Annotated in this window: 29 protein-coding genes and 3 pseudogenes; 10 read left to right on the top strand and 22 right to left on the bottom strand. The window is 40.1% G+C overall.

The features are described 5' to 3' along the window. A pseudogene (locus IR083_RS04305) lies at positions 1–3,995 on the bottom strand (hypothetical protein); the annotation flags it as partial. A gap of 202 nt (positions 3,996–4,197) precedes the next feature. Between IR083_RS04305 and IR083_RS24775 the strand changes: the two are divergent. The 4 genes from IR083_RS24775 to IR083_RS04290 all read left to right on the top strand — a co-directional run bounded on the left by IR083_RS24775 (position 4,198) and on the right by IR083_RS04290 (position 11,874). Beyond that, the gene (locus IR083_RS24775) at positions 4,198–4,332 is read left to right on the top strand and encodes a hypothetical protein (RefSeq protein WP_006844260.1); all 135 of its coding nucleotides are present in this window, start codon (positions 4,198–4,200) and stop codon (positions 4,330–4,332) included. A 1,340-nt stretch (positions 4,333–5,672) separates the two neighbouring features. Then, entirely contained in the window at positions 5,673–8,915 is a 3,243-nt protein-coding gene (locus IR083_RS04300) for a SusC/RagA family TonB-linked outer membrane protein (RefSeq protein WP_206759847.1), read from the top strand. Positions 8,916–8,956: 41 nt separating this feature from the next. After that, positions 8,957–10,609 (top strand): RagB/SusD family nutrient uptake outer membrane protein, encoded by a 1,653-nt coding sequence (locus tag IR083_RS04295; RefSeq protein WP_194223389.1) that lies wholly within the window; start codon positions 8,957–8,959, stop codon positions 10,607–10,609. Between the two features lie 65 nt (positions 10,610–10,674). Beyond that, a complete protein-coding gene (locus tag IR083_RS04290; RefSeq protein ID WP_199343184.1) occupies positions 10,675–11,874 on the top strand; it encodes a cation:dicarboxylate symporter family transporter in 1,200 nt (399 codons plus the stop codon). 29 nt (positions 11,875–11,903) lie between these two features. On the opposite strand, the gene IR083_RS04285 is transcribed toward IR083_RS04290, so the two are convergent. Beyond that, positions 11,904–13,022 carry a helix-turn-helix transcriptional regulator gene (locus IR083_RS04285; RefSeq protein ID WP_194223388.1) on the bottom strand — a complete coding sequence of 373 codons (1,119 nt, stop codon included), beginning with the start codon at positions 13,020–13,022 and terminating at the stop codon, positions 11,904–11,906. After that, positions 13,019–14,173: a helix-turn-helix transcriptional regulator gene (locus IR083_RS04280; protein ID WP_194223387.1), complete on the bottom strand. Its 1,155-nt coding sequence runs from the start codon at positions 14,171–14,173 to the stop codon at positions 13,019–13,021. The genes IR083_RS04285 and IR083_RS04280 overlap by 4 nt, the downstream gene beginning before the upstream one ends. 242 nt (positions 14,174–14,415) lie before the next feature. Here IR083_RS04280 and IR083_RS04275 point away from each other — a divergent pair, with 242 nt between their 5' ends. Together IR083_RS04275 and IR083_RS04270 are read left to right on the top strand one after the other, a co-directional pair. Beyond that, positions 14,416–15,621, top strand: a complete 1,206-nt coding sequence (locus IR083_RS04275) for a hypothetical protein (RefSeq protein ID WP_194223386.1) — start codon at positions 14,416–14,418, stop codon at positions 15,619–15,621. A gap of 365 nt (positions 15,622–15,986) precedes the next feature. Continuing rightward, the gene (locus IR083_RS04270) at positions 15,987–17,288 is read left to right on the top strand and encodes an FISUMP domain-containing protein (RefSeq protein ID WP_194223385.1); all 1,302 of its coding nucleotides are present in this window, start codon (positions 15,987–15,989) and stop codon (positions 17,286–17,288) included. 130 nt (positions 17,289–17,418) lie between these two features. Here IR083_RS04270 and IR083_RS04265 read toward each other — a convergent pair whose 3' ends face one another. Further along, complete coding sequence (locus IR083_RS04265) at positions 17,419–17,562, bottom strand: transposase domain-containing protein (protein WP_194223384.1); 144 nt, start codon at positions 17,560–17,562, stop codon at positions 17,419–17,421. Between the two features lie 106 nt (positions 17,563–17,668). Here IR083_RS04265 and IR083_RS04260 point away from each other — a divergent pair. Then, a pseudogene (locus tag IR083_RS04260) lies at positions 17,669–17,922 on the top strand (IS66 family transposase); the annotation flags it as partial. A 310-nt stretch (positions 17,923–18,232) separates the two neighbouring features. Here IR083_RS04260 and IR083_RS04255 read toward each other — a convergent pair. The 11 genes and pseudogenes from IR083_RS04255 to IR083_RS04205 all read right to left on the bottom strand — a co-directional run. After that, positions 18,233–18,790: pseudogene (locus IR083_RS04255) on the bottom strand (aminotransferase class I/II-fold pyridoxal phosphate-dependent enzyme); the annotation flags it as partial. 129 nt (positions 18,791–18,919) lie between these two features. Then, positions 18,920–20,062, bottom strand: a complete 1,143-nt coding sequence (locus IR083_RS04250) for an acyltransferase family protein (protein ID WP_194223383.1) — start codon at positions 20,060–20,062, stop codon at positions 18,920–18,922. A gap of 100 nt (positions 20,063–20,162) precedes the next feature. Next, positions 20,163–20,657, bottom strand: coding sequence for an alkaline phosphatase family protein (locus IR083_RS04245; RefSeq protein WP_194223382.1), 495 nt, complete (start codon positions 20,655–20,657; stop codon positions 20,163–20,165). Positions 20,658–21,247: 590 nt separating this feature from the next. Further along, complete coding sequence (locus IR083_RS04240; protein ID WP_194223381.1) at positions 21,248–22,345, bottom strand: phosphotransferase enzyme family protein; 1,098 nt, start codon at positions 22,343–22,345, stop codon at positions 21,248–21,250. A 377-nt stretch (positions 22,346–22,722) separates the two neighbouring features. Beyond that, positions 22,723–25,086 (bottom strand): family 20 glycosylhydrolase, encoded by a 2,364-nt coding sequence (locus IR083_RS04235; RefSeq protein WP_194223380.1) that lies wholly within the window; start codon positions 25,084–25,086, stop codon positions 22,723–22,725. 71 nt (positions 25,087–25,157) lie between these two features. Further along, positions 25,158–27,407 carry a glycosyl hydrolase family 95 catalytic domain-containing protein gene (locus tag IR083_RS04230; RefSeq protein ID WP_194223379.1) on the bottom strand — a complete coding sequence of 750 codons (2,250 nt, stop codon included), beginning with the start codon at positions 27,405–27,407 and terminating at the stop codon, positions 25,158–25,160. A gap of 38 nt (positions 27,408–27,445) precedes the next feature. Beyond that, positions 27,446–29,521 carry an alpha-L-fucosidase gene (locus tag IR083_RS04225; protein WP_194223378.1) on the bottom strand — a complete coding sequence of 692 codons (2,076 nt, stop codon included), beginning with the start codon at positions 29,519–29,521 and terminating at the stop codon, positions 27,446–27,448. Further along, on the bottom strand, positions 29,518–31,119 hold the full coding sequence (locus IR083_RS04220; protein ID WP_194223377.1) for a glycoside hydrolase family 31 protein: 1,602 nt from the start codon (positions 31,117–31,119) through the stop codon (positions 29,518–29,520). The genes IR083_RS04225 and IR083_RS04220 overlap by 4 nt, the downstream gene beginning before the upstream one ends. Before the next feature lie 38 nt (positions 31,120–31,157). After that, on the bottom strand, positions 31,158–32,879 hold the full coding sequence (locus tag IR083_RS04215) for a glycoside hydrolase domain-containing protein (RefSeq protein ID WP_194223376.1): 1,722 nt from the start codon (positions 32,877–32,879) through the stop codon (positions 31,158–31,160). A gap of 177 nt (positions 32,880–33,056) precedes the next feature. Then, positions 33,057–34,889 (bottom strand): RagB/SusD family nutrient uptake outer membrane protein, encoded by a 1,833-nt coding sequence (locus IR083_RS04210; protein WP_194223375.1) that lies wholly within the window; start codon positions 34,887–34,889, stop codon positions 33,057–33,059. An 11-nt stretch (positions 34,890–34,900) separates the two neighbouring features. After that, positions 34,901–38,176, bottom strand: a complete 3,276-nt coding sequence (locus IR083_RS04205) for a SusC/RagA family TonB-linked outer membrane protein (protein ID WP_194223374.1) — start codon at positions 38,174–38,176, stop codon at positions 34,901–34,903. A 566-nt stretch (positions 38,177–38,742) separates the two neighbouring features. Here IR083_RS04205 and IR083_RS04200 point away from each other — a divergent pair. Further along, positions 38,743–39,603: an AraC family transcriptional regulator gene (locus tag IR083_RS04200; protein WP_194223373.1), complete on the top strand. Its 861-nt coding sequence runs from the start codon at positions 38,743–38,745 to the stop codon at positions 39,601–39,603. Between the two features lie 258 nt (positions 39,604–39,861). Here IR083_RS04200 and IR083_RS24590 read toward each other — a convergent pair whose 3' ends face one another. The 7 genes from IR083_RS24590 to IR083_RS04170 form a co-directional block, all read right to left on the bottom strand. Continuing rightward, positions 39,862–40,245, bottom strand: a complete 384-nt coding sequence (locus IR083_RS24590) for a hypothetical protein (RefSeq protein ID WP_317174680.1) — start codon at positions 40,243–40,245, stop codon at positions 39,862–39,864. 246 nt (positions 40,246–40,491) lie between these two features. After that, positions 40,492–41,385, bottom strand: coding sequence for a transposase (locus IR083_RS24585; RefSeq protein WP_242052360.1), 894 nt, complete (start codon positions 41,383–41,385; stop codon positions 40,492–40,494). A gap of 285 nt (positions 41,386–41,670) precedes the next feature. After that, positions 41,671–42,165, bottom strand: a complete 495-nt coding sequence (locus IR083_RS04190; RefSeq protein ID WP_194223393.1) for a glycerophosphodiester phosphodiesterase — start codon at positions 42,163–42,165, stop codon at positions 41,671–41,673. Further along, on the bottom strand, positions 42,134–42,346 hold the full coding sequence (locus tag IR083_RS24985; protein WP_194223372.1) for a glycerophosphodiester phosphodiesterase family protein: 213 nt from the start codon (positions 42,344–42,346) through the stop codon (positions 42,134–42,136). The genes IR083_RS04190 and IR083_RS24985 overlap by 32 nt, the downstream gene beginning before the upstream one ends. 33 nt (positions 42,347–42,379) lie before the next feature. Further along, on the bottom strand, positions 42,380–43,378 hold the full coding sequence (locus IR083_RS04180; protein ID WP_194223371.1) for an ROK family protein: 999 nt from the start codon (positions 43,376–43,378) through the stop codon (positions 42,380–42,382). A 10-nt stretch (positions 43,379–43,388) separates the two neighbouring features. Continuing rightward, entirely contained in the window at positions 43,389–44,309 is a 921-nt protein-coding gene (locus IR083_RS04175) for a nucleotidyl transferase AbiEii/AbiGii toxin family protein (protein WP_194223370.1), read from the bottom strand. Positions 44,310–44,334: 25 nt separating this feature from the next. Then, positions 44,335–45,102 (bottom strand): transcriptional regulator, encoded by a 768-nt coding sequence (locus IR083_RS04170; protein ID WP_194223369.1) that lies wholly within the window; start codon positions 45,100–45,102, stop codon positions 44,335–44,337. A 536-nt stretch (positions 45,103–45,638) separates the two neighbouring features. Between IR083_RS04170 and IR083_RS04165 the strand changes: the two genes are divergently transcribed. Together IR083_RS04165 and IR083_RS04160 are read left to right on the top strand one after the other, a co-directional pair. Then, positions 45,639–46,934 (top strand): site-specific integrase, encoded by a 1,296-nt coding sequence (locus tag IR083_RS04165; RefSeq protein WP_194223368.1) that lies wholly within the window; start codon positions 45,639–45,641, stop codon positions 46,932–46,934. Further along, entirely contained in the window at positions 46,931–47,194 is a 264-nt protein-coding gene (locus tag IR083_RS04160; RefSeq protein ID WP_194223392.1) for a hypothetical protein, read from the top strand. Before IR083_RS04165 ends, IR083_RS04160 begins: the two co-directional genes overlap by 4 nt. The last annotated feature ends 243 nt before the right edge of the window (positions 47,195–47,437 follow it).

Here is a 47,437-nt window from a genome sequence, read left to right as displayed (position 1 = left end):
TTGGCAAAACTATCACTTTGCTGTGCTAGAACATTGAGAATTTGTATTCTTTGTTTTGCATTCTTTATTGCGTTTTTCAGGCAAGCCTGCCATTGTGTAAAGCATTTTATTTCTCTATCAGCAGATAGATTCTCTTTGCCAGACAATTGGTCTAATACAGATTGAATTTGTGAACAAATACCGGTAGCTTCTAAATTGGCTATTTGTGTTAACGTAGGCACATAATCTAAAGCTTCCAGTGTAGAAATTACATGATTCATCTGTTTATCTGCAATACTTTCTCCCGATCTTTCAACAGGAACAGGAAGTGATATGGCAAGCCAAGGGGCAAGAAAAAGCATTTCGTCAACATACTCCTTGCAGTTTTTCTTTAATACCGCACCCCATGAGTTTAGTATGGCATCGTCGGATGATAAAGTATTATTGATCTGTTCGATTTGTTGTTCTGCGGATTTTAAAAGGGCAAACGCGGCGGTTAAAGTTTCGGGCAAAGACTTAGATAATTCCTTTTCGAATAGAATTAAAGCCTTATTTTTGCAGTCAATGTTTCTCATTGTCTGTACAGTGTCAAGCATCCCTTCGAAAATAACAGGCTTGTAAATATTGTCTTTTTCTAATTCCCTTAGCCCTTGGGCGAGTGTAAGCAAATGCCCTGCCAGATTACCACTATCGACACTCGAAACATACAGCGGGAACATAGGCTCAAGTGTTTCGGTATTATACCAATTATACAGATGCCCCTTGTGTTTTTGCAGTTTTGTCATAGTATCAAAGGTCAGCTTAGTTCGCTCTACAAACTTTCCGGCTGTCAGGTATCCTAAATCAAAGGCGGATAAATTGGCTAATAACGACAGACCAATATTGGTAGGAGAAGTACGGGAAGCAATAGCAGGATTGGGTGTCTCCTGAAAATTGTCGGGTGCTAACCAGTTCTCCTTTTCATTAACAAATATCTCGAAAAAATGCCAGGTTTTACGGGCTATACGGTGTAATAGAAGATATTGCTCATTTGTTATGTGAGATATTTTGGGGCTTGTGGGACAACTTGCGCGCCAAGCGATATATGGAGCAATTATCCATATAAATAAAAACGGAGAAACGTATAGCATGATAGGGTTGTACATACCTAACGATATTCCGCAGAAGATAGCCATTACGGGCGAAAACCACATTCTATTATAGAATCCCGACAGCGTATTAACTGCTTTTCTCTCTACATCGGCAGAGGTTTGCCATTGCATCAGATGTTTATGAGATATAGTAAGTCGCCAAAGAGTGACAATAATTGCTTTTACACATAGATAGGCTTCGTATGGGAGAACAACGAATGCAAATAAAACCTGTTTAAATTGATGCATGCTTTTTTCTAAGACCTCCCATAAATGGAGTTTCCACGATTGGTCCTTTGCTTTGCGTAAAGAGTTGGTTATATTCTCCAATACAAAAGGAAGAGCGATAATGAGAAGAATCAACAATAGACCTGACCAAAGTTTTTGAGGAAACAATGTTGCAAATCCGATCAAAAATAACAATGTTGCAGGCGAGACTATACTTCGACGTAAATTATCAAGTATTTTCCATTTGCTTAAACTCGAAATAGGATTTCGGGAAAAACCTTTACCCGAATTAGGAACGCAAGGCAATATCCATTGTAAGATTTGCCAGTCGCCCCGTATCCAGCGAAAACGACGGTTTGCATCCATATTATAACCCGAAGGAAATGATTCGGAAACTTCTATATCACTAACAAGTCCGGAACGGATATAGGATGATTCCAACAAATCGTGGCTAAGTATTTTGTTCTCAGGAAAACGGTTATTTAAGCTGGTTTCAAATGCATCTACATCATAAATACCTTTACCCATATAAGAACCTTCGTGAAACACATCCTGATAGACATCGGATACAGTTCGTGTGTAAATATCAATACCCGAGTCGCCTGTAAACAAGCGTGAGAAAGGGGAACATTGACTGCTGACAAGATTGGACGAAACGCGAGGTTGAAGAATACCATAACCCCGAATTACAACATTGCGTTTCACATCAAGTTCTGCCTGATTCAGTGGGTGAGCCATTGTTCCTATCAGCTTATGAGCAGTGTCGGGCGATAATTGTGTGTCTGCATCTAAGGTTATCACATACTTAAAGCTTAGCAATATAGACAGTTCTCCTTCAATGCATGAGAAGCAATTGTTTTCCGTTCCTCTTAGTAATGAATTAAATTCCATTAGCTTACCTCTTTTTCGCTCATATCCCATCCATGTTTTTTCTTTCGGATTCCGTTGACGAGGACGGTGAAATAGATAGAACAAAGTGCCGTTATCAATCCTGTACTTTTTATTGAGATTTTCAATCCCCAAACGTGCCCGGTTGAGCAAGAGATCATCGGAGGCCTCTTTCTCGTTAGCAGCATCCGGAAAGTCTGTCAATAATCCAAAATGAAGATTGGTATTTCTATTCGACAGATAATGAAGTTCCAATTGGGAGATAAGATTATCAATATTTTCTTCATTCGAAATGATGGTTGGGATAACAACCATTGTACGGCATTCGATCGGTATCGATTTGGAAAAATCGAGCCGAGGTAGAATATCCGGTTTTGCAAAAAGTGTAATTATCCAATTGACGAAGAATACTGCAAACTGGCTAATGAAAATAAGAAAGAGAAATGATAAAATTATGAAATGCCAATGTGTTATTGATATTTCTTTAGATTGAAAGACAGAAACAAATAGGATAAATCCTAGTAGAGATAATATAGCTATAGATCCAGCATAAATAGCTAAGGGAGCACCTCTTAATACATTTTTTATTCTTGTTGAGACAGTCTTTTTTACATCAATTTCTTTTTCGAGTAAATATTTTCCATCACCTATTAAAAAATAGCCCACATGAGCTTGTCGTGTGCCTGTATCTTTATACAATTGGGTTAATGTAATTGCAGATTGAGCGATTTCAATCTCTGATCTAAGGCTGTTTTGTGCTAATGATTCTATAATATGTCGATAATGGTCACGAGTATTAAAATCCATAGATCCATAAGTTCCGGAGGGATCTTTAAGTAAGATTTGCTCTACAATACTTTGTTTTTCAACAAATATTTTCCAGTCGGTTGTATTTATAAACCGGAGACTATTTATGATATGACTAACAGATAATTGATTTGCTGCCTGATTTTGATTTTCCTGATAGATCAGTTCGTCTATAAAAAGCCCGTCCTCCGCCAGTTTTTGTTCAAGCCAATTCCGGGCTATCTGTAATGCCGAATTTTGAGACGATAACCGTTGACTGAATTCCGATACAAAAGAACCGGATGTCGGGATATCGGAATGGGACATATCAGCTACTATCTCAATCAATTTGGAGGGCTTTTTGAGAGCGGTATCTTCCAACTTGTCGACCCACAGTTTTGCTGTATCTCGATGTTTCGTATTTAACTGTAATCGAGTTGCAATACGTTGCAAATTTTCGATTAACGCCAACCGTAACATAATAGGAATTGCCCATAACTCTCCTATCTTGAGGGCAGATTTTATTTGGTATGTCTTATAAAAAGCAGAAAGCGATTCTATATCAATCTGAGAATCTGTATGGGAGATGAGTTCTATGACTGAAGAATATATACGAGGTATCCCTTTATATTCACCTTTTAAGAGACAAGGAAGTTCTTGGTTATACTCCTTGGGGTAGTGATGTCGGGCTAATAAAATATGCTCTTCAATTAAATAAAAATTGTCGATCATCCATTCGATAGCGGGAGTTACATAACTTCGATTGCTACTTGTTAACATTTTATTATTGAAATTGTGCAGAACACCATCATTATAATCTAATTGCTCTCGCAGATAATTACTCTGTGTACTCCCTGTTGCCTGATGATCCTCTCCAAGTGCTTTCGAATACTCTGCCAACTGTTCTGTATTAAACAATTCACCGTAAAAAGGTTTATTATTGACTTTGTTTTGGAATTTCTTATAACTTCTAAAATCTAACATATTTGTTTCTTCTGTTTATTTTAAAAGGTATGCTGATTTATGGGTGTTTGTGTTACATAATATCTTCAATAAGTTACATAATTCTTAGGTAAAGTCATCAAAAGTGTTGAAACTATTAATTATCTAACTTATGGCTTTAATTATGTAATATATTTTCGATAAGAAATCCTGATCTTGAAAAACTATTTAAAACAAAAAAACTATGTCAAAAGAAGAAAAAGGAAAAGATAGAGCAGACAGAAAAGCTCCTCAAAAGAATCTAAAAGAGAAACGAGCGGATAAGGCTAATAAGCGAGCAGAAAAGAATCGTAAAGGATTGGATGACTTGAAAAAATAACGATTAAGGCCCGGGCATTGTTTCTAGTTGGAGTAAATATTTCCTAAGGAGAAGGGACTAACTCTCATTCAATGCCTTGTGCTTTAAATAAAGATTACTTATGATAGTTGAATTTTCTTATTGGTTTCCTGCTGTGATAATTTTAGATAAAGAGACTTTTTCATAGGCTGAGACAATTAAATATCCAAGCAAAGCTATATAAAAGGTTATAAAGCACAAAGCAAATCGTTGATATGGCAGCATTTGGCGTTGATTGGCACAGGTGAACTTGAATATTTTTTTTTCACCGATATACACCTTTCATATGGAGAGCCAAATAAACAAGACTTCCGGCAAAAATACGATTCGAGGTATGAGAAGTACATTTTTTACAACGGAACAAAGCTCGGTCTTGTGTTTTAGATCGAAATATATTTTTGTATAGAGGATGAAAAGAATAGTGTCGATTTTTCAAATTATTCTTTAAAACGAGAGGTATCGACTTTGTTTTTTGTTTTCGATTTATAATTTCCAAATTTATAAGAGAAAGATAAAACTATTGATCGAGAATCTGGAACAATATCCATGAATATATTCTGATTAGCATATGTTCTCCTCATATTAGGGGACCATGTATTAAAAAGATCTTTAACTCTCCTCTATTCTGTAAAAATTCCATTTGCCCCCAGCATTAAGGCTCCATATCTCATTTAACATTGAAGGTCCTTGAATACTTTTTGATAAATAAGAAAGTGAAATATTCATTTTTATATCTGGATTGGTCGAAATCTTTATTGAATTATCTAAATTAAGATATTTCATCCACCAAGCATTTTTGAAAGATATATCAAAAAATGATTATTCCTTACTTTATCATGATAGATATTCATCGATAATCTAGTATCTCAAAAACATTTAAAGATTACTCCAAGTATGCCGTCGAAATTTTTGATGAAGCTAAAAAGAGAAAAGTGCGCGAGGAACAATTTCCTGTTGATGTTCAAAAGGCTTTCGATATGGGAAAACGGCTAAGCAAATAAAATACTAATGAAGGTTTACATGCACACAAAATCCATTTATACCATAATTATGCGAGCAAAATACCGCATATATGGTATTTCACATTTTATTAAATGTATGTTAATTTGTATCGAAATCACTATGATAATATAAGTACGGCAAAAATGAAATCATTTTCTAAACAATCGACCCCCTCTTTTCAGGAGAGCACTAATTCCGGCACATTCTTTTGCTCAGCCCTTTCCGGCTTCGAAAACTTTTCTTCTTTCCGAATGCGAATGTGTTGCTGTTAATAGCAACATAAAATCCGAATTAATCAATTATAAACTTTTCGGTTTTATATGGTTGACAGGCAATCTGTCAACTATATGGAATACATATATCCGTATATAAAAAACGAACACTTCCTTGTCCGACGGCAAATGGCTTTGGAAGTGCTCTTGATAAAGATTAATTTATCCATGGTAAAGATAACTAATTTCTTTAAAGGAAGTTGTACTTCTTCCTTTTCTGTCAAAAAATGTACCCGTATTTTACTGGTTTTATTCATGTGTCCACTGGTCATCCATGCTCAGGCAACACTGACAGGATATGTCCTTGATGACAAAACAAAAGAGCCGCTAACCGGAGCTACTGTCGTTGAACAGGCTACAACCAACGGAAGCAGTACCGATGCCGACGGTCGATTTGACCTGAAAGTATCCGGCAGGTTTCCCCTTAAACTATCTGTCCGTCTAATCGGCTATAAAGATCAGGAGGTCTTAGTAAGGAATACAACAGATCCAGTTAACATATATCTTACGGAAGATATTAATGCACTCAACGAGGTTGTAGTTGTTGGTTATGGAACACAGCGCAGAAAAGAACTTACCGGTGCTGTAGCGTCGGTTTCCAAAGCTACTCTGGAACAACCGGCTACTTCGGTAAACGAACTTCTGGGAGGGAGTATCGCGGGGCTGAACGTCTCTCAAAATTCAGGGCAGCCCGGAACAGGATCTGCAATCCGTATCCGTGGCGGGAATTCGATTTATGCAAGCAATGAGCCGTTATATGTGATAGATGGCTTTATCTTCTTTAGCGAAAAAAATGCGACTCAGGCAGGTGTAGGTAATATTGATGGAAGCCTTGATCCTTTGGCGGCGATTAATCCTTCGGACATAGAATCGATAGAAGTGTTGAAAGACGTATCGGCAAAAGCTATCTATGGTTCCCGCGGCGCAAATGGAGTAATCCTCGTGACTACAAAAAAAGGTAAACGGGGAGGAAACACTATTCGCTATCAATATACCATAGGCGTGGATAAATCAGTGAAAAAGCTTGATCTGTTAACAGCTAAACAATGGCTCTCAATCCAGAAAGAATATTTCAACGATAAGCCCAGCCTGTATTATAGCCAGGAAGAGATTGCACGGTTTGATAAAGGGACAGACTGGCAAAATGCAGTGTTGCAGACCGGAATTTCACAAACCCATGAATTATCGATCAGCGGAGGGGATGAGAAAACCCGCTACCTTATCTCAGGTAATTATACGGATCAAAAGGGCATTATCCTTAATTCAGGCTTCAAACGGTTTAGCGGGCGGCTGAATTTAGATAAAGAACTATATCAGAATCTGAAAGTCGGACTTACCGCCACAGTAAACAGAAGCACACAGGATGCGCTCACTACTTTTGAAGGAGCCAATTATAACGATTCACCTTATTCCCACGGGATAGCCAATTCTCTCACTTATGCCTTATACATGCCTCCGGTATTGTCCATTTACAATGCCGACGGGAATTATAATTATAAGAATCCGTTCGAATATAGTTATCTGAGTTATTACGGACAGGCTGCAAACCCGGTCTCGGACTTAAAGAACAGCATTGGGCAAACCATAAGCACATCGTTGTTGGGTAATTTCTTTGTCGAATACAATATCCTTAAAGAACTGAAGGCAAAGGTCAACGCAGGAACAAATACTGATTATATTACACAAAACTATTTTGCCCCACCCTATACGGCACTGGGCCTAAATCAGGATATCCGGGGGATGGGAGCTATCGGAAACAGGCGTACTGATGTCACTCAATATGAGTTTTTACTCTCATTTACAAAACAGCTCAACCCGGTTCACTTTATTGACTTATTAGCCGGATATACTTATCAGAATACGAAAACGGACTTTTCTGTAAGCAAGGCCAATCATCTCGAGTCTTTCGATAATCTGGCTACAGGGAATGAGCTTCCTTCTATTTCGCGTAAGCAAAAAGCTTCATTCAACTCATTTCTGGGCAGAGCAAATTATACATTGCTGGAGCGGTATAACCTGACAGCAACGTACCGGGCAGATAAATCTTCACGTTTCTCGAAAGGCCATGAATGGGGCTATTTCCCTTCTATCGGATTCTCATGGAATGTAAACGAAGAAGAATTCGCAAAGCCTCTTTCCCCGGCATTAAGCACATTAAAACTTCGTTTGACTTATGGAAAAGCGGGCAATCAGGAAATAGACTTCGACGAATACGAACAATATTTCAATACCGGAAGATATAATGGCGCTCCGGCTTACGATATGAAAAATCTGGGCAATTCTGATCTTAAATGGGAGACAACAACGGAATACAATACCGGAATAGACGCCGGATTTTTGAATGACAGATTTACCCTGACAGCCGATGTTTATTATAAAAAAACGCATGATCTACTACTCCGGATACCTGCTCCTTTAGGCTCGGGAACAAGCGAAAAGCAGATTGCCAATATTGGAAATGTTATTAATAAAGGATTTGAGTTCACCTTGAATGCGAAATTGATAGAGCGGAAAAACTTTTCATGGTCTGCTTCGGCCAATATTGCCCGTAATATAAACCGCATTACAAGCCTGGGTGAATATGATGGATTGACCGAAGGAAATGACCAGGAACAAATCTTACGCGTAGGAGAATCGGTTGGTTCTTTCTATGGCTACCGTTTTTTAGGAGTGGTACAATCTGATGAGGATATTTCAAAACTGCCTACAATAGGAGGGCGGACCCCGCAACCCGGAGATGCCAAGTTTGCCGACATAAGTAGTTCTGATGGAAACCCTGATGGCAGGGTAACCCCTGAATCTGACCGCGTAGTTTTAGGCAATATTCAACCTGATTTTACCTATGGTTTTTCCTCTTCAGCTTCTTATGGCAACTTCGACTTTTATATTCTGTTGCAGGGTTCACAGGGAAATCAGGTTTATAATCTGCTAAGGCGTTATCTTGAACGTCCGAATGATTCCTATAACATGTCGGCGGCTTTGTTAAACAGTTGGACGGAGGCCAATCCATCCAATACAATACCTTACCTCGGTAGCACACGTGCGACAGAACTGGATAGCCGGTATGTAGAAGATGCTTCATTCCTGAAATTAAGAAATGTGACGCTCGGCTATACAATCCCAATCAAAGTAAATTCCTCTTCAGCGAAAGTGCGTGTTTTCGCTTCTGCACGAAACCTTCTTACGATTACTAAATATAAAGGCTACGACCCGGAAGTTGCCAGTGGTGTAGACCTCGGAATTTACCCTTCTTCCAAAAGTTTTATGGCTGGAGTAAGCCTTACTTTCTGAATAGAAAATCTTGTTATTATAAACCCAAATTGATTGCTAAAATGAAAAAGAATCTGTTTTTTTCAATAGTGCTGTTTGCACTCTTTTCCATTGCATTGTTTTCTTGCAGTGATAATAATGATCCTGACAATGGAGGAGAGAATTCTTCTTCAGTGAAAACCAAAGCAGAAGCCGAGGCTCTTGCCAATGCGGTATATGGCCCGCTACAAACATTATCTTCGTCTTATTCATTCCTGTTGGAATCGGCTACAGAAACTACTATCTCGTTTGAAGAGGTAGACGATTCCAAAGATGGGCCTCAGGTGAGTGTATTTGAAACAACACCGAGCAACTGGTATCCAATCAAGGTGTTTAACCGTTTGTATAAGAGTATTGGGGCGGCAAATCTGGCAATAGAAGAAATTGGCACGGCAAATACCAGCTCGAATCTGACAGAAGCAGATAAAACCCTGTTGGTAGCACGTTCCAAATTTATCCGTGGTTATAACTATTTCCAGTTGGTACAACTTTTCGGAGAAGTACCCCTGGTACTGACATCTAGCAGTACAGAAAGGACGCGTGCATCTATCGATGTAGTGTACGATCAGATTGTTAAAGACCTGACAGATGCTTTACCTAATCTTCCTGAATTTGACAGTAATAAATCAAACCCTTCACAAGGAGCTGCAAACACAATTCTGGCAAAGGTATATCTAACATGGGGGCAAAAGCCTCTTTCGCAATCAGATATTTCTGCAATTTCGGGTACGACCGATCCCACAAAACCGGCCCCCGATACAGAAAAGCTGCAAAAGGCTGTGGAATATGCAAATAAAGTGATAAACAGCGGTAAGTATCAATTATTGGATAGTTACAATGGCATATGGGGTGTGGCTAACGAAAATAATGCTGAAGTCATCTTTTCTATCCATCATGATGGAGATGGAATCGATGCACAAGGCAACCATCAGACACATTGTGGATTCACATGGCCTAAGAGTGCAAGAACAGACCCGCATATCAGCTATGCCGATATTACACTCGAAAACCGTATCCCCGACGCTAATGATACCCGCAAGCTCTTCTCTTATGCAACACGCATAGAGTATACCGATGCTGTAGTGGATACATTGACCTGGCCGGTAAGTATTGTCCGTCCGGGCAAATGGATACATAGGACAACTGATGGCACTTACAGGGCTGTAGATGAACAGCCGAATAATATCGACCATATTGACTTCCGCTATGCAGAGGTACTGCTTATAAAAGCAGAGGCACTATTTTTCTCTAATAAAGCATCTGAAGCTTTACCTGTTGTAAATGAAATCAGGAAAAGAGCTTTTGGCGGTCATTATGAGCATGGGGGAAAACTATCGACACTCACAAAAGAGGATTTGTACAACGAATGGGACTATGAATTTGCTTTTGAGCAAAAACATTGGGTAAATCTGGTTCGTTGGAGAACATTGCTATCTCAGGTCAAGAACACCGTACCTAATTATGAATATTATAAACCTGAATATCAGTCGGCTACAACTATAAAGACTGCATTTCCAGAAATAGCAAATAAGATAAATGCCGCATTCTATGCCCGTGTACATAGCCACCTGCACGCTAAAATTGATAACTTACATGGGAAATTCTATCGCTTTCCTATACCACTGAGTGAGGATTATACCAGCTTAGGTATCACTCCTCAGAATCCGGGCTATTAAAAAATATTTCTAAAAACAAACCTGTGTTATTGTATGCTGATAGCACAGGTTTAATTCTTTTATAAATGAAAACTATAATTCTGAAAATAATATCGAATACAACTTTCAGCCTGCTTTTGTCGGTCGTTATCGGTATGCTGATCGGCATGTTTGCTAATGAAACCGTAATAAGCGTTATACTCCCCATAAAACATGTATTGGGGCAGATCATATTTTTTCTGATACCTCTGCTTATTTTTGGATTTATCACACCTTCAATAACTAAGCTGAAAAGAAATGCATCGAAACTATTGAGTGTTTCCCTGATACTAGCCTATGCTTCATGTATCGGAAGCGCAACGCTGGCTGCTGTTGTCGGTTATAAGTTGATTCCACTTTTTGACATTGTACCCGCAACAGAATCTTTGAAAGAGATCCCTGAAATGATATTCCGGTTGGATATACCTCCTCTTATGTCTGTTCTTTCAGCTTTAGTCCTTTCATTCATGCTGGGACTTTCTATTATATGGACAAAATCAGATAAGATAGAGAGTGCATTATATGAGTTCCAGAATCTGGTATTTATAATGGTGAAAAGGTTTCTTCTCCCCATATTGCCCTTATTTATTGCTACAAATTTTAGTGTACTGGCATATGAAGGGGCTTTAGCATCAAGATTGCCTGTCTTTTTTGCAATCCTGATTGTTACTGTCCTTTGCCATATAACATGGATGACCATACTGTATAGTTCGGCAGGGATATATTCGCGGAAAAACCCGTGGCATGTACTCAAATATTACGGCCCTGTGGCACTGACAGCTTTAGGAACGCAGTCTTCTGCAGCGAGTCTGGGTGTCGCCATAGAGCAAACAAAGAAAAGTCCCGTATTACGGAATGATATCAGGAATTTTGCAATCCCGTTATTCGGAAACATTCATTTTGTGGGATCGATTCTGGATGTTGTGTTTCTATCTCTTGCTGTATCACAATTGTTGTACGGCACGATGCCGGGATTGGATAAAATGCTTGTATTTATTCCTCTGCTGGGAATATTCGCTATTGCTGCACCGGGATTGCCGGGAGGAACTTTGATTACTTCCCTTGGATTGATTCACGCTGTTCTAGGTATCGATGAAGCAGGAACGGCATTAATGATAAGCATTTTTGCCCTTCTTGATAGTTTCGGGACGACTCATAATATAACCAGTGACGGAGCTCTGACATTGATTCTTAGTTCATATGCGGACAGGCATGAAGAGAGTTTAAATATTGAAGAACAGGAATGACAACTGCTAATCAGAAAGGACACAGTAAATCACTCTAAAACCTCCCTTGTCTTTTTATAACTATTGAAACTCTTAAAACCAACCAGGTATATCAGTTCTTCTTCACTGAGATCAGCATAAGAGGCGGATTTTTGAATCTTTTCCAACTCTTCCAGCCTGCATTTATTTATATACATGCTAAAACTCAGTTGGTAGTTGTCATTAATAAACCTGGAGAGATATGTCCTGTTCGTGCCTAGCGACAATGCCAGGTCTGTTATCTTCAGGTTGTAGTCCAGGAATGGCTTTTGCTTTTTTATAAACGATTCAAACTCTTTCTTATTCAGTGAGCCGTAATTGCCCGTTTCAGCCTCCTTTTCCTGAGTGACTATATCCTCTGCTGTCAGCACATAGTTGTTTGTAAAAATGTTGTAGCAGAGGATTATATCGAAAATGAATGCAAAACAGTTAAAAGATATCTTTGTCAGGTACTCGATATTACTTCCCGGGGCAGAAAAGAAGAACAGTACCGGAATGGGGACATAGGTCACCAGGTAAATAAGCAATACCTCGTATATCCAGCGCAGGGAGGAAGCCTCCATATTAGCCGAGTAATGGATAATGCTTTTCCTGTATGTGAGAACCCTCCTGACCGACAAAACAAAATATACTATGATGAATATGCTTCTTATAAGAATCCGTAAATAATGGAATCCGCAGAACCACTCATAACCGTCCGCTATATATATTTCTTTGGTGGGCAAGCCTACCCTGATTTCGTCCGGGACGAACAGGCTCCATGTCGTATAGGTCAGATATAGTATTACAGGAAAAACATAGTGTTTATACGGGAAAACCCCGTCTTTGTGAAGCCTTGTAATTAAAAAGATGATGTGATAAAAGCCTACCGAAGCCAGCAAAACCACCAGATAGAACAATGAGGATATATTCAGGAATATTCCTATCGCATAGTTTAGAAAAAACGTACATACATGATACAATACAAGGATCAGGTAAAAATAGATGGTATAAATTTGCGTTTTCCTGCTGAGCCCGTTTTCCCCGGACGAATAGATTTGCTTGGCCGATAATAATATGGCACAAAATATTGCAGCGAAAATAGAAATAGAGAAGGCTGCCAAAAGTATTATCTGATCGGGTGTTGTCATATATCGCTTATTCCCTTGTCTTTCTTACATCTCCAATAACTCCTTACACTTCCGAATCCTGCCTGCTTGCATAATGACCCGATACTTTTCCCCCGGTTTTCGTCCATTTGCAGGAGTTTTTCCATTTCAGCCATGCGCCAGGAGTTTATATATTGCCTGAAATTCATCCCATAAACCTCATTGATAAAGCGGGATAAGTAGCTCTTATTAGTCTTGAATACATCCAGAAGACCGGTAATCTTCAGTTCCGTATCAAGATAGGGCCTGTGAGTAGCAAAATACTGCTCGAATCCCTTCTGGTCTATCAGGCTATTGTCCGCCGGTGGATCTTCCTTGTCCCCTGCCTTTAAATCATTCAGGATATCCGTGCGGATATTCATTATATTTCCTCCGCGGGTCATTACGCTGTTACTGATATCCTGATAAACAAATACATAATCCCTTAGCAATGTATGGTATGTCAACAAGGTACATATCAAAGGATGGACAAAAACGTATAATACCAGGGAGGTTATGGTTACATTCAGCGCATAAAGTACCATGCATCCGATATATATAAACCTCAAAATGATAAGCCAGTACATCCAATTTATATGTATCTTGCTTTTATCGCCGGAGAATTTCCTGCTCAGCATTTCATGGTACAACCTAACTTTCCGCCAGCTCAGGATTGCATAGAAAAGAACATACAAGCTACAGGTAATATGGAAATAGTTTTCCAGATAATGGCCTACATCTCTCAGGGAACCCAGATGTGGGAACTCTCTGTAATAAAACAGGGACTGTACGAGTAACAGCAATACGGGTACATAATAATGGTATACGGATATCGCTTGTTTTTTCCTCTCGCTGGCAGTCACCTCTGATATAAAATGATAAAATAATACCTGCATCAACTGTATTCCCATAGACGATAATGGCAGGATATACCTGATAATACCTTCCATTATATTGAACATGCCAGAGAAAAACAGGATGGTGAGCGACAAAAGGAAATAAAAAAGCAAAATTATCCTTATACGGTTTTCTTTAGGGGGTAATTTCTGCCGTAAAGAATAAAAAATCAGACAAAATGATGCCAGGGCCGTTGTAGCCGGAATAAATGATATTACACCATTTAAATCACTGAAGTATATACGGACTAATTCCATGACATCGTCGATGTGTCAAATTGTATATTCTGAAAAAATAAAACCGAAGTAAAATTACATATAAAATTCAAGATAAGAATAATTTATAACTATTTTACGTTTTGTCACATCAAATATTTTATGCAAATACAAATTTAGTTTTACTATTTGCAACAATTTTGCATCGAATTTTTAAATCAGTTGGGAATAATCAATCTTGAAGCCGAAAGTCTTATTTTCTCAGGCCTTAACTATTATATAATATGACAATTAAAAATAAAAAAATTCTTTTTCATTTAATCTTTTTACTCTTTTCTTTCAGTCTCGCAAATTTGCAGGCTCAGGTAACGATAGGTTCCGGTAGTGCTCCTCAGGAAGGAGCCCTCCTTCAACTGAAGGAAACCGAAAACGAAGATGATAACTCCAGCAGGGGATTACTTTTTCCCCGCGTATCACTTGTCAAAGCGAATGAACTATTCCCGATGTACGGTATGCCCGGTAATGAAAACGCAGCCTACATAACAGATAAAACTACAGTGGGTAAATCCCATACCGGTTTGGTCGTATTCAATACAACAGACAATCCAACTCAAACACAAGGAAAGGACGTTTTCACTCCGGGCCTGTATATCTGGGATGGCAGTTTATGGAAAAGGATGGACAGCAGGTTAGTTGTCTCCCCGGAGATTCAGGAATTAAAGTGCGCCAGTGCCACCTTATCCCCTGCGCAGTATCAGGCAGGTACTCCTTATTCCGGAACACTGATAATACCCTATATCGGAGGTAACGGCGGAGAATACAGCTCGCATACGATTTCTACGACTAACGGCCTGACCGCAACATTGCAACCCGGGAATTTAGCTGTAGGTAACGGCTCTCTGTATTATAGCGTCGAAGGTACACCCATAGGATCATCACCTGTAACCACCGAGTTTGTAATAACTGATTTCCTGGGACAAAATTGTTCCGCTATAGTCGGGGATGTAAAAAATATTAAAGTAATGGAATATGCAAGATCAGTCATTGCTCTTCCGGATATTCCATCTTTAGGGCAAGACATTTATACAAACCCTCTTACAATGGGAAACCTGAATATCCGGTATATAAGGTGGAACTATTTATTAGGAGGAAGTGGAGAAGGTTTTCAACTATCGACGAATATCGATACGCATTTAAGTTATTATTATGACAAAGCCGGATCAGGAGGACATTACAGCCTCTGGGGCAAGAAATCCCTGAGGGCGGGCACATGGCTGGCTTTGGATAAGGGAGACAATGTTTACCAGAGCAGCAGCACTGCTTATACAATAAATTCGGATAATCGGGATTTTGCGGTATTACTGGTATCCCTTCACAATACGCAGGAAGTTTACAGGGTAACATTTAATATAAATGGGAATATTGCAGCCTCAAATGGCATTCCAAGTATTCCTGCCACGCTGACTACCTTTATTGAAAGGCTGGAATAAACCTATTATCAAGGAACGCTACTTCCCTGCACGTTTTTATGATAATAGTTCCAGCCTGGACAAACCGGTTTCCGGGATCTCTTATTTTTTAGCTTATTTTCTTTACCTCTGATAACGCCAATCTGTAAATTTTAAGTTTGTCTTGCATGAAACATCAGTACCCGCCAGGGAGATATTGCTTATAATTTTTAATATTAGTTTGTCTTCTATTTGTCTCATACTTGCTTATTCCTGTCCGCCACTTGTGAAAGCAGCCGGCACGGAACTTGGAGGGTATTGATGTTTTTAGATGAAATAATGCAATGATTTACAATAATCCTTTGGATATACAAAACAAAGTTATAAACTAAACAGAATTAAACGACATGAAACTAGCAAACTTTAAACAAACACGATGTGTACGGACAATATCCAGAATGCTGCTGTTGCTGGGGGTATTCTCTTTTACACAGACTATACTCGCCCAGGTCACAATCGGTTCGGGCATACCTCCCTCCGCGGGAGCTTTGCTGGATTTAAAACAGGAAAATTCAACCAACGGAGGGGCTAATTCAACAAAAGGCCTGCTGCTCCCACGTGTTAATCTTACCGATTGGAGAAATTTATATCCGATGTTCTCGGCCGATACTGGTTATATAAATAATGTGGGAGATAAAAAAGATAATTATGATAAGGCACATGCAGGAATGGTGGTTTATAATGTAAACAACTGTCTCAACACCGTTACTGCTGACGGTACAGGCGCTTATGTATGGAATGGACTAAGATGGGAATCCCTATCTGATCAAACATCTTCTTTAGCCTCAGGTGTCCAGGTGCATGCAGATCAGGATGGGAATCAATTTTATTCCGGAGATTTTGGCGATGCGGGTCGATGGATGCTTTATAATCTACGTGCCCGGAAATATGCGGACGGAACCCCTCTTCCCGCATCTCCAAGTTTAGACTTCACCGTGGATGAACCTATGTGGTTATATCCTATGCCCGACGGAGGAGATGGTATGGACGACAAATGGGTGAAAGACTATGAACCGCTTGGTTTAATGTATAACGGTTATGCTGCATTAGGAGGCCATAAACTATATACTATAGACCAAGGTCAGGAAGAGAGTGAAACCCCTGGACCTGATGAAGTTGAATCTATCGGCGCCGGAAAGGTACAAGGTATCTGTCCCAATGGATGGCATATTCCCAGCGACCGTGAATGGAATGAGCTTGAAAAGGAAATATATAACAAACGTGAAACATACAGTAGTTATATTCCGACAGATACTCCATTCTCCCCAGCAACATGGAATTCCGGCTGGGAAACCCAAGCGCCATATCCTCCGGCCTGGTTTAGAGGATCAGATTCGTCGAATGGGCATAACCTGGCTATGATAGCCCCTTGTCAGACATCTGTTTCAGGAAATACTTTAAAAAGTAAGCCCTCTACAAAAGGTGGTTTTTATGTGATCCTGGCCGGCAGAATTACGACAAACCCTGTTAATACTCTAAACTTTGGTTCCGAAGGTAATTTAGTTTCAAGTTCGTTAGCAAATTCTGCGGGTTACGGAACTCCAGAAATGTATACCCGTAATTTTTTCTCAAACAATAGTAAAGTTCGAAGAAGTAAGCTGATGTATAGCATGTTTGTATCAGTACGATGCAAAAAAGATGTTCCATAAGTATTGATTATCAGTAAGTCTACCGAGAAGTACGTGTTGCGGGAGTAAAATGAGCCAGTCAGAGGTGGGGTATACAAAAAAGAGGCCGGAGATTTTGCTCCGGCCTTCCTATTCGTGGTATGCGCATTCTTTATTCTATGCTCCAGTTCTTGGGTAGTAGTTCTTTCAGGTCTTTCTCATCCCTCAGAAAGTATGGCAGTTTTTCCAGGATGTCTATAAGCCATTCCCGCGGGTTTACATCCGCTTGTCGGCAGCAACCCAGTAGGGTATACATGATCGCCGCGTGCTCAGCGGCAAGGTGGTTGCCGCAGAACATATAGGCGTGCCTGCCGACAGCAACGGGATGCACGGCAGATTCGGCTAAATTATCCAAAAGGTTTGATAATGCTGTTGAGAACTCTGTGCGTCCGATCGCGTTGGGAAAAATTATCTTTTCTGCGGTAACGATGACGCCGCGGAAGACGCCGCTGTTATCTATTCCTTTATGGGATGCTGCAAAGCGGCCGGAGCGGCCTTCCGCACATGGCTGATCTACTTCCTTGACCACATACGTCAATACGATGATGACTACTCGAAGGATCTGGCGGAGCTATTACCGGACAACTTATTAGCTGCCGGACGGCTAGCCGTATAAACCTGCCTCAAAACCCTGTAGCAGGGATATGGACCCACCAAATAGTTCTTTAAGCCCTGTAACAGGCCTTGCAAGCCATGCTGCTTGGGTTCGCCAGCAATCACGTCATGAGAGATTTTTGCTCCAGATATGATGATATCGCAAAACGGATCCACTGAAATCTTTGCGCCATTACAAAAGGGTGTTCACCGAATACTTACCACAGTTGATACATTGACTTTCTTCCATGTATATCTTACGGTGCAAAGGTTTCTTATATTTCATTCTGATGCATTTAAAATATTTCAATTTTTACTATCCATAAAAGAAAGAACAGATAAGGGCGTGAACGCTGGCGAAGCATGTCTATTATCTCTTTTTTACCTGTTGTAAATCCGCTGATAGCTCCCCAAAACGATTTTCCTAATGTACCTGTAATGATCTCAACTTTACCACGCAGATTAAACAATTCGGTAGTTCCACGGCCGGTTTTACCGACTACACCCGCTGAATGTGATTCGTCTATCATTATCATGGCATCGTATTTCTGTGCCAGTTCGTATATCTTATCCATCGGGGCCACATTGCCGTCCATAGAGAATACACCATCTGTCACTATCAGCCGGAAACGTTGCGACTGTGCCAGTTTCAACTGTTTCTCCAAATCTTCCATATCCGCATTTGCATAACGGTAACGGACAGCTTTACAGAGGCGTACGCCATCTATTATGGAGGCATGATTCAATGAATCGGAAATAATGGCATCCCGATCGCTCAACAACGGTTCGAATACGCCGCCATTAGCGTCGAAGCAGACTGCATACAAGATCGAATCTTCCATGCCGAAGAACTTGGCAATAGCTGCTTCCAGCTGTTTATGTAAATCCTGAACGGTTGTATATGGATTAGAAGAATTCCAGTGTCTACTTTCGCATATAATTTTTCTTTTTGATGCAAAGGTAGATAACTTTAATCCTTAGTGGTGAGAAGGGGCACCGAAGGCTTCAACAGAATAAAGTTACCTATTGTCTTTTTGCTTTAAAAATCGGTTTGTCAAGTATTTCCGTACCGGTACATCATAAAACTTCAAACATATATAAGCTAAAATAATGCTTCCTATAACAACTGCTGCTGCACCGGGAGATGATTCCTGAAATGTGAGATTATTATTCTTTACCCAGGCATAATACAGGTAAATGAAAGGGTAATGTACCATATACAAAGGATAAGAAATATCTCCTAAGAACTTGCATATCCGGGTCATATACTTATCGGTACTTTTTCCTGAGGCCCCGAGATAGACAAGAAGCGGAAAAATCACGATACAACACATCGTGTCATACATTCCATTCATCCATAAATATTCGGCTCCACCTATGCGTGGTACAGCCAAAAGGGCAACGACAGACAGACTACATATCCAGAAAGCTCCCTTTACCTTAGCAGGCTTGAAAATACGGGATAGAAGCAATCCGGCAGAAAAAGAAAATAACAACCTCAAGAATCCTCCGGTAAATTCTGTCCCGGTCAGTGAAAATCCGACACATAAATCACCTAACGGGCCAAATATGGCAAATGATGCCAGGCCGCATCCGGCAACAAAAACTAATACAGTAAGAGCTGTGGTAGAAAGTTTGCGGATGAACAAGGCATAGAGAATATTAGCGATATACTCAAAGAAGAGAGACCAACTTGGCCCATTCAAAGGAAACATTTCCCCCACACCCCGGATTTCGGTTCCTGTAGTAACTGGGAACAATAACATGTTAAGGAATGTAGCAATAAACAAAACCATGACAGGTACTATTGATACATCCCATACGGAGCAACCCTGAGTATAGAACATGATAGCTCCTATGATAGCCCCCATCACAACCATCGGATGCAGGCGTATAATCCTGCGTTTGATGAAGTCTTTTATTTTCATTTTCCCCCAACCATCGTCATAGGCATAACCTACAACAAATCCGGACAGTATAAAGAAGAAATCGACTGCTAAATAACCATGATTGATGCGTTGATCTAAATGGCTGGTCGCAAAAGCTTCGAATATATGGAAACATACAACTGTGATAGCAGCTATTCCGCGCAATCCGTCGAGTATGTCATAATGTGGTTTGGTGTCTGCAAAAGCAGCCATAGAGACTTGTGTTTTCAGCATAAGATAAATTTTTATTAATATTCTGCCCTTTCAAAAGAAGATTGAAAATAAGTGTTTTTTTATGCGCCAAGCTAAAAATTAGGATAAGCCATACTTGATTTCATATGTCAAATACTTCGCCCACAGGCACTCCTCTCCAGGCTTGTGGACATTCCAATCCGAGTATTTTCGCTATCGTTGGGATATAATCGTAGTCAATGACGACCCCTTTTATCTCATAACCTTTCTTTATGCCCGATCCGTATATAACAAACGGTGTTTCCACTTCCTGCAAAGATTTTCCCCCATGACCTTTCTGTATGCCTCCATGGCCTGCAACAACCATTATCACGGTTTCCTTTTCTATCCCAGCTCCCATTAAAATAGAAGCCCAATTGACAGCGCTCGACGATGGCAGCACTGACCTGGCTTTGGTTGTCCATGCGCCGGTTACTGCCAGTTTTCTAAGGTTGGGCATATTTACTTTTCCATAGGCATATCCGCCGAAACCATCACAGCCGATAACGACGACATGCCTGATACCGTTAGCCTTTATTCCGGCGTTTAGTTGCAACGGGCTGGCTATAAGCAATACATACAATAACAGTTTCTTCATTTGTCTATTAAAGATTTTGATTATTTTTTCGAGAATTTCAATTCACACATTGTGGGTTTTCATCTTCACCTTCAGCTTTTACTGCAGGCAACTTAGGGAAATTAATAAAAACACTCTGGGCGAGTAATAAAAATAATATCTTCTTCATTTTTTATAACTTTTTATGTTTTTATTATCAGGAGGATTTTTCCTCTTATCTCCAGGGTTAAATGTGCGGAAACCGCAGTTATAAATTTACTTTCCTTAACCATATATAGTTAAAAAGTAACAAAGGTAACAGATATATCGGTTATCAGTCAACACTTTTAACTTGTAAAACTTCTGTGTCTTTGCACCTTTGCGTGATACAAAATAAAGTTACTCGTAACTGTTAAAAAGTAACACATGTAACACTTTTTTCAGCTTTTTACACATGCTACTTTTTAGTTTTTCACTCTTTATTTTACTTTCCCCCTGCGGGGACCAGAGAGCCTGTTCAGTATTTCAAATAGCTAATAGCTAATAACTAATAACTAAGGACTATATCTTATAGATAAACTTCTTTAAAAAGATTAAACCTCGTGCGGTTGCCCTATTTTATTTATTTATCCTTACTTCATCCCATTGACAATCCTGCCGATGACCGAGCGCATCCCATCATAGTTTTCCTCCATAGACAGCAATAGCTTATACTGTGCCCGGGTCCGTACCAGGTTATGCGTCTCATGCTTAACCTTGTAATAATTATCCCCGTCGATGTAATCCATCAGGAAACGAAGTACCTGCTCGAAGGTAATATACAGGGCGGAGAAGGCCAGGTTGTCGATTTCAGGCTGCGTCAGGAAGGACGATGCTTCCGACAGGTACCCTCTGGTATAGCCCTCAAAGAGATCCATCTTCATATACACATTTTCAAGGTTTTCATCGTCTTCCTTTCCGGCATTTGTATAGGAGCGTATGGCATCGCCATAGTCATTCAGGCACATGCTGCTGAGTACCGTGTCCAGGTCGATAACGCATAATACCTCTCCTTGCCTGTCGAACAGGATATTGCTGATCTTGGTATCGTTATGGGTGATCCTGACGGGTATTTCTCCCGATTCGAACTTTTCCCATAAGGCCAGTATCTTATTACGGCGGCTCTCTATCCAGCCGATCTCCTCTGCGACCTGCGCTTTGCGCCCGGCCGGATCTTTTCCGAGGACTTCATCCCACTGTTTCAGACGGAAACGCATATTATGGAAGCCCGGCAATATATCGGCCAGCGGTTCTTTCATACCGGCCAGCATAGCCTGGAACTTACCAATTCCCCTTCCGCCCTGCGCTGCCAATTCAGGGGAATCTGCGTAGTCATAGGCAACCGTATTATCTATAAACAGGCAGGCAGCCCAGTATTCGCCCGCGGCATCTTTATAAAACAGCCTGCCGTCCACCGTCGGTATGACAGTCAGGGCCTCCCTTAGAGGGTCGCCTCCCCGTTCTGAGATTATCTTCTTCAGATGCGTGGTTACTTTATAAATATTATCCATCATCGCGGGCACATCCCTGAAGATATTCTTATTCTTCCGCTGGAGGATATAGTCGGGATTATTTCCCTGCGTTTCAACGAAAAACGTATCGTTTATCAGCCCTTCACCCAAAGGGCGGATTTGCAGTATGGGATGGGCGAATAAAAAATGGGGGACTATTTTTTCTAAATTCGTGTTCATCGGTATAGTTATTTTTGGTTTTCCTTTTAAATATTATTTATCAGGTCAAAGCCTGCTGATATGACTCTTTCTCCCATTTATATTATAATGATTTGTTTTGTAGTCATATAAATTAATCTTAATATTTTGTTTATAAACCGGTATGTTCTATTGTTTTCTTTTCCGGCTTCTATAACCGTTGATGCTATTTAATATAGATTTGCTCTTTTATAGATTTTCTTTTTACTCTTCTTAATTTTTTGATAAAGAATCCTTTCAGAAAAGGCGAACCAAACCTGAAAGGATCCTGCTGATACACCAACCTATTTAACTTGAAAGCATCTGTTATTTATTTTTTTAAGACCAAATCTGAAAACTGCATGATATTTGTGTATCAATTACCTGAAATAGTTCTTATCCATACTTCGAAATTCAGGCTGTCCATCCTTGCGGATACTGATATAGACATTTTCCCATTGTGTAGGAAATCCTCCGAATATAGCTCCTAACCGTATTAGTTTGAAAGAGTGGGGCCCTTTGGCCAAAGCAATGGATTTATCGCTGCGGGAGAATTTACGGGCTGTCCCGTGATTATCCTTTTCGTTGGAGATTAACAGTTGACCATCGATCCACAACTCATGATCCGTGCTGAAATAATAAACCCCGTCTTCAGGGATGGTCATGTAGCCGGTGATAATTGTCGAGTAAAAATCTTCCGGATATAACTCCCTGTAACCGTTCACCCGGTGTTTTGTGTTTTGTGGGGAAACCACATATTCCGTTTCCTCAGGGGTTTGTCCTTCTAACTCCGCTACCGACGTGAAGTAACCTTTATAGTATTCGGCTTTCAATCCGGGTTTGGCGTTTTCATCGATTTCCACGGCACGGGCATAGCTTTGTTTTTCCACTGTAATTGTACGCGCCGGACTCATTTTACCGGACAATAATACAGACCGTATCTTTAGGATCGTATTTTCCGTAAATGTTAATGGTTTGGAATATATCTCCGATGTCAAAGCCGGTTCGCTTCCGTCGGTTGTATAAACCATTCTTACAGGTTCTGTTGTTTTAAACTCAAGTGTAGCCTGATCGGTTAAAGCGATAAAATTACAAGATGGAACTCCTTTCTGTTCCGGAAGCGGAATATAATAGTTGACATCATGCATATCGAGGCGTACCCGCTGGTTTTCTATCCGCCGCTCGAAATCCTTATAATCTTTTTTCTCCCTTGGTGTCCACGATAACTCAGCCAGTGCTATGATACGCGGGTAGATATCGTATTCCATATCTTCCCCGTTGTATTTATACTCCGTCCATACATTAGCCTGGGCTCCCAGTATATGATGTCTCTTATCCGCTGCTATTTTCTCGGGAACAGGCTCATAGCCATACACTTTTTCGAGGGTCATATAACCTCCGATAGTTACGGGTAGAAGCTTCGGATCGCCTTGGTATTTGTCCAGGTACAACCAATTGCCCGGGGTCATTATCACATCATGACCCATATTCGCGGCAGCAATACCGCCTTCCTCTCCGCGCCAGCTCATTACTGTAGCCGACGGAGCAAGGCCGCCTTCCAGAATCTCATCCCAGCCTATCATTTTTTTATTATGCTTCAACAAAAACTTTTCAATACGCTGCACGAAATAGCTTTGCAGCCTTTCTTCGGCAGAATGCTCTTTATCACTTATCAGCCCTAACTCATTTATACGCGCCTGGCATTTAGGGCAGGTCTTCCATCTCCCTTTCGGGCATTCATCTCCGCCAATATGGAAATATTCACTCTCAAATAAGGGGATTACTTCTGCGATTACATCTTCCAGGAAGTGAAATGTATCTTCATTTCCAGCGCAGTATACGTCATTTGCCACTCCCCAGATATTCCTTACATCTATCTGTTTACCTGTACATGACAGCTCCGGATAAGCGGCTAAAGCAGCCACTCCATGTCCCGGAAGTTCTATCTCAGGTATTACCTCTATAAACCTTTCCTTTGCATAGGCGACGATCTCTTTGACCTGTTGCTGTGTATAAAAATAAGGGCCGTATTCATTTCCTTCGCCTTCAATCCTCTTTGCACCGGTTTCGGTCAGTTTCGGATATTTCTTTATTTCGATACGCCATCCCTGGTCTTCGGTCAGGTGCCAGTGGAATGTGTTTATCTTGAACATTGCCAGTATATCGAGTTGCTTTTTGATAAAGTCCACATCGGCAAAATGGCGGCATACATCAAGGTGCATGCCACGGTATTTAAAGCGTGGTTCGTCTTTTATACTGACGGCAGAAATATTCCATGTAATATCATCCTTTACCGGTACAGGGCTTTCTATCTCGGCAGGAAGCAATTGCATGATGGTTTGCATTCCATAAAACAATCCTTGCGGTGTTTTGGACCGAAGCTCTATTCCTTTGTCCGTCACATCCAACAAGTAGCCCTCCTTATTTACAGGAATATCAGAGGCCAGAGACAAGTTTATATAACCGGATGCCGGTTTTGTTTTACGGATACTCAGACTATGGCCTGTCGATTTTCTTATTTTTGCGGCAAAGTATGCCGCTACTTTTTCAGCGTTTTTATTACCTGCTACAAAAACTGCCTTCCCATCCAGTTTAAAAGTTCCCTCTTTAGGTGTAACCTCAAGAGGTAGCGGGGTTATGTTGAAGCTTTTATTATATGGCTTTTCCATTGTTTTAAAACTACCGGCATATAAAGGCAACAGCATAAATGTTCCCAGTAATAAGATAAAAATTTGTTTCTTCATTGATTCATTTTATTTAATAGATTTTAATTTTTTTCAATGTATATTGTACTGACAGGTATGATTTACTCTAATTATTTGTTATCTGTTTCCAATCGGTACTTTTGGTTTTCTTTTGTATCAAAGACTAAAATATGATAACCATTTCCATCGGGAGAAGATTTTATATTCAGTTCTTTTACCGATACCGGCACGTTGGTTCTTATCCTGCAGGTATTTCCATGAGTAGACAAGATTGTAGCTGTCGCCAGTTTATTGCCTTTCCAGTTTATGTCGATTTCGAAGCCTCCCCTGGCCCTTAAGCCTGTCACAGTTCCCTGCTGCCATTCTGCCGGTAATGCCGGCAGAAGATGTAATTCTTTCAGATGGCTTTGCAGAAGCATTTCGGCTATACCGGCCGTTGCCCCGAAATTACCGTCGATCTGGAAAGGCGGATGCGAATCCAGCAGGTTATCGTAAACTCCGCCTTTGTCATTATCCATACTGACGGCAGTCATAGTAGATTGACGCAATGCCGATTTTAATAATTTATAGGCATGATCCCCATCGAACAAGCGGGCCCAGCAAGCGATTTTCCAGGCACGGCTCCAGCCTGTGCCATTGTCGCCCCTGGTTTCAAGCGTTTTTTTTGCAGCATCCGCATATTTTTTATCCAGTATCGGGGAGATTGCTTTTCCGGGATACAGTCCAATCAGATGCGATACATGCCTGTGCTGGTCTTCCGGATCATCGTTCTGGTGTTTCCATTCTCTTAATTGTCCACGGCTACCGACCTTCACCCCGTTATCCAGCTTATTATACTTGTCCATAAGGCGATTGGTAAATGCTCCGTCTGTTCCCAGTATTTGCCCTGCTTCAATTGTATTGCTGAACAAGTCCCAGATAAGTTGTTGGGCATAGGGATTCCCGCTTTCCCACGGACCGTGCTCAGGTGACCATTCGTTAGGGGCTACCAGTTTACCATCCTCGTCCGCAATCAACCGGTCGAGCCAGAACTCACAGGCTGATTTCATCACGGGGTAAGCCGTTTTTTCCAAATAATTCCTTTGAGGATCAAATAAGTATTTGTCCCAGACATGCATGCAATACCATGCGTTGGCCGGACGATTCCACATCCAGTCTGAATATCCGAATATGTTATTCTGTGTTTTTATAGCCCAGCCGCGGCATTCCAGTTCGGAGGCCATTTTCGTCCATGATGGCAACAATTGCGATTCGTTGTATACATAATTAATGAAAGGCATGTGGCATTCGGTCAGATTAGTCGTTTCCACAGGCCAGTAGTTCATCTGCACATTGATATTGGAATGTATATCGCTTTCCCACGGAGGCATATTGCTGCCGTTCCATAATCCCTGAAGGTTCGATGGCAGGTTCAATCCCTGCCTCGAACAAGCTATTTCCAGATAACGGCCGTATTGAAAATACAATACTTCCAGTGCAGAATCGTATTCGCCAGCCTCATATTTACATAAGAGCTCATCCGTTGGTATCGTTGGCATGGTATTCCCTACATGTAGATAAACGCGCTTAAAAAGAGACTGGTAATCTTTAATATGTTCTTCTTTTATCACCTTAAATCCTTTTGCAATGGCTTTTTCGTTGTCAGACGCTATCTTTCCCTGCCAGTTATTCTTAATCAGGTAATCCGGGCTGCCTGGATCATAATCTGTTCCTGCCGTCAGATAAATTGTTGCCGTGTTTGCTCCGGTCACAATGATGTAATCACCATCTGTATGGATACTTCCTCCTTCGTGCTGTACAGATAACTTTGCACTATATGAAAGTAGTTCTAACTTCCCGTTAAGAGCCATCATGCCGGAGCTTACTGACGTCTTCTCGTTATGCGATCCCTGAAGAAAGACTTTAAAACTTAACTTGCCTTTCCTGCCTGAAGAGAAGCGCATGGCGATCACATTATCAGGGAAGCTTGCGAGATATTCCCTGGTATATTGCGTGCCGCCGCATTTGTAGCTTACACGGGCTATGGCGTTTTCTATATCCAGTTCGCGGTGGTAGTCCGAGATATTCAAACTGTCGAAATCAATATAAACATCCCCGAAACTTTGGTAGGCTCCTCTTATAGACGTGCTTCCTGTCCACAGTGTCTTATCATTGAACAGTATCCTTTCTTGCCTTATCCCACCGAATATCATGGCTCCGATGCGGCCGTTTCCAATTGGTAGCGCCGACGTCATCCAATCAGTGGCAGGCTTGATGTACCATAGCAATAAATTCTCTTTAGGCGGTTTGGCTTGAGCATTCACTGCTATAACTTCAAAAAATAGTAGTGCGTATGCTAATAGCCGCTTGGTATGTTTCATATTTTTTATTTAGATATTAAATTAGAAACTTTCGGATGTCACTTTTCATAGTTTTGACGGATCTTTGTTATTACTCCTATTTCGGCTATGGTATATACATCTTTATTTCCTACGCTTTCCACCGGCTTTACCTTAATATAGCGAGCCGGTTCGGGTTTATCGAACAGGACTGTCTGCTCTACCGGATTATTGGCTATATTACTGAACGTGCCGCCGCTTTTTATTCGTACCCAGTTTACACAGTCCAGACTGGCATAGAAATCGTATTTGTATATATTGGGCGCCTGCACTCTTGCCTGAGGCGTATAACTGAATCCTTTCAATGTATAACTTTGTCCGAGGTCGATAATCAAGGCTTCATCCAGATCAATAGTTGCCTGTGAATACTTGGTCCCGTCAATTACCTTTTCTACACCGGCTACCTGCGGTGACAAAACTTTCCATTCTTTTGGTGCTATGTCATACCAGGCGTTAACGGTTTCGCTTTTCCGCGTTTTATCCGCTATGGCGGCAGCTTTTACGATGCCGCCCTCCGGCAATGGAAACGGGCCTTCATATCTCGTAGATGTACCGGATGGGGTACTTCCGTCCAGCGTGTAATAGATAACAGGACCGGGTATCCTGCATTCAATGGACACAAAGCCTTCTTTATCTCTGTTTATCACAGGAATAGATAACTGTTCCGGCGATTTATAGATACCGATGGTACTTATAACCGGGCAGGCCGAGGCATTGAACTCTATCCTTAGCTTCTGCGCCGTTACGGCCGGAAAACGCAAGATACGCTTGTAACCGATCGTCGTAGCCTTTGTCAGTTCCGTCCAATTCTTGTCTTTTGCTCTCTGATACTTCAGAGTAAACGATGATACCCGCTGGCCCAATGGTATATATTCCTGCAGAAGCAGGCGGTTGAATGTCATATCTTTCTTTATGTCGATTTCTATATAAGGAGCCGGTTCGTTATCATCAGTTGTCCAGTAGCTATTGTAATTTTCATCCTGCATATTTTCCGGTGCATATTCGGAGGAGTTTCCCCTTGTAGCATTAGCTGTTATTGCCGTTCCGGCAATAAGATTTTCTCCGAATGCTTCCTCCCGTGCTTTACGGAACTCTATCAGCCTTACCGAGTCATTCGGGTGGATGCGTCCCCTGCGGTCAGGCGGGACATTCAGCAACAGATTCGAGTTTCGTCCGACCGAAGTATAGTATATATCCATCAGCTTATCCACGGATTTTACCTTGTCATCCGTAGAAGGGCTATAGAACCAGCCCGGACGAATGGAAACGTCCGTCTCGGCGGGAACCCAGGCTTCACCGCCCTGTACACCCTTGTTCAGTACATCTGCCGGCGGCGCCTCTTTGCCCGGAGCAAAACCTTTTATATTCAGTGTAGACCAGTTGGTTTCCCCGGCAACACCTCCTTCATTGCCCATCCAGCGGCAACCGGGACCTACATCGCTAAATACAATGGCCTGCGACTGGTTCCGGTATACGACCTCATGGAACATGTTCCAGTCGTACACCTGTTTTTTCCCTCCGTGTCCTTCGCCGTTGGCTCCGTCAAACCATTGCTCGAATACTTCCCCGTAACCGGATAATACTTCGTTCAACGTATTAGCAAAGATTTGATTGTATTCAGGAGTTCCATAAGCCGGATGATTCTGGTCCCAAGGCGAAAGATATACTCCGAATTTTAACCCGTATTCCTTACACGCTTCGGACAGTTCTCTCAGGATGTCTCCTTTACCGTTTTGCCAGAGGCTTTCCCTGACAGTATGAGTACTGTAATTACTCGGCCACAGGCAGAAACCGTCGTGATGCTTGGCGGTAATAATAATACCTTGCATCCCTGCGGCTTTGGCTGTTGCTGCCCATTGGCGGCAATCTACATCAGTAGGGTTAAATACCTTAGGGTCCTCTTTCCCGTTGCCCCACTCCACGTCCGTAAATGTATTCGGGCCGAAATGGATGAACATGTAATATTCCAGTCTTTGCCAACTTATCTGGTGTCCCGTGGGAACAGCGCCGTAAGGCTTAGGTGGGGCTGTCTGAGAATTAACAGATTGAATATTAATAAAAAAGTATATCAAGGTTACAATTAATAAGGATCTCATAATATATTAATTAATTTTTCGAAATAAACCAGTCTGTTTAACGGAATTTCCATTGTGATTATCTGACCACCTTTGTACAGTTTACCTTTGTCATCCTTCCATCTGCCTTCGGGCAATTTAATGGTACGGGTATTTTCTTTTGTTACTACAGGCGCGACCATATATCTTTCTCCCAGCATAAACTGGTCTTTACATTCAGCAAAACCTTCGTTAGGGAATGAATATTCCAGATGCCTTACTATAGGTTCTCCTGTTTTAGCCGATTCCTTAGCACAATTTATGATATAATCGCCGAATCTTTCATGCAGTTTGGCCATATCCTGTACAATGGCCAGATGTTCCTTGTCTAATATACGCCAGGGAGCAACCGAAAACTGCATCATAGGCATCAGGGCATGCACTTGTGCCGAACGTACAATTAGTTCTTGATCGAATTCATTGTCTTTTATATTGAGGAAGGCAGCATATGATCCCCCTCCTATCATATCAGGGCAGGTATATGAATATCCTAACAGGCCTGCGGCAATCATTTCAGGTATAAGCAGTCGTATGGCATTCCACGAATAGCCTTTATCTCCAAGCCGTTGCACTAAAGCCTGTCCGCCCATTCTCCAGCCGGCACGGTACTCGTTGAACGGAAATTCCAGACCGATCTTAGCCCAGGCTAGTGTATGATCTGTCGATATTGCATCTTTTTTATAGCTGTCGATATAACGGGGATCATAGAATGAATTATCACCCGCATCAAACTTGAAGCCATCGACTCCATATTCATACTGCATCTTTTTCAATACGTTTACAAAATAATCAAAGGCTTCGGGATTAGTCAGGTCATAGCAGGCACTTTGTCCGTTCCACCAAGGGATAATAGCCGGTGATTGCGAATTTCTTTTCTTTATCAGGTATCCTTTTGCAGCTAACTCTCTGTATTCCCGGCTATCGGCACTGACAAAAGGACATATCCAAAGCATTACTTTGAACCCCATATCATGCAGCTTTTTTACCATTCCTTTCGGGTCCTGGAACTTTTCGGGACGAAAGTCAAAATTACCATAATATTTCATCCAGTTATCATCTATCATAAGTGTTCCTGGAGGAAAGCCATGATCAATTGCCGACCGGGCATAATTAAGTATGTCATTTTCATTCTGATTATACATCAGCTCTATCCATGTATTATACTGTGGCATAGTAAAGAATAACTCATCGGGAAGCAGTCCTGTCGGCGGGTAGTATTTGTTGCAGGCAGAAAGGTATGCTTCTTTCAACGTTTTGCCTCCTTGCTGAACTTCTATTTGTTCATATTCCGATTTTAGTCTCAGTGTGTTATCGGCTATTTCAAAAGAGAAAGGTTTGTCACTCCAGATATAACGTCCTTTACTGGACAGGAACAGGGGAACTACCTGATTATTATTATTCTGAAGAGCCAGATTAAATTCTTGTATCGGTTGCAGGTAAGGCATCCTGGAACCATATGCTACAACTCCTCCCCACCAGTATTCTTTCTGTTCGAACGGAACAGCCGTTTCATAAGTTTTCTGCCCGAAAAGGTTTGTGATGAATATTAAAGTAATAAGTAGTAATGTGTTTTTTTTCATTGTCTATTAGTTATTTAGCTCGTAGTCGCCACAGTGCACTATTTTGATAATAATTCCATCATATGTTTTCTGTGTTTCCTGAACTGTTCTATATTATTATCATATTTATCAAATCCATAAATAACCTTATCAATTATACTTTTAGCAGCTTCGGGATCTTTTCTCTCAAGCATTTTGAACAGTTCATAATCTACAATTCCATCTCTCATCGCGTCAAACCGGATAGAACTGAGAAGATTTCCGTCTTTAGGGTAAATTATCCAGGAATCTCCTCCGGGTAATATATTTCCCCCTTCGTGGTTGATCAATGTTTGCTCATCAAAAGGATTTCCGTCTTCAGACCAGTAATTGAGCCCCCAATGGAGATAACCGGGTATATTATATTTAAAATTAAGCCAGTGGATGAATCTTGTTTTCAATAAAGGTAACTCAATAAATCTGTTGGCATATTCGCCTTTCGGAGCCAAACAAGTATAAAACCACGCTTCCTTTCCATTTTTATTTTGCTCATTATAAAAAGAATAATCCTTGTTCATAAAATCAAGCTGAGGAACCCAGATATCAATAATATTGTCCAGATTCTTACTGTGGCATGCTTCAATAATCAATAGCCCGGGAGCGGCCTGTTTTACAAAACGGCTGATTTCAGTATATGTTTCGGCATTTTCTTCAATAGGTTCATCGGCAATATGCTGAATATAAATTTTTTCCCACCCTTTTTCTTTCAAATGATTCATTAATCCATCGAAAAAATCAGTATAAAACCTTTTCGCACGAGGATCAGATATGGGCAGTTTATCGAACTTATTTCGAGGGTCTTTTTCTCCATTCGGGACAAATACGACAAACTGGGATATCCAATGGCTTTCTCTGGCGCCAATATGCCCTCCCTCTATTTTACCGATGACACCTTTACGAATGAACAATTCGACCGTTTTATCAAAATTAGAGAAGTCGATTGCCCATTTGTTATTTTCGAATTTAAATTCAGAAAGATGCAATGGGGAGATAAGTGCAATATTTTGCTTGTATTCTGCCATTTTTTTTGCAAGTTTATCAACACATCTCCAGTATTTATCGGAGAAAGGCTCAAAAGGGACACCGTCATTCATCCATTTCAATCTATCAGCATCTAATGTAAACCAGTTGGTAACCCATAAACTCGTTTCTTCTATCGTAACAGGGTAAACTTTTACCGAGTAATCTTTTGAAATGGAAAACAATTCTTCTCCGTTCTTTCCTGTAATTGTAACTTTTCCATTATATAATCCCGGTTTTGCATCTTCTGGAACCGGAACAGATATCCATATAGGTTGCGTATTACCAAATACCACATTTATAGACTCTTGCTCAAGAATAGGATCGGGGTAATATCCGGAATAAGAAACGATACGGTCTCTCGAATAATCCCAGATGCTCCGCCCTACTTTTACATATCCTACAAAGCCTTTTTTAGCAAGAGGAAGAGTAGATTCGCCGTTTGTAGCCGTAGAAACGTGAACTCTCAAATCGGTGATGTTATCGGTCGAACGAACTACAAACTGCAAGGTTGCATTTTCGCCTCTGATAACTTCACTTATAGCTTCTTTAGGCCGAAAGTAACTTGCTTCTGCCAATACTTTTTCAAGAGGATCGACATATTCAAATTGGATCGGAGTAATTTCCTTTGATGATATTTTTGTGAAAAATCCTTCAAAAACAAGGATAAAAAGCAGTAAGCAAATTATTCTTACAAATGATTTTATATTATTGCATATCATATTATTTAACATTTAATGGATAAATAATAAACTATCGTAAATTTATAATAATAAACCTGTAAAATAAAGCGGTTGATTGAGTATTAAAATTTCTATTGAAAAAACAGGAGGAAAACAATGCGGTTTTTCCTCCTGCAATATGATATGATTCGTTGAATCATAGATTTATCTGATTATTTACTTTGTCCAGCCCGGATTTTGTCCCAGTTTTGGATTCAACGTCAACTGGTTGGTCGGTATCGGATACAGGTAATCCCTGCCCTCATTGAACTTGAAGCCTTGTGTTCCTCCATTCAGTACATTTTTGAATATCTTGATATATCCGGCTCCATCTACTTCCAATGCACTCAGCCGTTCTTCAAATTTTTCCTGACGGGAAACATCAGGTGTCGCTTCCGGCAGATAATCTGCAAATTTGAAGCCGTTCCACTGCGCTTTTTTAGCGCCTACGGGTATTTTACCGACAATGAGTTCCCCGGCTGCCGCCCAACGCATGATGTCATCTACACGGAAACCTTCGCAAGCCAATTCAACTTTGCGCTCGCGGCGCACTGCCTGAATGATCGGAGAGAGGGACGCAAATTCGAAATTCGGATCGATTGCAACCCCTACGGATAAATGCGGCATTCCTACACGGTCGCGCAATTGGTTGATGCTTTTATCCAGATCGGATTGAGTAATCGTTCCAAGTTCGGCTTTAGCTTCGGCATATATCAACAGCGTTTCGCCATAACGGAAGTAGATGAGAGCCTGCAAGCCCTGACCGGAAGGACGCGCCTCGGCATAACGGAAGTTATGGCCCTTGTAGATCTGGTAACCGGTAGGGGTGGATTCTTCCGAATCATAACCGTCGAACGACGGAGCCATGAAATAAACAACAGGGCTAGCTGCTGCCCACCTGAGATGTTTCTTGTCGTTGATCTGGATAGTCTGGGTTAAGCGCGGATCACGGTTTTCAGCCAGTTTAAGCAACGTAGCGTCATCATAGCCTGGGGCAACAGGCGTACCGTCCGATTTCAAATAGGAATCTATCAAATTTTTAGTAGCGCCTCTTCCCGATCCGTTAGCCGAATAGCGGTCCCAGATACTGTTAATAGCTCCTACCTGATATTTACGCCAGAGAAGCACCTCTTTATTTCCGGAATAATCTTCCTGATTGAATAAATCCCGGTAACCGAATTCTGCGCCTACGCCATCGAGTGCGGGATAACCATTTGCTTCCGACATCGCTATAAGATCGCCGGATACTTTTGCTGCTTTCTCAAGGAATTTATTACTCTCGTTCGTAGCTGCTTTAAAAGCGTCATTCGCATGATATTTTTCCCATGTACCTTCATAGAGGGCAATACGGGCTTGTAAAGCCATTGCCGCCTCTTTGGTGATCCGTCCTGTCCATGCACCGCCGGCTCGGGCCGGCAGATAGTCGATAGCATTATCAAGGTCTGCCAGAATATTGGTTACAACCTCGTTGCGCGGCGAACGCTCCAAATACAGGATTTCCGAAGATGTTGTAATTGTAGTTGAGGCCCATGGCAAGTCGCCATAACGGCATAGCTTTTTAAAATAAAAAATAGAACGGAAAAATAACGCCTCCCCTACATACTGCTTTACGGCATCGAATGATGTTAGTTCTTCTACGGCTTTATAATGATCCAGGAAATAATTAATATCGCGCAAAGATTCCCAGTCACCGTTCCCCCAGCCTCCGTTATCGTCCGGTATCGTTCCTTCACCATTCATCCGTTCGTTGTAAGTGAACCGGACTTCTGTGTCGCTGCCATTGTCGGCGTCCCAACCGTATGGGCCGATGGATCCCCATCCGTCTTCTTTGGCCAGCAGGTCATTCCGGTTATACAGGTTATTGACATACAGTTTCAGGTCATTAACTGTTTTCCAATAGTTCGTGTCACTGATTTTATCCAGAGGAGTCCTGTCCACAAACTCATCATTACATGATACCGCAAGTATGAAGAACACTGAAATTGCTATATAATAGTTAAATTTTTTCATGATCTTTAATTTTAAAATGTAACATTTACACCAAATGCCCACGTCCTTTGTAAAGGGTATACCTTAGCGTTCCCATTGACTATTTCAGGGTCTACGATTTTCATCAATTTGGTAAAAGTCGCCATATTTTCAACGTTTACAAATAATCTTGCTTTTTGGAATTTTATCTTGTTTGTTATCGTTGCAGGCAGTGTATACCCTAACTGTAAATTCTTCAGGCGCAGATAAGCGGCATTTTGCAAATAACGGGTTTGTGCCTGTTTATTCTTATCGGTGGTAAAATAGGCACGAGGGTAATATCCGTCCGTATTTTCTTCAGTCCAACGATCTGTATGTACTGTAAAATACGATGATTGCCATTCGTTGTTTACGAAACCCCAGAAATAATTTGAACCGGCATCGAACATAATGTCACGTTTGGCAACGCCTTGCAGGAAAAGTGTACAGTCAAAACCTTTCCACTCGGCATTCAAGGTTAGGCCGAAAGAATAACGTGGTGTACTGTTACCTATTACTTTCCTGTCCCCGGGATCGTCAACGGTGTTATTACCCCTGTTGATTTTATTGTTTCCGTCGAGGTCTTTATAGTGTACGTCGCCCGGATACCAGTTTGCATTGATATAGGATTGGTCTGTACCTTCGATTTCAGCTTGATCTTTAAACAGGCCTACGGTTTCGTATCCCCAGATTTCGCCCATAGTCATACCATCGTACCACAAGTCTGAGATTAGTTTGGTAGGATTGTTGAATTTAAGTACTTTTCCGGTATAGTCGCTTAATACGGCGGTGGCTCCGTAAGAAACTTCTCCGATTTTATCCCTCCATCCGAGGGAAATTTCAAATCCTTTCGTTTCTGTTTCCGCATCGTTCATTCGTGGTGCACTTGTTCCCAGGATAGCCGGAAGCTTTTCTCCGAAGCTTGCAAAATCTTTCGCATGACGTCTGTACCAGTCGAAACTGGCGTTGAGGCGGTTGTTCATAAAAGCCATATCGACGCCAAACCCAAGCGTATTGCTGGTTATCCACGTCAGATCGTAATTAACCAACCCCGGCTGGTTGATGGCCGATTCTCTTCCTCCGCTGAAAATCCAGTTTGTACTTGTGGGATCATTTGCTCCTAATGAAGGATAGAACGGATAATAACTGTCTGTAAAACTCTGATCGCCAAGACTTGCATATGAACCCCTGATCTTAAGATGATTAACGTAATCTAAAACCGGTTCCCAGAATGATTCTCTGGAGAGTGTCCATGCTGCTGATATACCAGGATAAAACTTGTAGCGTACATCTTTCAGGAAACGGGATGTGCCGTCATACCTACCATTCAGTTCGAGAAGGTATTTTTCCTTATAATTGTAATTGATCCGTCCGAATACGCCCCGGATAGCCAGAGCCGAAGCTTCGTCGGTTGCGTTGCGGTTTGCACCGTAGGTCATGGATAACGCCGGAATCTCATCGGAATATAAATTATCATTCGAGCCTTTCAGTCTTAATTTTTCATATAGCTCCTGTGTAAATCCGCCCAACACTTTAAAATTATGGCCGCCCAATGTTTTTTCATAAGACGAAAAGACATTGATTGTATGATGCTGGTTCTTGTACATATTACGTTCGATATAGTTAGGGAAACTACCGCCACGAGCTTCTTTTGCCCCGCTTGGTTTTACAATGAAGAAAGTTTTCCTGTGGTTACTGTTTTCAATGTACGTCCCTTCATATGTATAATTGGCGGTAAGATCCCAACCCGGTAACAGGTGGAAAAGAAATTCCCCTGTCAATATGGCGTTATCTGAAGTCTGTTTTTGACGCCCACCGTCGGTAAATATCAAGATGCCGCTACCTTCCGAATAATATCCGTCAGGATTCTTTAATGGTACAGTAGGGTAGGTACGGCCGATTTGATGGAAATAGTCGTACGAATAATTACTGCCGCCCGATATGTTACTGTAAATAGTCGGATTATCTGTCTGAGCACGGGAGAATGCACTCCGGAAGCTGGCCGTTAACCATTTAGTCAGATTTGAAGAGACATTAGCCCGGGCATTGTACCGCTTATATACATCATTAGCAAAGTTGTACAATCCATCCTGTTGGTTATATCCCAACCCGATGTAATAGTTTGATGTCTCCGATCCTCCGGATACACCGATATTATGCTGCTGGCTGAAACTGGCTTTCTTGAAATAAATATCGAACCAGTCGTTGTTGGCATTAGCCGCATTCCATGATAACCAGTTATCCTGGCTGGGATGTTTTATTGTTTCATCTTTGATTTTACCATCCGTATAATCCGTTATCCGTTGTATCACATCATCGTCGAACAACTTCGCCGTATAATTGGAATTTTTGCCCACCTCATTGAATGCCTGAGCAAAATCGAGGGAGTTTACATAATGCGGCAGATTCGTAGGTTGTGAAAATCCGAAATTGTTGTTATAAGTAATCACAGGTTTCCCTGTGCGGCCTTTTTTGGTGGTTACTATAATAACACCAAAGGGTGCACTGGAACCGTAAATAGCCGCCGAAGCCGCATCTTTCAGTACCGAGATGCTTTCTACATCATTCATATTAATTGTACTGATATCTCCGCCTTGTATCCCATCGATTACGACCAAAGGGGAACCGGAAACATTAGATTTTTTGCCATCATCATCGATCTTGATTCCGGTATACCCACGGATATTAATCTCCTGCTTGGTTCCCGGCGCACCATTGGATGTGGAAATGTTCAGGTTGGCCACCGTACCTTGTAAGGCCTGCGTCAATGTTGGGACAGAACGGTTTTCGAGCCGTTCGCCTGCAATCGATGCTACAGCTCCGGTCAGATTGACTTTTTTCTGCGTACCGTAGCCGACAACGACCACTTCGTCCAATTCTGTCGCGTTGGTTTCCAGTATTATATCCAATGTCGATTGTCCCGCATACTTTATTTCTTTGGTAACATACCCAACATAGGAAATGACTAATGTTGCTCCATCGGGAACATTCGATAACGTATATTTCCCATTTTCATCAGACATCGAAGCATTGGTTGTACTTTTGACGGATATGGCCGCTCCGGGAATGGGCCCGTCGGCGTCTTTAATGATACCGCTTAGTTTCTTTTGCTGTTGTACATTTTCTGCGCTATGCAGGTTGTGACTGCCCGATTCCGGTCCGGTTTTTATCATGCCTGTTACCGCGGGAGCAGCAGACATCGTAGCCCAAAAACCAACAGAGAATAACACAAGGCCGATTTTCATACTTTTCCGGAAAAGGCATCTGTCATGCTTCTTAGATTTTTTCATAGTTAATTAATTTAGTTAATATATGCTGTTTTACAGCTTAAATACTTAAAGTTTTGAATGCTAAGGGATAGATTGCTTATCCTTACAAGTTCATTATGGCAGGTATAGAGCCCATATCAACGAAAACCTCTGCCTATCATTCGTTGACAGGCAGAGGTTTTCTGCTATATAGTAGTGATGTTTACTCTCTCTCTCTCTCTCTCTCTCTCTCTCTCTCTCTCTAATAAAAGGGAATTAACCTCCAAATTTTCAGAGAGAAATAATCGTTTTGTTCCGGCATATTTTTGTTCGGATTGTTTCATTAAATTAAGGTTATTTATCAACTCACATATACCGGATCAAAACAAGCTTCTATATCCGGTTCTTTTGCATATTTTGTGAGATTTATTAGATTTATCAAAATTAAACTTTGTAAAACTATATCAATTTTCCTTAAATAATATTCATTATTCCGACGAGCTTGTTGTACAAAACCGATATAATAATTAACAGAAATAATTTCATGAAGACCAGCGAATATGTATATTTGCAGTTGTAAACCATAACATAAAACTGGGACAAGGCTGATGCACGAACTAGCGGATAACTTAAATTTCACTTTATTGAATATCGGTTTCTCGGAACTGAATGCGGACTGGAACTGGAAAAATATAAGGAGTCCCTTTGCCCGTATATATTATGTGGTTAGCGGAGAAGCAAAAACATATATAAACGGGCAAAAATATATTCTTAAGCCCGGAAACCTTTACCTTACCCCTCCTTTCACATTGCATGACGATGAATGCGACAGTCCGTTTTCCCTTTATTATATACATTTTTATGAAAAGGTATATAACAAAGAACCTCTTTTCGATAAACTCGACTTCCCTGTTGAAATCTGTGCAGATGCACTGGATCGGCTACTCGTTAAAAGGTTGCTGGATATAAATCCTGACAGGGATCTGAAGCAAATAGACCCCGGAATGTACGACAATACATCTACATTTTTCCGGTATATATCAGATAATAATTTATTGCCCCTGCATTCATTTCTGGAAACTCAGGGTATATTATGCCGGCTTGTTTCACGGTTTCTGGAGTTTGCCGTTCTGAAGACAATATATAAAGACTGGCGGATAAATAAATGCATGCAACACATTCATGAAAATATGGACACGGATATAACCCTGCATCGATTAGCCGGTATCGCCTGCATTTCCGTGGATCATCTGGCCCGTCTTTTTAAGAAAGATTTAAATTGCACTCCTGTAAAATATATAAACCGGAAAAAGATGGAGAGGGCTCAGTTATTGCTCTTAACTACGGATATGCCAGTAGCTGATATTGCCATGGATTTATCCATAGACAATATCTCTTATTTTGACCGGCTGTTCAAACAATATACGGGTTTTACCCCCAGTGGGTATCGGAGTAAATATAATATTTAGTACCGGTTCACATTAATCATTTTTTATTGAATATGAGATGTAACCTAATATTCTTTTAATATGAAAAATATAGATAATGGTACAAAAACAATTATTGGAGCTATTATCGGAGTTATATTCGCTGCTTCGGGTTTATATTTGACAAATAGGTTCATATATGGTAGCCCGGAATCTATCTAAAAAAGAGATGGAAAAATACAATAAACAATGTAAGTATTCGGCAGACTGTGCAAAAACTGTCTAAAAAAATGGATTATATTAGAGCGTATAATAATTGGCATATTCCAAAAAGAACTTTTCCTTCCACTTTTTCGTGACAAACGGATATAACATAAGAATAAGTAAACAAAACACACAACTTATTTTTGAAAAAGGCTCCACAAAGTCTTTCAACCTGTTCCTGAAGCCCTCTATCCCCCAAACAGACAGGCATCTCCTTAGGTTATATACTATCATCATTATATTCACTTCGCTTAATACATTTACTCTACCTTTCATTAAAGTATAAGTAAAGCCCCATTGACGTTTAAGAACACCAAAGGGATGTTCTATTATCTGTTGGCGAAGCTTATAGTAATCATGGTTTAGTATAACCCTGCCGTTATTCTCATCGATAATATCCTGATACTCACTTCGCTCTATTACCCGTCCAATCTTATTCTTAGTACATTTCTCCCGCAGGGAGCAGTTTATGCGGCTTTTGTTTTATAAACTCTTGACCGGTAATTAGGGCGGTGCGACCAGCCGGCATGAGTAATCATTTTCTCACCGGAAGGACATATATAATAATTTCCTTCTTTATGGTATATGAAACGGGACAACGGATAACAGTCAATATAAGGCGATGTGCTTGGCATAGGAGAAGAGTATGTGACAATACCGGCCTGCTTACACATGTATAGTTGGTCGCCGGTGGTATGCATCACTTAGTGTTTTAAGGTGCGTTAAACCAAGCAGGGATTGTACAGATAATGCCGTCCTGGCCGGTTCTCGTTTGTCGGTACTTTCGCCAATGTGGTTATGTACCAAAAGTTTATACTTGGCGTCGGCCGCAGCCTGAATATTATAGCCTACTCCCGATATATTTTTGAATGATAGAAGATTTCGTGCATCCGGGTCAATAAGACTGATTTGTTTTTCGCCGCTTTGCTTCAGTTTTTCAGCAAGTTGTTCATATTTTTTGCGGCTGGACAACTTTTCTGCAATCTTCTTTTTTAACAATACGTTCCGTTCTTCTGCATCAGATTCATTCAACTGTGCTTCATATTCTTCCACTTTACTGTCAATATACTCAATATGACGATCTATCTTTTTCTGATTGAAATTATTCTTCAAATTGTTTTGAGCAAATATCTTGAATGAATCAATAGCTATCGTCTCTCCCTGAATCAATTCCAGTTCCTTCAGCATGAGTACAAACATTCTGAAAGTTGCCTTGAATGCTTGAGCATTTTCTTTCCGAAAATAGGCTATTGCGCGAAAAGAAGGTTTTAATCCGTGTAACAGCCACCATAACTCTACATTTATGGTACAGCAATGCGCAAGTTTTCTGGAAGATCTGATAGCGTGTTTGTAACCGTATAAGTAAAGTTTTAACAACATAGAAGGATTGTAAGATGGCCGTCCTTCCTTTCCTGTACCGGTATTCTTAAACCCCAACTTTTTCATAGGTAATATGTCTACAAACAAGTCAATTACCCGAGCCCAAGAGTCTTCGGAAACCATTTGTTCCAATGAGATAAACTGGAGTTGATTGCGATCTGCACCTGTGATATGATCCATTATTCGGATGATTTGAATATCTATAAATTTACGAAAAAAACAGATGATTGCCTAATTATTCAGGGATAAACATGGGTGATGTTTTGAGTTTTTGCACAGTCTGCCGAATACTTACATTTCGAGTATGAAAGAAGCGGAACAACAGGGTTTAGAAATTACGATGGATGCGGCCTTCGTGAAGTCGGTTTTTGAAGAGAACCGAAATATTACATTCCATTGGTGATAATCATTGCAGGACTGCTCAAATATAGACATGGCCATTTTGAGTAAATCTTGTTTTAATATCTATAGACTCTTTATTTTTTTTATATCACAATGTTCAATGGTAATAAATTCAATACCTTGATGAATATTATATTTTATTTCTTCAATGTCTGTTGTGCACCAACCGATTATTTCTAAATTATGTTGCCGAACTTCTTGAATTACATCATTAGATAAATAATAATTATTTGTTTGAATGAAATCAGATTTTGTACTCATTAACACATGAGATAAATCCACTAATCTAGCAGAATATAGAATGCCTGCTTTTGCTTTGAAATCTTGATTAGCCTTTATTTTTTTTATAAATATATGGTCATACGACATTACATAAACAATGTTCTCATAATTATACCTTTTTAGCACATTGGTAAGGACTATTTCTATCTTGTCATAAAAAACGGGTCCGTTTTTTACGTCAATTATCAAATATATTTCATTTTCAATACAAAAATTTAGAATATTCTCAAACAGAACAGGAGGGTTATGTGTATTTATTTTTTTCAATTTCAGCATATGTTAACTCTGATATTTTAAGTTTTTGATTATTATGTGCGATAAAATAAAAATCATAGCTTACTAATATATTATCTTTAGTCATGTGTAAGTCGCACTCTACTCCATCCGCTCCCAGTTCAAGTGATGAGTATAGTCTGGAGATTGTGTTTCCCCCTTGATGAACAATATACTTAGACATAATTTTTGAAAGATTTAAGGTCCATATTGAGGATTATTTTACTATTGCTTTGCATAAAGCGACACTTCCTAAAATACCAATGCGTTGATTAAGATTTGACTTGACAACATTTAGTGGATTTATGCCACTAAATGTATAGCATTGGGGATAGTATTCTAAATATGATAAAACAAGATTGTAAAAATAATCATTGCAGACTAAAAGGCTACCACTACATACTATTGCATCGGGTGCTATCATATTCTGAGTAAACATTATAACTTGTGCAATCGTTTTTGCGGCATCAACCACTATTCTTTTTGCAACAGAATTGTCGTTTTGTGCCATCTTAATGACTTCCTTAGTTGTAATACGAGATCCCAATTCGTTGTATAATCTGTCAGAAATTCCCTTACCTCCACAAAGTTGTGAAATTGTCAATTCAGAATTGGAATTTTTTAGATGTGCGATTTGCCCACTTAAATTATGTGAGCCTCGAAAAACTTTTCCGTCTATAATTGACCCTACGCTAATACTCGTTCCAACAGAAATGACGGAAATATTTTTCCCTTCATATTTTAACCAATATTCGCCAGCCGATGCCGCAATAACATCATTATCAACAACAATATTTGCAAATCCGAAGTGATTTCCCAGGGGTAATAAATCCCGATTTTTGCAATCTTTACATTTTATACGTGTTCTGTCGCAAAGACCTATCACCCATTCGTTTTTACATGCGGGGATATAATAACCACTTCCATGTTTCTTACTGTAGCAGCGTTTGGCATATACATCGGTTCGTCCTCTGAATAAGGATTGAAACAACTCTACCTTTTCATCAGGGCTACTGTATTTATCTATTGAGGATTTAGAAATAGTCTCTATATTATTATCCTGTTCCGAAAAGTATGGCAGTTGAACTGTAGTTTTAGGAGTTGAGTTATTCTGAGGCAAACCCAACATCTCCCGGAATCTGTTATTTTCAGCAAGTAACTCAATATTTCGAGCTTCCAGTTCTGCAATTCGTTTTAACAATTCAGGTTCGGACATATAAATTCTTTTATTTGTTATTCCTCATTTTCCAAATTGCCATTGGGTGATTTTTGATTCGTTCTATAATTTCAGTATTCTCAAACAATAATTCCGGTCGATAAACATTATTGTTGAAGTTTTCGATAAACGACTTTTCTTCTTCGGTAAATATCATCAATTTCATAAGAAACTCTTTTACTTCCACTTTTGCTGATTCAAAGTCAAACCGTTCACTTTTCTTAAGGACAGGAAGTAAAGAACTTCTGATTTGTGCAAATTTCAGGTTATCAATACTTTCAAAACTATAGCTGTATAAAGGTTTATCATTTCCTCCTACAGCAAGATAGAATAATATAATTTTGCGAAGTTTGTCCATCTCATCAGGATGGATGATATTATATTTCAACATATTGTGAATATCATATAAGTCCCGGGGAGCTGTTCGCTCAATAAGAGCTTTGATCTTACTTCCAAATAATTCAAGGGTTGAAAGAGTTTTTACTTCAGAGTCAAATTGCAGAAAATCTATATTCACTTTCTTTTCGACTATTGGTAAGATATGGTTTCGCAAAGAATAGTTTATCTCTACTTTCAGGTTATCTTTATTTCCTCCTGCGTTCTGGAAATAAAACACCCATGAATCAAGTGAATGTGGACTTTTCGTATTAGGACTTAACGCATATCCTTGCGTAAACATATAGTTCAGAAAATCCTGGTTGATATTCTCCCGAATTGTCATCATTTCCTCCCGTGAACACTTTTTAGTAAAATCCAAGTCGATATCAACCGATAACCGTGGAAGATTAAAAACTGTCAGGTTAATTGCAGTTCCTCCTTTTAATGCCAAATGTTCTGCAAATAACGGGTCTTCATTTAAGTGTTTCAAGATATCACAAAGCCGGAACACTTTTTCCAGATTATCCCGAATAAAATCTTTACCGGAAGCCATTCTCTCCAAATCAGTTTTACTATAATTATACATTTACATTTCCTCCTTGTTCTAAAAATGAAAGAATATTTTTAGGAGCATAAAGCTTCCATTCACTAAAATAAACATTGGATTCCTGTTTGTCTGTCAAGTAACGAATGCTTTTCCCAACCTTGGATTTACAAAATTCAAAGAAAGTATCGCTTAACTTCATTTCTTTTTGAAAATAGCCAAGGATCAATCCTGTCTTTTGATAAAGAACTTGCTTATTGAATAGCTTTAAATAGTCTTGCAGTTTACTCTCATTGATATAGGTGATAAGGGCAAAGCATTCTATCATTTCTTCCAGCCCACCACTTCGGTCTATCTGATTGATACAATCTAAAACAGTACGTTCCAAATCGGTTACTCTGATTAGTGTATCGGCTGGAGGAATAACAACTCCGGCATCTGACTTTGATTCCGAATAAATATAACTAATCCCATCATACTCAAAGTTATTAAACCTCTCTTTGGATGAAACCTGCATTTCGTAAAATATCTGATGAGCCAGACCATGATATTCCAGTGCAGCATGATAGGATAGATAAGAAGAAGAATTGATTTGACTGGCTATTTCGTACTTTGAAGCAGAACTGGTTTTTGTAACTAAATCCGTAGCAACATAGAGGTCTCGCCTTACTTGTGATATCAATCCTTGTTGTTTATACCTTCGCAAAAGTTCTTTTGCTGCATTTTCATTATCGGTCAACGCAACAATATCTTTTTTATGGAATATTTTGAGTTTATGAAATTCTACAATATATTTGATCATGCTCTCCTATCCTATTTTATTATCCGTACAAAGATACACATAAATACATATCAATATTCATGAAAACAAAATAAATATTAGGAAATCCACAAATTTATTTCTACCTTTGTCTCATCACTTATAGAGGAAAAGTTCTCTAAAAACGGAGTGAGTAACGAGTGAGTAAAATAAATCTTCGATAGTTAAATCGCTGACAGCATACGGGTTAGATAGGACAAGTAAAATCCGTCAACGCCCACCGAAAGGTGGAAATGTCGAAAGACAAGCAAAGTCAACAAAAGACAAAGAGTCTGATTATCAGTAGATAGTCAGACTTTTTTTATTTCCACGATTGACAAAACAAGACAAAAATTGACATATTGAGACAACCTATCCGTGTACAAATCGTGTACAAAACAGACCTCAAAATTCTGCACACGATTTACGGGATAACTTGATGATTTACATTGTCTTAATATGACATTTTTTGACCACTTTCAAGGTTCTTAATCTCTTGATTTCGAGTAATAAATTTGTCGAATTAAAAGAGAAAAGAAATGAAAACAACTTTCCGTGTTTTATTTTTAGTTAGAAAAACCAGACTTAATAAAGATGGTTCAGCTACTATTATGGCTCGCGTCACAGTAGGCGGAGACTTTGTAGAGTTTAACTCAAAGGTTACTGTTGATCCTACTTTATGGAATCCTATCGGGCGAGTAATAGGGAGAAGCAAAGATGCTAAAGATGCAAATGATATGCTAGACAAGATCCGTGCAAACTTAAAGATGCACTACGACAATTTATATGACCGTGATGGTTATGTAACTCCCGAAAAACTACGTGATTCATATTTGGGTATAGAGATACAACAATATACCTTAATCATGTTGTACGACAAAAAAGTAGAACAGAAACGAAATCTTGTCGGAAAAGTTATCCGTGATACTACCCTATCCAAATATACAGCAACAAAGAAGCGTATAGAAGATTACCTGGAATATCAATATAAGAAGAAAGATATACCAGTCAGGGATGTAAACTTTCAGTTTGTACTTGACTATGAAACATATCTTCGTTCCAAATGTGACTGTGGACATAATTCAACAGTAAAACATCTGCGATACCTGAAACAGATACTAGGCGAAGCATTCAAGAACAGGTATATTACAACTGACCCATTTGTTGATTATAGGCTCGGATACAAACCTGTCGATAAGGAATATCTCCTGGAGTCAGAAATAAAGAAACTCATAAGTCAAAAGTTTGGAGCAAAAAGACTGGAAGAAGTGCGTGACGTTTTTCTCTTCCAATGTTTCACAGGAGTCGCATACATAGATGCTGCTAATCTTACAGAAGATAATATTCAGGAGGATGAATTCGGGCAGAAATGGATTCGTCTCTATCGACAAAAATCATCTATCCAGGCAAATATATCATTGTTGGAAGTACCTGAAATGATCCTCGATAAGTATAAGCATCTGGAGGGAAAACTTTTGCCGATTCATACCAATCAAAAGATGAATGAATATCTGAAAGAAATAGCAAATCTGTGTGGAATAAAAAAACGGCTCAGCACGCATTGCTTGCGGCATTCGTGGGCTACGACTATTTGCCTGTCGAATGGCGTACCGATAGAAACGATAAGCCGGACGATGGGGCATAGAAGCATAAAGACCATCCAGATTTACGCGGAAGTAACCAATATGAAAATGGATGAGGATATGAAACTGCTGGAAAGCCGTATCGGAAATAAGTATCAGTTTCCTAACGCGGACAATAAGATAAATGAATTACTTGAATTTGAGAGAAACAATAGCGGACTAGTTAAATCTGAATTAGAGAAGGCGATATGAAAAAGATAAATAACAAAGGGCTATTATCAATTCAGGTTAATAGCAATGATGAGATGAGTGTTATTTTCAAACCCGTAAATGGAACTGTTTGGATGGATAGGAATGAGCAATGGTGCCTGTATTACAATTCGTGTTCCACCGTGATCGAAGTATATCGCTACAACGGCTATGCAAAAGAAGTGATGCAAAATCTGCTTATGGAGTTTGCGGTAGAAGCCCAGAAGCTACTACAGATAAGCCTGGAAGGTAGTGTGGGATAAGCCGGTATTTAATCCCCTGCGGCAGGCAGGGGCTGTAAATTTCCGCTTAATGAGGATAATAGTTTAAAGACATTTTGACAATCCAATAATATCACTATCTTTGTGTAAGATTTATGGCGGTTTACCCCCTCTAAGAAATCAAGATAAAAAATGTATTTAAGACTGTTTTTTACTCAATTATTTAACAAAAAAGTATCCGTTTTTTCGCCTGAAAATTTGGATATGAAAATTTGGATATTAGCC

The organism is Dysgonomonas sp. GY75 (assembly GCF_015234155.1).
GTDB classification, from domain to species: domain Bacteria; phylum Bacteroidota; class Bacteroidia; order Bacteroidales; family Dysgonomonadaceae; genus Dysgonomonas; species Dysgonomonas gadei.
Note: the sequence above shows the minus strand (reverse complement) of the source record. Positions and strands in the feature narration are given on the sequence as shown.

What these genes read in the sequence shown, in the direction of transcription:
- IR083_RS24775 (WP_006844260.1), top strand. Translation starts at nt 4,198, where the DNA reads ATGTCAAAAGAAGAAAAAGGAAAAGATAGAGCAGACAGAAAAGCTCCT.
- IR083_RS04300 (WP_206759847.1), top strand. Translation starts at nt 5,673, where the DNA reads ATGGTTGACAGGCAATCTGTCAACTATATGGAATACATATATCCGTAT.
- IR083_RS04295 (WP_194223389.1), top strand. Translation starts at nt 8,957, where the DNA reads ATGAAAAAGAATCTGTTTTTTTCAATAGTGCTGTTTGCACTCTTTTCC.
- IR083_RS04290 (WP_199343184.1), top strand. Translation starts at nt 10,675, where the DNA reads ATGAAAACTATAATTCTGAAAATAATATCGAATACAACTTTCAGCCTG.
- IR083_RS04285 (WP_194223388.1), bottom strand. Translation starts at nt 13,022, where the DNA reads ATGACAACACCCGATCAGATAATACTTTTGGCAGCCTTCTCTATTTCT.
- IR083_RS04280 (WP_194223387.1), bottom strand. Translation starts at nt 14,173, where the DNA reads ATGGAATTAGTCCGTATATACTTCAGTGATTTAAATGGTGTAATATCA.
- IR083_RS04275 (WP_194223386.1), top strand. Translation starts at nt 14,416, where the DNA reads ATGACAATTAAAAATAAAAAAATTCTTTTTCATTTAATCTTTTTACTC.
- IR083_RS04270 (WP_194223385.1), top strand. Translation starts at nt 15,987, where the DNA reads ATGAAACTAGCAAACTTTAAACAAACACGATGTGTACGGACAATATCC.
- IR083_RS04265 (WP_194223384.1), bottom strand. Translation starts at nt 17,562, where the DNA reads ATGTATACCCTACTGGGTTGCTGCCGACAAGCGGATGTAAACCCGCGG.
- IR083_RS04250 (WP_194223383.1), bottom strand. Translation starts at nt 20,062, where the DNA reads ATGCTGAAAACACAAGTCTCTATGGCTGCTTTTGCAGACACCAAACCA.
- IR083_RS04245 (WP_194223382.1), bottom strand. Translation starts at nt 20,657, where the DNA reads ATGAAGAAACTGTTATTGTATGTATTGCTTATAGCCAGCCCGTTGCAA.
- IR083_RS04240 (WP_194223381.1), bottom strand. Translation starts at nt 22,345, where the DNA reads ATGAACACGAATTTAGAAAAAATAGTCCCCCATTTTTTATTCGCCCAT.
- IR083_RS04235 (WP_194223380.1), bottom strand. Translation starts at nt 25,086, where the DNA reads ATGAAGAAACAAATTTTTATCTTATTACTGGGAACATTTATGCTGTTG.
- IR083_RS04230 (WP_194223379.1), bottom strand. Translation starts at nt 27,407, where the DNA reads ATGAAACATACCAAGCGGCTATTAGCATACGCACTACTATTTTTTGAA.
- IR083_RS04225 (WP_194223378.1), bottom strand. Translation starts at nt 29,521, where the DNA reads ATGAGATCCTTATTAATTGTAACCTTGATATACTTTTTTATTAATATT.
- IR083_RS04220 (WP_194223377.1), bottom strand. Translation starts at nt 31,119, where the DNA reads ATGAAAAAAAACACATTACTACTTATTACTTTAATATTCATCACAAAC.
- IR083_RS04215 (WP_194223376.1), bottom strand. Translation starts at nt 32,879, where the DNA reads ATGATATGCAATAATATAAAATCATTTGTAAGAATAATTTGCTTACTG.
- IR083_RS04210 (WP_194223375.1), bottom strand. Translation starts at nt 34,889, where the DNA reads ATGAAAAAATTTAACTATTATATAGCAATTTCAGTGTTCTTCATACTT.
- IR083_RS04205 (WP_194223374.1), bottom strand. Translation starts at nt 38,176, where the DNA reads ATGAAAAAATCTAAGAAGCATGACAGATGCCTTTTCCGGAAAAGTATG.
- IR083_RS04200 (WP_194223373.1), top strand. Translation starts at nt 38,743, where the DNA reads ATGCACGAACTAGCGGATAACTTAAATTTCACTTTATTGAATATCGGT.
- IR083_RS24585 (WP_242052360.1), bottom strand. Translation starts at nt 41,385, where the DNA reads ATGGATCATATCACAGGTGCAGATCGCAATCAACTCCAGTTTATCTCA.
- IR083_RS04190 (WP_194223393.1), bottom strand. Translation starts at nt 42,165, where the DNA reads ATGCTGAAATTGAAAAAAATAAATACACATAACCCTCCTGTTCTGTTT.
- IR083_RS24985 (WP_194223372.1), bottom strand. Translation starts at nt 42,346, where the DNA reads ATGTCTAAGTATATTGTTCATCAAGGGGGAAACACAATCTCCAGACTA.
- IR083_RS04180 (WP_194223371.1), bottom strand. Translation starts at nt 43,378, where the DNA reads ATGTCCGAACCTGAATTGTTAAAACGAATTGCAGAACTGGAAGCTCGA.
- IR083_RS04175 (WP_194223370.1), bottom strand. Translation starts at nt 44,309, where the DNA reads ATGGCTTCCGGTAAAGATTTTATTCGGGATAATCTGGAAAAAGTGTTC.
- IR083_RS04170 (WP_194223369.1), bottom strand. Translation starts at nt 45,102, where the DNA reads ATGATCAAATATATTGTAGAATTTCATAAACTCAAAATATTCCATAAA.
- IR083_RS04165 (WP_194223368.1), top strand. Translation starts at nt 45,639, where the DNA reads ATGAAAACAACTTTCCGTGTTTTATTTTTAGTTAGAAAAACCAGACTT.
- IR083_RS04160 (WP_194223392.1), top strand. Translation starts at nt 46,931, where the DNA reads ATGAAAAAGATAAATAACAAAGGGCTATTATCAATTCAGGTTAATAGC.